At 38.9% G+C, this 57,671-nt stretch carries 51 protein-coding genes and 2 tRNA genes (2 of these 53 only partly in view); 29 read left to right on the forward strand and 24 right to left on the reverse strand.

All coding sequences use genetic code 11. The annotated features are described in order from the left end of the window. Both EWM59_RS00880 and EWM59_RS00885 read left to right on the forward strand, forming a co-directional pair. A protein-coding gene (locus EWM59_RS00880; protein ID WP_130019056.1) for an RNA polymerase sigma factor crosses the window boundary here: on the forward strand, positions 1-341 show its 3' end. 886 nt of this gene lie to the left of the window's left edge; 341 of the gene's 1,227 nt are visible here — the last part of the coding sequence; the start codon falls outside the window, past its left edge; it ends in the stop codon at positions 339-341. Positions 342-541: 200 nt separating this feature from the next. Continuing rightward, positions 542-2,905, forward strand: coding sequence for an ABC transporter permease (locus EWM59_RS00885; protein ID WP_229239246.1), 2,364 nt, complete (start codon positions 542-544; stop codon positions 2,903-2,905). A 141-nt stretch (positions 2,906-3,046) separates the two neighbouring features. On the opposite strand, the gene nusG is transcribed toward EWM59_RS00885, so the two are convergent. The 7 genes from nusG to EWM59_RS00920 all read right to left on the reverse strand — a co-directional run bounded on the left by nusG (position 3,047) and on the right by EWM59_RS00920 (position 7,990). Next, positions 3,047-3,598, reverse strand: a complete 552-nt coding sequence (gene nusG, locus EWM59_RS00890) for a transcription termination/antitermination protein NusG (protein WP_130019057.1) — start codon at positions 3,596-3,598, stop codon at positions 3,047-3,049. A gap of 24 nt (positions 3,599-3,622) precedes the next feature. After that, positions 3,623-3,805 (reverse strand): preprotein translocase subunit SecE, encoded by a 183-nt coding sequence (gene secE, locus EWM59_RS00895; RefSeq protein WP_116982901.1) that lies wholly within the window; start codon positions 3,803-3,805, stop codon positions 3,623-3,625. A 27-nt stretch (positions 3,806-3,832) separates the two neighbouring features. Continuing rightward, positions 3,833-3,903 (reverse strand) — tRNA-Trp (locus EWM59_RS00900). 132 nt (positions 3,904-4,035) lie between these two features. Continuing rightward, positions 4,036-5,355 carry a tyrosine--tRNA ligase gene (gene tyrS / locus EWM59_RS00905; protein ID WP_130019058.1) on the reverse strand — a complete coding sequence of 440 codons (1,320 nt, stop codon included), beginning with the start codon at positions 5,353-5,355 and terminating at the stop codon, positions 4,036-4,038. Positions 5,356-5,494: 139 nt separating this feature from the next. Further along, complete coding sequence (locus tag EWM59_RS00910; RefSeq protein WP_130019059.1) at positions 5,495-6,208, reverse strand: porin family protein; 714 nt, start codon at positions 6,206-6,208, stop codon at positions 5,495-5,497. Positions 6,209-6,275: 67 nt separating this feature from the next. Next, on the reverse strand, positions 6,276-7,469 hold the full coding sequence (locus tag EWM59_RS00915) for an S-adenosylmethionine:tRNA ribosyltransferase-isomerase (protein WP_130019060.1): 1,194 nt from the start codon (positions 7,467-7,469) through the stop codon (positions 6,276-6,278). Between the two features lie 14 nt (positions 7,470-7,483). Further along, a complete protein-coding gene (locus tag EWM59_RS00920; protein WP_130019061.1) occupies positions 7,484-7,990 on the reverse strand; it encodes a hypothetical protein in 507 nt (168 codons plus the stop codon). Positions 7,991-8,322: 332 nt separating this feature from the next. Between EWM59_RS00920 and EWM59_RS00925 the strand changes: the two genes are divergently transcribed. The 4 genes from EWM59_RS00925 to purH all read left to right on the forward strand — a co-directional run bounded on the left by EWM59_RS00925 (position 8,323) and on the right by purH (position 14,473). Further along, positions 8,323-9,345 carry a hypothetical protein gene (locus tag EWM59_RS00925; protein WP_130019062.1) on the forward strand — a complete coding sequence of 341 codons (1,023 nt, stop codon included), beginning with the start codon at positions 8,323-8,325 and terminating at the stop codon, positions 9,343-9,345. Continuing rightward, entirely contained in the window at positions 9,299-11,779 is a 2,481-nt protein-coding gene (locus EWM59_RS00930; RefSeq protein ID WP_130019063.1) for a hypothetical protein, read from the forward strand. The genes EWM59_RS00925 and EWM59_RS00930 overlap by 47 nt, the downstream gene beginning before the upstream one ends. Before the next feature lie 255 nt (positions 11,780-12,034). Continuing rightward, positions 12,035-12,586, forward strand: coding sequence for a cob(I)yrinic acid a,c-diamide adenosyltransferase (locus EWM59_RS00935; RefSeq protein WP_130019064.1), 552 nt, complete (start codon positions 12,035-12,037; stop codon positions 12,584-12,586). Positions 12,587-12,952: 366 nt separating this feature from the next. Next, entirely contained in the window at positions 12,953-14,473 is a 1,521-nt protein-coding gene (gene purH / locus EWM59_RS00940) for a bifunctional phosphoribosylaminoimidazolecarboxamide formyltransferase/IMP cyclohydrolase (protein ID WP_130019065.1), read from the forward strand. A gap of 182 nt (positions 14,474-14,655) precedes the next feature. On the opposite strand, the gene gmk is transcribed toward purH, so the two are convergent. From gmk to EWM59_RS00960, 4 genes are all read right to left on the reverse strand, one after another. After that, positions 14,656-15,261 (reverse strand): guanylate kinase, encoded by a 606-nt coding sequence (gene gmk / locus EWM59_RS00945; RefSeq protein WP_130019066.1) that lies wholly within the window; start codon positions 15,259-15,261, stop codon positions 14,656-14,658. A gap of 112 nt (positions 15,262-15,373) precedes the next feature. Next, positions 15,374-15,673, reverse strand: a complete 300-nt coding sequence (locus EWM59_RS00950) for a hypothetical protein (RefSeq protein ID WP_130019067.1) — start codon at positions 15,671-15,673, stop codon at positions 15,374-15,376. A 140-nt stretch (positions 15,674-15,813) separates the two neighbouring features. Further along, positions 15,814-16,425: a sigma-70 family RNA polymerase sigma factor gene (locus tag EWM59_RS00955; RefSeq protein WP_101728108.1), complete on the reverse strand. Its 612-nt coding sequence runs from the start codon at positions 16,423-16,425 to the stop codon at positions 15,814-15,816. 254 nt (positions 16,426-16,679) lie between these two features. Continuing rightward, a complete protein-coding gene (locus tag EWM59_RS00960; RefSeq protein WP_130019068.1) occupies positions 16,680-17,567 on the reverse strand; it encodes a winged helix-turn-helix domain-containing protein in 888 nt (295 codons plus the stop codon). A 139-nt stretch (positions 17,568-17,706) separates the two neighbouring features. Here EWM59_RS00960 and EWM59_RS00965 point away from each other — a divergent pair, with 139 nt between their 5' ends. The 6 genes from EWM59_RS00965 to EWM59_RS00990 all read left to right on the forward strand — a co-directional run bounded on the left by EWM59_RS00965 (position 17,707) and on the right by EWM59_RS00990 (position 23,499). Beyond that, a complete protein-coding gene (locus tag EWM59_RS00965; RefSeq protein WP_229239247.1) occupies positions 17,707-18,108 on the forward strand; it encodes a hypothetical protein in 402 nt (133 codons plus the stop codon). 62 nt (positions 18,109-18,170) lie between these two features. Next, positions 18,171-18,779 (forward strand): YceI family protein, encoded by a 609-nt coding sequence (locus EWM59_RS00970; RefSeq protein ID WP_130019069.1) that lies wholly within the window; start codon positions 18,171-18,173, stop codon positions 18,777-18,779. Between the two features lie 7 nt (positions 18,780-18,786). Further along, on the forward strand, positions 18,787-19,308 hold the full coding sequence (locus tag EWM59_RS00975) for a hypothetical protein (protein ID WP_165372074.1): 522 nt from the start codon (positions 18,787-18,789) through the stop codon (positions 19,306-19,308). A gap of 91 nt (positions 19,309-19,399) precedes the next feature. Then, complete coding sequence (locus tag EWM59_RS00980) at positions 19,400-19,948, forward strand: tetratricopeptide repeat protein (RefSeq protein WP_130019071.1); 549 nt, start codon at positions 19,400-19,402, stop codon at positions 19,946-19,948. A 75-nt stretch (positions 19,949-20,023) separates the two neighbouring features. After that, positions 20,024-22,417 (forward strand): ABC transporter permease, encoded by a 2,394-nt coding sequence (locus EWM59_RS00985; protein WP_130019072.1) that lies wholly within the window; start codon positions 20,024-20,026, stop codon positions 22,415-22,417. Positions 22,418-22,710: 293 nt separating this feature from the next. Next, positions 22,711-23,499 (forward strand): SDR family oxidoreductase, encoded by a 789-nt coding sequence (locus EWM59_RS00990; protein WP_130019073.1) that lies wholly within the window; start codon positions 22,711-22,713, stop codon positions 23,497-23,499. On the opposite strand, the gene EWM59_RS00995 is transcribed toward EWM59_RS00990, so the two are convergent. Together EWM59_RS00995 and EWM59_RS01000 are read right to left on the reverse strand one after the other, a co-directional pair. Beyond that, positions 23,496-24,839, reverse strand: a complete 1,344-nt coding sequence (locus EWM59_RS00995; protein ID WP_130019074.1) for a flavin monoamine oxidase family protein — start codon at positions 24,837-24,839, stop codon at positions 23,496-23,498. The genes EWM59_RS00990 and EWM59_RS00995 overlap by 4 nt on opposite strands. Positions 24,840-24,990: 151 nt before the next feature. Further along, positions 24,991-25,866 carry an AraC family transcriptional regulator gene (locus EWM59_RS01000; RefSeq protein ID WP_130019075.1) on the reverse strand — a complete coding sequence of 292 codons (876 nt, stop codon included), beginning with the start codon at positions 25,864-25,866 and terminating at the stop codon, positions 24,991-24,993. Between the two features lie 142 nt (positions 25,867-26,008). Here EWM59_RS01000 and EWM59_RS01005 point away from each other — a divergent pair, with 142 nt between their 5' ends. From EWM59_RS01005 to EWM59_RS01025, 5 genes are all read left to right on the forward strand, one after another. Beyond that, positions 26,009-26,866 carry a sugar phosphate isomerase/epimerase family protein gene (locus tag EWM59_RS01005; protein WP_130019076.1) on the forward strand — a complete coding sequence of 286 codons (858 nt, stop codon included), beginning with the start codon at positions 26,009-26,011 and terminating at the stop codon, positions 26,864-26,866. Positions 26,867-26,917: 51 nt separating this feature from the next. Beyond that, positions 26,918-28,042, forward strand: a complete 1,125-nt coding sequence (locus EWM59_RS01010; RefSeq protein ID WP_130019077.1) for a Gfo/Idh/MocA family protein — start codon at positions 26,918-26,920, stop codon at positions 28,040-28,042. Positions 28,043-28,301: 259 nt separating this feature from the next. Next, positions 28,302-31,967 carry a PVC-type heme-binding CxxCH protein gene (locus tag EWM59_RS01015; protein ID WP_445447090.1) on the forward strand — a complete coding sequence of 1,222 codons (3,666 nt, stop codon included), beginning with the start codon at positions 28,302-28,304 and terminating at the stop codon, positions 31,965-31,967. Between the two features lie 196 nt (positions 31,968-32,163). Next, positions 32,164-32,409: a hypothetical protein gene (locus EWM59_RS01020; RefSeq protein ID WP_130019079.1), complete on the forward strand. Its 246-nt coding sequence runs from the start codon at positions 32,164-32,166 to the stop codon at positions 32,407-32,409. Continuing rightward, positions 32,406-33,074 (forward strand): ATPase, encoded by a 669-nt coding sequence (locus EWM59_RS01025; RefSeq protein WP_207219924.1) that lies wholly within the window; start codon positions 32,406-32,408, stop codon positions 33,072-33,074. The genes EWM59_RS01020 and EWM59_RS01025 overlap by 4 nt, the downstream gene beginning before the upstream one ends. Before the next feature lie 121 nt (positions 33,075-33,195). Here EWM59_RS01025 and EWM59_RS01030 read toward each other — a convergent pair whose 3' ends face one another. Together EWM59_RS01030 and EWM59_RS01035 are read right to left on the reverse strand one after the other, a co-directional pair. Further along, the gene (locus tag EWM59_RS01030) at positions 33,196-34,353 is read right to left on the reverse strand and encodes an iron-containing alcohol dehydrogenase (protein WP_130019080.1); all 1,158 of its coding nucleotides are present in this window, start codon (positions 34,351-34,353) and stop codon (positions 33,196-33,198) included. Positions 34,354-34,426: 73 nt separating this feature from the next. Next, a complete protein-coding gene (locus tag EWM59_RS01035) occupies positions 34,427-34,876 on the reverse strand; it encodes a GatB/YqeY domain-containing protein (protein ID WP_130019081.1) in 450 nt (149 codons plus the stop codon). A gap of 209 nt (positions 34,877-35,085) precedes the next feature. Between EWM59_RS01035 and EWM59_RS01040 the strand changes: the two genes are divergently transcribed. Continuing rightward, on the forward strand, positions 35,086-35,814 hold the full coding sequence (locus EWM59_RS01040) for a pyridoxine 5'-phosphate synthase (RefSeq protein WP_130019082.1): 729 nt from the start codon (positions 35,086-35,088) through the stop codon (positions 35,812-35,814). A 303-nt stretch (positions 35,815-36,117) separates the two neighbouring features. Beyond that, complete coding sequence (locus EWM59_RS01045; RefSeq protein ID WP_229239248.1) at positions 36,118-37,035, forward strand: T9SS type A sorting domain-containing protein; 918 nt, start codon at positions 36,118-36,120, stop codon at positions 37,033-37,035. A gap of 86 nt (positions 37,036-37,121) precedes the next feature. On the opposite strand, the gene EWM59_RS01050 is transcribed toward EWM59_RS01045, so the two are convergent. The 5 genes from EWM59_RS01050 to EWM59_RS01070 all read right to left on the reverse strand — a co-directional run bounded on the left by EWM59_RS01050 (position 37,122) and on the right by EWM59_RS01070 (position 42,684). Next, positions 37,122-37,814, reverse strand: coding sequence for a molybdopterin-dependent oxidoreductase (locus EWM59_RS01050; protein WP_130019083.1), 693 nt, complete (start codon positions 37,812-37,814; stop codon positions 37,122-37,124). 79 nt (positions 37,815-37,893) lie between these two features. Continuing rightward, on the reverse strand, positions 37,894-39,228 hold the full coding sequence (locus tag EWM59_RS01055; RefSeq protein WP_130019084.1) for a GntP family permease: 1,335 nt from the start codon (positions 39,226-39,228) through the stop codon (positions 37,894-37,896). Positions 39,229-39,240: 12 nt separating this feature from the next. Beyond that, positions 39,241-40,590 carry a glutamine synthetase family protein gene (locus EWM59_RS01060; RefSeq protein ID WP_130019085.1) on the reverse strand — a complete coding sequence of 450 codons (1,350 nt, stop codon included), beginning with the start codon at positions 40,588-40,590 and terminating at the stop codon, positions 39,241-39,243. Positions 40,591-40,660: 70 nt separating this feature from the next. Next, positions 40,661-41,866, reverse strand: coding sequence for an ATP-grasp domain-containing protein (locus EWM59_RS01065; protein ID WP_130019086.1), 1,206 nt, complete (start codon positions 41,864-41,866; stop codon positions 40,661-40,663). Between the two features lie 389 nt (positions 41,867-42,255). Then, complete coding sequence (locus EWM59_RS01070; protein ID WP_130019087.1) at positions 42,256-42,684, reverse strand: DUF1573 domain-containing protein; 429 nt, start codon at positions 42,682-42,684, stop codon at positions 42,256-42,258. A gap of 370 nt (positions 42,685-43,054) precedes the next feature. On the opposite strand from EWM59_RS01070, the gene EWM59_RS01075 reads away from it, so the two are divergent. Continuing rightward, positions 43,055-45,472 (forward strand): alpha-ketoacid dehydrogenase subunit alpha/beta, encoded by a 2,418-nt coding sequence (locus EWM59_RS01075; protein WP_130019088.1) that lies wholly within the window; start codon positions 43,055-43,057, stop codon positions 45,470-45,472. A gap of 279 nt (positions 45,473-45,751) precedes the next feature. On the opposite strand, the gene EWM59_RS01080 is transcribed toward EWM59_RS01075, so the two are convergent. Beyond that, positions 45,752-46,513, reverse strand: coding sequence for a response regulator transcription factor (locus EWM59_RS01080; RefSeq protein WP_165372075.1), 762 nt, complete (start codon positions 46,511-46,513; stop codon positions 45,752-45,754). 164 nt (positions 46,514-46,677) lie between these two features. On the opposite strand from EWM59_RS01080, the gene EWM59_RS01085 reads away from it, so the two are divergent. From EWM59_RS01085 to EWM59_RS01120, 9 genes are all read left to right on the forward strand, one after another. Continuing rightward, positions 46,678-48,000, forward strand: a complete 1,323-nt coding sequence (locus EWM59_RS01085) for an ArnT family glycosyltransferase (protein ID WP_229239249.1) — start codon at positions 46,678-46,680, stop codon at positions 47,998-48,000. Continuing rightward, complete coding sequence (locus tag EWM59_RS28315; protein WP_229239250.1) at positions 47,975-48,316, forward strand: hypothetical protein; 342 nt, start codon at positions 47,975-47,977, stop codon at positions 48,314-48,316. The genes EWM59_RS01085 and EWM59_RS28315 overlap by 26 nt, the downstream gene beginning before the upstream one ends. A gap of 8 nt (positions 48,317-48,324) precedes the next feature. Further along, entirely contained in the window at positions 48,325-48,711 is a 387-nt protein-coding gene (locus EWM59_RS01090; protein ID WP_130019090.1) for a VOC family protein, read from the forward strand. A 92-nt stretch (positions 48,712-48,803) separates the two neighbouring features. Continuing rightward, a complete protein-coding gene (locus EWM59_RS01095) occupies positions 48,804-49,574 on the forward strand; it encodes a type III pantothenate kinase (RefSeq protein ID WP_165372076.1) in 771 nt (256 codons plus the stop codon). 28 nt (positions 49,575-49,602) lie between these two features. Beyond that, complete coding sequence (nadC, locus tag EWM59_RS01100; protein ID WP_130019092.1) at positions 49,603-50,454, forward strand: carboxylating nicotinate-nucleotide diphosphorylase; 852 nt, start codon at positions 49,603-49,605, stop codon at positions 50,452-50,454. A gap of 213 nt (positions 50,455-50,667) precedes the next feature. Continuing rightward, a complete protein-coding gene (locus EWM59_RS01105) occupies positions 50,668-52,290 on the forward strand; it encodes an FAD-dependent oxidoreductase (RefSeq protein ID WP_229239251.1) in 1,623 nt (540 codons plus the stop codon). A gap of 29 nt (positions 52,291-52,319) precedes the next feature. Then, on the forward strand, positions 52,320-53,339 hold the full coding sequence (locus EWM59_RS01110) for a bestrophin family protein (RefSeq protein ID WP_130019094.1): 1,020 nt from the start codon (positions 52,320-52,322) through the stop codon (positions 53,337-53,339). Positions 53,340-53,358: 19 nt separating this feature from the next. Further along, on the forward strand, positions 53,359-54,942 hold the full coding sequence (locus tag EWM59_RS01115) for a Na+/H+ antiporter (protein ID WP_130019095.1): 1,584 nt from the start codon (positions 53,359-53,361) through the stop codon (positions 54,940-54,942). Positions 54,943-55,016: 74 nt separating this feature from the next. Further along, positions 55,017-55,106, forward strand: a tRNA-Pro gene (locus EWM59_RS01120). 319 nt (positions 55,107-55,425) lie between these two features. Here EWM59_RS01120 and EWM59_RS01125 read toward each other — a convergent pair. The 3 genes from EWM59_RS01125 to EWM59_RS01135 all read right to left on the reverse strand — a co-directional run. Then, the gene (locus EWM59_RS01125; RefSeq protein ID WP_130019096.1) at positions 55,426-56,235 is read right to left on the reverse strand and encodes a hypothetical protein; all 810 of its coding nucleotides are present in this window, start codon (positions 56,233-56,235) and stop codon (positions 55,426-55,428) included. Between the two features lie 133 nt (positions 56,236-56,368). Further along, complete coding sequence (locus EWM59_RS01130) at positions 56,369-56,779, reverse strand: DUF596 domain-containing protein (protein WP_130019097.1); 411 nt, start codon at positions 56,777-56,779, stop codon at positions 56,369-56,371. Beyond that, on the reverse strand, positions 56,776-57,671 hold the 3' portion of the coding sequence (locus EWM59_RS01135) for a PKD domain-containing protein (protein WP_165372077.1). 1,999 nt of this gene lie beyond the right edge of the window; only the last 896 of its 2,895 coding nucleotides appear in the window; its start codon lies beyond the right edge, outside the window; the stop codon is at positions 56,776-56,778. Before EWM59_RS01135 ends, EWM59_RS01130 begins: the two co-directional genes overlap by 4 nt.

Below are 57,671 nucleotides of genomic sequence, written 5' to 3' on the forward strand. Positions count from 1 at the left end.
TAGAAGCCAGTATTGCTTACTGGCATACCATTAAAGCTGATAGCCAGGAAAAATGGGAAAGTATCCTGCAATTATACAACAAGCTCTTGGTAGTAGAGTACTCGCCTATTGTGGCACTCAACAGAACCTTTGCTTTATCGAAAGTTTATAGCAAGGCTAAAGCCATAATAGAAGCCGAAAAACTAAAATTGACAAACAATAGCTATTATTTCACCTTATTGGGAGAGCTATATAAAGAAAGCAATCCAGATAAAGCTAAAGAAAACTTTCAGGAAGCCTACCGACTGGCTAAAACGCAGGCAGATAAGCAGGTAGTATTGAAACAGATTGACGAATTATGAAAAGAAAATAATTAACAAATGGTACTAAAAAGCCATAAATCCTGTTCACTACAAGCCTGATTCTGCTGTACGAAAACGGAATAAAATGTCCACTTTCGGACAGAAAAACCCCTGAATAATAATCCAATGTATTGGTAACAAGGCAGATAGAATATTGGCATATTTTGTGCCATTTACTTTTGACGAAAAAATAAGGAAATATGATGATATACAATTATCTAAAAATCGCCTTGAGAAATCTCATCAGAAACAAGGTTTATTCTTTCATCAAAATCTTCAGTCTTACCGTAGGGTTGACAGCCGCCATTTTTACATTTCTGTGGGTAATAGATGAATTGTCTTATGACAAATTTCATACAAATGCCCCCAATATTTATCGGGTAATGACTAATAATACATACCCTGATGGCAGAATTGAAACCTATCCGGCTACTACGTCACTTCTGAAAGACGCCATAAGAAATGAGATTCCCGAGGCAGATAAGGTGGCCTTGTTGAGCATGGAAACCAATGCCCTTATCAGCAATGAAAAAAACTCGTTTAATGAACAAGGGGTTTATGCCGACTCATCGCTATTTTCAATATTCAGTTTTCCTTTGCTGAAAGGCGACCAAAAGAATCCAATCCCTGACAATACCTCAATAGTTATTTCAGAAAATCTTACTAAGAAACTCTTTGGCGATAAAGACCCTGTCGGAAAATCAGTAACCGTGGACTATGGGCGTTCATTTATGGTAAGCGGTGTGTTTACCAATGTTCCTTCAAACTCTTCGTTACAGTTTGACTTTGTACTACCTCTTGGCCTTTTTATCAAAGATAACCCCTGGACACAAAACTGGCAAAGTGGCGGCACACAAACAATGGTTGCTTTAAAACCGGGGGCTTCGTTGGAAAATGCCAACACAAAAATCGGTGCCTTGATTAAAAAGAATTGCAAGGAATGTAGTACAAGCGCTTTTTTATTTCCCTATACCCAACAAAGACTTTACAGCGAATTTGAAAATGGGAAATCGATGAGTGGCCGTATTGAGCAGGTTAAACTTTTCAGTATTATAGCAGCCATTGTTTTGCTCATGGCATGTATCAATTTCATGAACCTTGCTACAGCCCAATCGGTTGCACGCAGTAGGGAAATAGGGGTACGAAAGCTCATTGGTGCCAGACAATCAGGGCTGATTATGCATTTTATTTCCGAATCTCTTGTATTGGCATTTATCGGTTTGTTGTTTGCCTTGATTGCCGTACATTTTTTGCTGCCACTATTTAACGGAATAACAGAAAAATCTGTCCAGTTAGATTTTACTAATCCGATACTTGTTACAGGAGCATTGGTAATTACGGTAGTTTCCGGGTTGCTGGCTGGCTGCTATCCGGCATTTTTGCTTTCGTCTTTCAAGCCCGTTACTGTGCTGAAAGGTGATGCCTCTCCGTCGCTTTCGGGCGGGTTCCGCAAAACATTGGTCGTTGTTCAGTTTGCTACCTCTATTATTCTCATTACCGGAAGCATGATTATTTACAGGCAAATCAGTTTTATCAGCAATAAAAATCTTGGTTTTGAAAAAGAAAATGTCATTGAAATAAAGCGGAATGATATGCTCGGTAAAAACTATGCACCATTTAAAAACGACTTGCTTCAGATTCCTTCTGTTAAAAGCATAGGGTTTGGCGGAAGCAATATTTTTACGGTTCCTATCACCACCACCGACCCTGTATGGCGAAACAAGCCTGTAAATTCTTCCATCACGTTTAAGATTTTCCGTTGTGATGAAGGATTTATACCTACCATGAATATAGGTTTGCTGGCAGGCAGAAACTTCTCAAATATCAATAATCTTGACTCCGCCAATTATATCATTAACAAAAAAGCGATGAAGATAATGGGGCTTACGCCTGATAATGTTATCGGTGCTGATTTGCAGATGTGGAACGGTAAAGGGAAAATTGTAGGATTGACCGATGATTTTAACAACGATAACCTCCGGCAGGGAATAGAGCCGCTTATTTTTCTTTATTCAAAAAATATTGGTTCCAATTATTTTATTAAAATAGACGGAAGTGTACCTGTAAATACAACACTTGCGGCCATAGAAAAAACATTTAAGAAACATAGCCCTGCTTACCTGTTTGAATATTCATTTCTTGATCAGGTTTTTGCCAGAGAATACCGCACAGAACTCATCATTGGCAAGCTATCTTTAATTGCTACTGTATTTGCGGTGCTTATCTGTTGTTTGGGCTTATTTGGTCTGGTGGCGTATGCCGCCGTAAAAAGAACCAAAGAGATAGGTGTTAGAAAAGTGCTGGGTGCCTCTGTTTCCAGTATAGTGGTTTTGTTATCAAAAGATTTTATTATACTGGTACTGATTGCCTTTATCATTGCAGGGCCGATTGCTTATTTCGTCATGCAGCAATGGCTACAGGGTTTTGCTTATCATACTAATATAAGCTGGTGGATATTTGCAGCAGCAGGAGCCGGAGCACTGATGGTAACGTTATTGACAATGAGTTTTCAGGCCATAAAAGCGGCATTGGCCAATCCGGTGAAGTCATTGAAAAATGAGTGATTGTGTGATTTAGTGAATGAGTGATTAATTTTGTATTGGAATAATTTCTTAATCACTCATTCACTAAATTGCTAAATCACTCAATAAACAAAAAATCCCCGTTGCTTGCACAACGGGGATTTTGTCGAATAATATATTGTATTACATTTTCTCTACTTGTACGTACCCAAGTTCTACAGGTGTGCTGCGACCAAATATTTTTACGCTCACACTTAGTTTCTTTTTGTCTTCGTTGATTTCTTCTACTGTCCCATCGAAACCACTGAAAGGCCCGTCGATTACTTTTACGTTTTCGCCTTTGGTGAAAGTCAATGTCGGAGAAATCACCTCGCCAATTACTTCTTCCTGTACACCTAAAATACGATTAATTTCTGACTGACGGAGAGGCTCCGGTGTCATGGAAGTACCGTTGTTACGGCCTAAGAAACCGATAACACCCGGCATACTTTTAATCATGTGCAATACTTCCCCGTTGTTCAGGTCAGCATTCACCAATATATATCCCGGAAAAAAGCTTTTCTCACGTACACGCTTTTTACCGTTACGAACTTCTGTTATCTTTTCAGATGGAATTAAAATTGTAGGAACCAACTCACTTAATTTGCGACGAATGGCTTCGTTCTCGATGTAGGATTTAATTTTTTTCTCCTGCCCCGAAACTGCTCTTACAACATACCAATTGATTTCGCTCATATCGTTAGCAAAAAATTAAAGGTTTTAGACTGATTGGTAAAACAAACGAAGACCGTTTTCAATCAAAAAATCAATTACGCCTACAACCAAAGCAAAAATAATAGAGGCTACCAACACAAGTGTTGCACTTGATTGAAGTTCACTCCACTTTGGCCATGTTACCTCTTTGGTTACTTCTTCCCAAGAGTTTTTAAAAAATTGTATCATAAAATACTTATGTTCAAAAAATACTTGCACGGGCACCAGGATTCGAACCCAGACCAAAGGTTTTGGAGACCCTCGTACTACCCTTATACTATGCCCGTGTATGTTACCAAAATTCCTTTGGGGATGCAAATATAGACAGTTTTTCTGTTCTTCACAAATCCAAAAACAAAATAAAGTAAATATTCTTTTGGTAATATCTTATTATTATTGGGTAAAAGCTATTAAAACACTCAACTAACTTTTACAATATGACTCTTTTTGCCTTTACCTACCAATAAATATTTGCCTTGCAGAAGTTGCAATTCAGCTAAAGCTAATTTCTCGTCGGCAATCTTTACTTTATTGATGCTCACTCCATTACCTTGTATTGCTCTGCGTGCCTCTCCTTTTGAGGGATACACTTCATTGCGGGTAACTACCGAAATCAAATCCAATACAGTAGGGCAATTATCCCACTCTTCTTTGGTAATTTCTGTCTGTGGCACACCGTCGAAAACAGTAGTAAAAGTATTTTCATCAAGACTCTGCAAAGTCTCTAAAGTACCTTTACCAAACAAAATATCAGCCGCTTTTATGGCCAGTTCGTACTGTTCTTCCCCATGTACACGTATCGTTACGTCCTTACCTAATGCTTTCTGAGCAATACGCAAATGTGGTGCTTCGGCATGTTGTTTTTCAATTTCTTCTATCTCAGCTTTTGAATACAACGTAAATACTCTTAACAAACGAGGCACATCATTATCATGCTGGCCAAGCCAGAACTGATAAAAAGCATAAGGAGAGGTCATATCAGGGTCAAGCCACACATTACCACCTTCCGATTTACCGAATTTTGTTCCATCAGCTTTAGTTACTAATGGGGTTGTTAAAGCAAATGCTTTAGAACCGCCAGTTTCTGTGTCGTTTTCGTCGATTTCGGCCTTCGCTTCTTTTCTGCGGATTAACTCAGTACCGGTAGTTATATTCCCCCATTGGTCAGAACCACCCATTTGCAGGCGGATATTCTTATTTTTATATAACCAGTAAAAATCGTAACCTTGCAATAGCTGGTATGAAAACTCTGTGAAAGAAATACCAGTCTCCAGACGGTTCTTTACCGAATCTTTCGACATCATGTAATTCACGCTCAGATACTTTCCTACTTCACGCAGAAATTGTAAAAACCCGATTTCTTTAAACCAGTCATAGTTGTTCACAATCTCGGCAGAGTTTTCGCCACAATCAAAATCAAGAAACTTGGCTAATTGATTGCGGATACCTTCCTGATTTTCTCTCAAGGTATCTTCAGATAAAAACTGACGCTCGGCAGCTTTGAAAGATGGGTCCCCAATCATACCGGTTGCTCCTCCTACCAAGGCAAAAGGTTTATGTCCTGCCAACTGAAAATGTTTCAACAACATGATAGTAGCCAGATTACCGATATGCAATGATTTAGCCGTTGGGTCGAACCCAATATAGGCTGCTGTCATTTCTTTGTTCAGTTGCTCTTCTGTACCGGGCATGGCGTCGAATAACATGCCACGCCAGCGTAATTCTTCAATAAAATTCATACTCAACCGATTCGTCGGCACGCCCGTGTCTTACGGGGAATATAGAATGGATATTTAATAAGCGTGCCACGCTTTGCAGGGCGTGGCACTAATATTTTTGCAAACTTACAAACGATTCCTTATTTCCTCATTAATAAATTTACTTCTTTTTTTTGCGTGTGCCGTGTTTTTTCCACCAGTTATAATAATCGCTGAAATTATATGTGGCCGAAATCTGCAAAGTTCTGTTCTGGAAAGTCAAAGGGATGGATGGCCCTCCTGTAGGTGTTCCCGCAGGTGTATAAGTCTTGGTAGTGGTATTAGATAAGCCATGCACGTAGCGGATATTAATGCTGAATAAATGTGCCATGTCTAACATATCTATTCTTACCCCTCCTACCATATTAAAATCACCTTTAGTATCAGGGCCTTTATTTGTGCCTGCATTCAGGGCATAACCATATTCCGGCCCTACTATCACCGATACATTCTTGGCTACTTCGTACCCAAACAATACAGGTACACTTATATATCTGTAATAGTTTCTTAAAATGCTATTACCTGTTTCGGCAAAGTTGGTCGATGCCTTAAAACTCCCTCCTCTTACCTGATAATATATTTCAGGCTGAACGCTGAATTTATTGAAATTACGACGGTAAAATAAACCTACATTGAAATCATTTCTATACTTAGGTATGATATTAGACGGATTGTCGATAATAGCAGTTTTTGAAATACCTGTGCCTACTTTAAAGCCATATTGGCTAAGAGGTCTCAATTGAGCAGAAGACAGTAAACTAACAAAAAGAAGCAATGAGGTAAAACCCCAGAAAAAAGTATTTTTTGTATGCTTTTGACTAAATGATTGTTTCATCAGCGAGTATTAATAATGATATTTTAGAATAGTGGTTTTTAACCATAACGAATTTCAATTAGCAAAATTACGGAATCAATAGCGAAGAATCACCATAACTCAGGAAACGAAAGTTATTTTCTAAGGCAAAATCATAAATTTTTCGCCAATCTTCGCCTACCAATGCCGCCACAAGCAGAATTAAGGTAGAATCGGGCTGGTGAAAATTAGTAATAATTCCTTTACAAATCCTGAACTGATAGCCCGGAAAAATAAAAATCTCGGTTTCGCCAATTAATTGTTCTATATTTTTGGCTTCCATATAGTCAAGAATCGCCTGTATAGCTGCTTCTGCACTAACCGCTTCTGCCTGCTCGTATGGGAATAATTTTTCTATAAAAAAAAACTCTTGTCCTTGCAGTAGTTTTACCCCAAACCAGTACAGACTTTCTAATGAACGCATGGAAGTTGTACCAACCGGAATAACAAAATTCAATTTTCGGGCTAATCGTTCAATAAAAGTTTTATCAAATACAATCTGCTCAGAGTGCATCTGGTGTTCTACCACATTCTGCACTTTTATCGGCTGAAAAGTTCCTGCTCCTACATGCAGCGTAATAAAATCGTAATCAATATCCTGGTCTACCAAATCAAACAGTACCTTCTCCGTGAAATGCAAACCTGCCGTAGGTGCGGCTACTGCTCCATCATTTTTTGAGTAAACTGTCTGATATGTCTGATAATCTTTTTCCTCAGTATCCCGTTTCAGATAGGGTGGTAAAGGAATTTGTCCGAAATATTTCACAATTTCAGCAAATGTCAGTTCAGGGTTATTCCATGTAAACCGCACATAGTTTTTTTCACTATCTGTCAGTTCGGCAACTAACTCCAAATCATCTGCTGCATGAATCGTGTGCGTACCTGTCAGTTTTCCTTTAAGCCTTTTTTTATTGCCTATCATGCAAGCCCATGTACAACTTTGCGTTGTTTCCATTACCTGCGAAATAATGGTAGAGGGCTCAACCGGATTCAGCAGAAATATTTCGATAATAGCACCGCTTGCCTTCTGAAAAAACAATCGGGCGGGTATTACCTTTGTATTATTAAAAATTAGAAAAGAGGCTTGTGGCAGATGATTAATCAGATTATAAAATCTGTCTTCACCTATTTCAGACGCTTTATAAACCAATAATTTAGAAATATCTCTCGGTTCTACAGGAAACCGGGCTATGCGTTCATCTGGCAGATAATACGTATATTTTTCTAAATCTAAAGTAATCATACTTTGAAAAGCTTTTACTCTCTTGTAGCCGGATTGCTATAAAGCAACCGGATAGGTAAATAAAAAAGTACAATAAGCAATATGGCTGCCCCTCCTACTATTACCCAATCATAATTTATATCCAATTTCTGGTCTTCTGTACGGTTAATTCGGTTTAAGGCAATCAGAAAAACAATCATGAAACTATTAATAACCGCAATAAAAGCATTGAACCAGGCTTCTAAAAGGTTTTTCAGGGCTTCTGAGTCTTTTGCCCAGATACTATTGGCATTAAGTTTAGAAAAATTTATTTTCTGTACCTGTGTTCTCAATAAGTTGAGTAAGAAATTCATGCCTATAATAATGGCAAAAGCAACATAGAAAAAATCCTGTTTACTGATGTAATCATCTGGTCTTCCTGAAGATGTGTGATGAATAGCGACATCGTCAGGGAAAATAAAATAACAGACAACTAAGGTAATGGCTAATACAGGCATGGAGACCTTACGCCAAAAACTAAAGAATATATGAGATACTGACATTAGAGGGTATTTTTCGGTTTATATGCTACGCTACAAATACTGAGAAAACAAGATCCATCGGGTAGCACGAGAGTACAAAGTTACGTCAGAGAATTAGATTTTCTTAAAAAAAGTTAGAGAGAGCATGTTTAAAAATTATAGTTCGACCTACAAAGGCATCTTTTTCAGATATACTGCGTTGCATTTTTTCGATGTAGCTGCTGGCTACATCTGCAAAATGACGCCTTGTCTATCTAAAAAATCTGTCCTTTTCGGTCAGAAAAATAACCTTTAAACATGCTCTTATTCGGCAGATTTGTATATTTGGTAAATTTTTACGGTTACCTGATTCCATGCGATTTTACCTGCTTTTTCTTATTTTACTAATCCAGAGTTGTGGGTCAGACACTCCCTCTAAAAATGTTACAAGAGCTTTTTATTACTGGAAATCTGCCTTTCAGTTAAGCAATGCCGAGCGGCAAACCCTTGATACATGCCACGTAAACAAACTCTATATCAAGGCCTTTGATATAGACTGGAATTTTGCTACCAATAAACCTATCCTGAAAGCGCCTCTTGTATTTCAGGATTCTATCCCTGAAAACTTATCACTTGTTCCTGTTATTTTTATCACCAATCAAACACTCAAACAAATACCGGATACTTATCTTGCAGAATTTGTCGATTTTGTAAACATCCGTTTAAAGAATATATGGCCACAGAAACCCTATACAGAAATTCAGTTTGATTGCGACTGGACTATCAGTACAAGAGTCAAATACTTCAGATTTCTTGATTTGTACAGAAAGCATTGTCAGGGTAAAATATTATCAGCCACTATCAGGCTTCATCAGATTAAGTTTGTACATAAAACAGGTATTCCCCCTGTTGACAGAGGTATGCTGATGTTTTATAATATGTCGGATTGGAAAAAGCCCCTGATTAAAAATTCCATCTACGACCTCGATGCGGCTTCACAATATACTGCTACACTTAGTAAATATCCGTTGGCATTAGATATAGTCCTCCCCCTATTCAGATGGGCTATTTTTTATCGGGGGGATCAGTTCATGACCGTTATTAATAAATTAGATAGTAAGACTTTAAACCAGCAGAAATTCCTTAAAAAGGAAGATAATAAATACTACATACAAGAAGACGTACAAGCCTTTGGCATCTCACTACGCAAAGGCGATATGATTCGGGTAGAAGAAGTTGATTATGAAGAACTTTTAAAAGGTTCAAGAGCTTTAAGTAAACAAATATCCACACAAAAACTTACATTTGCATTTTATGATTTAGACCCAAAAACTATATCCAATTACAGCCATGAACAACTCCACAAAATCTTTCTTTCGTTTGAATTACCGGACTAAATCTATCATCATTTTATTGCTGATGGCCTGTGGACCTGAGCCATTTGATTATGATGAATTCAAGAGCTTTTTTACTCCCGAAAGCGCTAAAAATGAGACGCAGTTTCATCATTATAATTTTACCTCACAGTTTTTATACGATTATAATCTTTGGGATTCGGAAGGTACAGCAGACCCATCACAGATAGAAAATACCAAAGCCTGGGCAAGCTATGTAGGCGTTGCTGAAAAAACTGTTACCGACGAATTATATACCAATGCTGATAGCAAAAGTACTACGGGTTTAACAGAAGCCTTGCAGCAAAAAGGCAAAACCGAAGCGGCTGATTACTTAGCCCTTGCCAGAAAAATAGAAAGTGCCGACACAGATATGTCAGGCGAAAGTGAATCAACTACTCAAAAAGCAACTACGGCCGATTATGAAGTCTGGCTTACCACTATTGAAACAAATTACAACCAAAGTACAGACAACTTTGTAAAAGAGCGTCTGGCGTATCAGGCTGTAAAGGTGGCTGATATGGCAGGGAATCCGCAGAAAAGTATCGAATTATATAAAAAATTAGTCGAACCAATTTCATCAAAGACATTTATCAGCGACTGGGCACGTTCTCGCATGGCCGGAGCTTATACGCATGCCGGAGACTCGACACAGGCTTATTATCATTTTTCGCAAGTATTTGTTACTGCACCTACCCGCAGAAAAGTAGCCCATTTAAGTTTAAGAACTTATTTGCCAAAACTACAGGACGAAGCACTTAAACTCTGTAAAAGTGATGCCGAAAAAGCCAATGTGTATGCAGCTACGGCAGTTTTACCATTTCAGGATGCGTTGCCGATGATGGAACAAATACGAGAACTGGACATAAATAATCCGATGTTAGAGTTTGTGATGGCTCGTGAGATTAACAAAAATGAAGATTTTTTCTTCACTAACTGGCAGGATTTAAAATATTCTTACTGGAATCTGGATTCTACCAAAAAAGAAACACTGAAAAAAGAATCATCTGATTATTTCAGTAAACTTCTTGATTTTTCGCTTGAATCTGCCGAAAATCCGACTTTAAAACAGTCGCCTTTTTGGTACACTGCGGCGGCTTATCTGACATTCATTGCACAAGACTACCCGAAAGCCAACGAATTTTTGCAAAAAGCCAAGGCAATTCCAACAGATAATCAACATTTAAAAGACCAGATAGCCATGCAGGAAATGATACTGGCAGTAAGCGAGTCGCCGGTAGTAACGCCTGAAATGGAGAAGAAAGTTATTCCGCTTTTAGAAAGATTTGCCCGTTCAGACAAATTTCGTACAGCCAATAATTTTAATGCTGCCTGTAGAATCTTAGTAGCCAAATACAGAGGCATTACGCCTATGAATGAGTTTGCTGAGGGAGGAGAAACAAGACCCTTGAAAAACGGAAAACAAGTAAAAGAAAGTAAGCCTTTAGGCTGGTTTGCGAGTTGCTTTGGTAAAAAAGACGATGAAAGAAACGTGAAAGCATCGCCTGAAGGGAAGGCAAAAGCATTTTTAGTATCCTTGCTGACTTCCTATCAATTAGGCTACCATAAACAGGAAGAAGGTTGGGTATCTAATGCCAATTTCATGAGCAGTTCAGACCAGTATGCCATTGAAGATTCTACCTCATCGGCTACTATTAATTATACGTTAGATTATTTTACTAAAAACAATCATACCGATTTCGATACCCGTTTAATAAAACTGACCGGATTAGATAATGATTACCTCTATCTGGTTTTAGGCAGACGCTCTTTAGCCGAACACCAATATGCCAAAGCAGCAGAAGCCTGGAAACATATTTCGCCTGCGGTTTGGGAAGCCGAACCCTTCAAAACCTATTTAGATGTAAATCCTTTCCATCTGAATGGTCAGGGAGAAGCCAATCCTAAAGAAACTGTTACGCCTATCTCGTTTGCTGTACGAATGGCGGAATTGCAGGAAAAAGTGAACAAAAACCCGAAAGATTACAATAGCTGGCTATTGTTGGGTTGTGGAAGTTATAATATGAGCTACTTTGGTAACAGTTGGATTTTGCTGCGCAGGGCATGGAGCGGAGGTGAGCAGAAAAACGAAACAGACGATTACTATACTTCTGAAAAAGCCCTGTCTTATTTCGATAAAGCCATGAATGTAGCCCCTACTACTGAGGCCGCCGCCAAGGCTTGTTATCTGGCTGCTGCCTGTCAGAAAATCAGATATGAGTTGGCTTATGGAGCCATGTATGATGGATTATATTCTTTGCCTGACGGAGAACGGGAAAAAAGAGAAGCCGAGATAACCAAAACTTTAGAAACGTTAAGAAAAGAAAAATATGCTACTTACTTTAATCTGTTGAAAACCAAATACCAACAAACTAACTACGAAGAACAGTTGATTAAAGAATGTAGCACCTATAAAGATTTTTTAGCAGGCAAATAGATGAAAATATAATTGTTAAATAAAAAATATATTATCCCTACGGGATATTAATTTCTAAAAACGCTCAATTTAACTACCGATATATCGTCCCTACGGGACTACCAAATGGAATGAAAATTCTTTGCAATCAGCTATCTTGATTAAATATCCCGTAGGGATAATATATTAGTAGAAAAAATGAAACATAGCGTTTCCAAGTCCCGTAGGGACGATATATTTATGATACACTTCATAAATGTAATTTCGTCCAACACCATGAAAATATACACCAAAACAGGCGATAAAGGTACAACTGCGTTGGTTGGTGGCCGGAGAGTCAGCAAGGGAGATTTAAAGATTGAGTCTTACGGCACAGTAGATGAACTCAATTCGTGGATTGGATTACTGCGAGACCAGCCTATTAATGAATCCCGTCGGGATTTATTGAAAGAAATTCAGGATAGATTATTTACCATCGGGGCAGATTTAGCATCTGAGCCGGAGCAGGTAAGAAAGAAAGCTATCCCGAGCTTGATGGAAGAAGATATTACATTACTTGAAAACGAAATGGATAAAATGGATGCTGAACTACCACCGTTAAGGTCTTTTGTTTTGCCCGGAGGAAATCAGTCTGTTTCGTTTACCCATCTGGCCCGCACTGTTTGCCGCAGAGCCGAACGTCTGGTGATTCGTTTATCGGAAGAAGAAGAGGTAAATATGATGGTTATTAAATACCTCAATCGCCTATCTGATTATCTTTTTGTGCTTTCCCGTAAAATGACGAAGGAGTCAGGCAGTGAAGAAATTACCTGGAAGCCAAGAATGTAGAAAATATTATTTACTACCGTTAAAAAAAAGACATGCAAGCCTCCTCGCGAAAGCTTGCAATCAGTATAGAAACGCTCAGTAGCGAGGATATTCGTTCCTCCACTACTTTGCCTGAGATGATTATCTGAATAAAATTTGTATTTTTTTGAGAATACACACTCAAAAAACACTTCACTTCTTTTAAGCAAAACTCCGAAAAACCCTGCTTTTATGTCTGATAAAGACTATTTTCTAATGTTTTTCGAAAAATGCTGTCGTATTCCAAAAAAGCAGTAATTTTGCACTCTCGTTTTTTGCCAGACATTCTATAAGTTTGGCACGATACCTTTAGAATAACGTATAATACATTGCAAAAATCATTCCAAAATGACTAAGACAATACAATCGGCTCTTATTTCGGTTTATTACAAAGACGGCTTAGATAAAATAGTTAAACTTCTTCATGCGCACAATGTGCAGATTTTCTCAACTGGCGGTACCCAAAGTTTCATTGAAGAATTAGGCATTCCAGTTACAGCAGTAGAAGATCTCACCAGTTACCCGTCAATCTTTGGCGGACGAGTAAAAACACTTCACCCTAAAGTTTTTGGTGGTATCTTGTACCGTAGAGATAATGAAGGAGATATACAAACTGCCGCTCAGTTTGAAATTCCGTCTATTGATTTAGTGATTGTGGACTTATATCCTTTCAAGGAAACCGTTGCTTCGGGTGCAAGCGAAGAAGACATTATTGAGAAAATAGATATCGGAGGTATTTCACTGATTCGTGGCGCAGCTAAAAACTTCAACGATGTGCTGATTGTCTCTTCTCGTAACCAATACGATGATGTATTTGAAATATTACAAAGCAAAGGCTGTGCAACTGACCTGGAAGACCGCCGTCGCTATGCGATGGAAGGCTTTGGCATGAGTTCGCAATACGATACTGCTATTCACGCCTATTTTAGTGGCGATGTATATACCCAGACACAAAACTTTGCAGCATTACCGCAAAAGGTACTTCGCTATGGTGAAAATCCCCATCAAGCGGCTACTTTTTATGGCGATTTAGATAAGATGTTCGAACAGATTCATGGCAAAGAGTTATCTTATAATAACTTAATGGATGTTGAAGCCTGTGTAAGATTGATTGATGAATTTGAAGAAACATCTTTTGTCATTATCAAACACAACAATGCCTGTGGTGTAGCCTCTGCGCCAACCGCTAAAGAAGCGTATGTAAATGCACTGGCCTGCGACCCTGTTTCGGCTTTTGGAGGTGTAATTATCACTAATACCCATGTTGATGTGGCTACTGCCGAAGAATTGCATAAACTTTTCTTTGAGATACTGATTGCGCCATCTTTTGATGAAGAAGCCCTCAACATTCTGAAAAAGAAAAAAGACCGCCGTCTATTAATCAGAAAACCCGTTGAGGTGAGCAAAAAACAATTCCGTACGCTTTTGAACGGGGTATTGGAACAAGATAAAGACAATACCATTGAAACAGGCAAAGACTTTAAATTGGCTACCGAAAAAGCACCTACCGAAGCTGAAGTAAAAGCCTTGGAATTTGCTCTGAAAATATGTAAACACCTGAAATCGAATAACGTGGTTTTGGCAAAAGACGGACAATTATTGGCTTGTGGTGTAGGCCAGACCTCACGTGTAGATGCCTTGAAACAAGCCATAGAAAAAGCCAATACATTCGGATTTGATTTAAAAGGCGCAGCTATGGCATCAGAAGCATTCTTTCCTTTTCCTGATTGTGTAGAGATTGCTCACGAAGCAGGTATCACTGCGGTCGTTCAGCCGGGAGGCTCTATCCGTGACCAGGATTCAATTGATTTCTGCAATAAGAATGGTGTTGCTATGGTATTGACCGGTGTAAGACACTTTTTACATTAATAACCAGCGTGCCACGGCTACTACTCGTCCGAGTAAGGCCGTGGCACGCTTACTTTGAGTAGTATAAAGTATATTATTTATTGCTTTATACGGTGTTCAAACCAAAAAATAAGCGTGCCATCCCCTTCTACGGACGAGTATAGGGATGACACGCTTTTTAATGCTCTTGTTTCAATAACTATTTAAACCTCTAAAGGCTTCTTCTCAATCTTCAATTCATCTCTTACAAAACGTTCATAGAGTTCTTCTGCCTTTTGCCACGATGTTTCAATGTCATCATTCAATAAAATCACATCGAATCTGTTCTGAAACTCCATTTCAAATTTCATTTTATACAAGCGTCTCGAAATGCTGTCTTCACTATCTGTTCCCCTGTTTCTCAATCGCTTTTCTAATTCTTCCATTGAAGGCACTTTTACATAAATAGCCAGTGCGTTATCACCAAAGTAATTCTTCAGATTCACGCCACCTTTTACATCCACATCAAAAATTACATTTTTTCCTTCTGCCCATAGCCTTTCAATTTCCGACTTTAACGTTCCATAATAGGCTCCGGGATAAACCTCCTGCCACTCAATAAACTCCTCGTTGTCTATTCTTTCTTTAAAATCGTGGATACTCAGAAAATAATAGTCTTTTCCGTTTTCTTCGTTACGACCACGTTTGTCACGGGTACAAGCCGAAATAGAAAATCCCAGATTTGCATTATATTTATTAAGCAGATGCTTAACGATGGTTGTTTTTCCCGAACCCGAGGGAGCGCAAAAAATAATGGCTTTACCTTTCATTGAGAATGATTTATAACCTTGCCTGAGCAAGGTGGGTAGCTACAATAACTTATTAAAAAAAGCCATCAAGTTTAAAAACCTGATGGCTGAATATCTTGCAAAGATAGTGAAATCAACAACTAAACAACAAATGATACAGTTTTACTTCTGCCACTACAAACCCTAACAATACCAGTCCGAAACCAATTTTTGCTCTTATATCTACTACTGTCGATTGTGGACAGCATTTTTTCTCCATTTTCACCTGAAGTGCATCTTTGATGCTTTTCTCCAGTTTATAACCCTCTATGCAAGGCAGGCAATCGTCCATATGTAACTTAAAATGCTCTACCTCGGCGGCAGACGCCGATCCATCAAGTACAGCCTGTATCATCTGCATACACTTCTGATGATTTTCACACCTTTCTTTCATTGGTATAATGTTTAGGGGACATTAATCTACTTCCCTCTCTATTAATGTTTGTTGTTAATGATGCCCCTGATTTTTCAACCACAAGCATATAGCGTTAGTAAAATATTTTCTATTTAAAAGTCTTATTAAGACCCATTAGCTTAATCCTGCTCTGCCATTTCATCGGTTTTATAACCCATTGATGAAGCATAGCTTTTCAGCTTCTCTTTCAACAAATTTCTTGCTCTGTGCAACCTCGACCGTACCGTTCCGATAGGGATATCCAATATCTTTGCCATTTCTTCGTAAGTGAATCCCTCAATATCACAAAGGATAATTACCGTACGAAAATCAACCGGCAAGCTGTTCAACGCATTGGCAACCTCATCGCCAATCATATCCTGAACAGTCTCCGTGCGCAAGTCGGTTGTTGCATCCATTTCGGCATCTTCTACCGAATTGTACGTAGTCTCAACGTCCTGATAATCAACCTTTGATGGTTCTTTACTTTTCTTGCGATAGTCGTTAATGAAACTGTTTTTCAAGATTCTAAACAACCATGCTTTGGCATTAGTTCCACGTTCAAATGAATTGATAAACCGAAATGCTTTCAGATATGTATCCTGCACGAGGTCGTTGGCATCGTCTTCATCATTTGTTAAGCGAAAAGCAAAGTTATACATCGAGTCAATGTGTGGCATAAACTCCTTATCAAAGACCGCATATTTTTCTTTTTCAGAATATCTCTCTATTTCTATTATTTCTTCTTCCATAAGCGTGATTTGCTTTTTAAAAAACCTATAAAAAGGATTTTACAGGCATTGTAGTAGCTCAATTGTATAGTTCTCCATAATTTCGTAAAGTTACGAATTTTAGCAAGAAAAATATAATAATATTACCAGAAAACGAAAAATACTATGGAAGGAAGAATTAGGTATACGAATGGAAAAATTTACACGAAATTCGCAATTGCTTAACAATTAAAAGCCCTGTTTAAAGAAATAATTATGATTTTCTTGTCTTATTATCAAGCAACTACCTCTAACTTATAGCCCTTCCCATGAATACTCGTAATCCTGATGGATTCGTCTCCCTGTAGTTTTTTTCTGAGTTTAGAAACAAAAACATCTAAACTTCTGCCTACTACAAACACCCCTTCATCTTCCCAGACCTCCTTTAAAAGTCTGTCCCGCTCTATTACCTGATTCTGATTTGTTGCAAATATGCCCAGCAATTTTGCTTCTTTATCAGACAATTCCACCTGTTCTTGACCTTGTTTTAATAAAGCCCTATCCGGATAAAAAGCATACTTGCCGATACCGATAGAAGGAGCATCTTCAATAGTTGGTTTAACAGGGTCAGGCTCACTTTTTTTCTTCAATAATTTTTTATTGAATAATGAAAAAAGTGTACCACCTGCCAGAACAAATCCGACAGCCCACCAGAGATTCATCGTGTTTGACGCCTGATACCCTCCTGTAAACTGAATCTGAATCCGGTAACGATCTTTGATTTGTGGCCTGCCCATACATGCCATCACATTACTGTTTTTGCTACGAATCTCGTAACCAAATACAATTTCAGGGCTAACGCAGTTATATACGTTTACCATGTAATCGGGAGGGAGATTGGCTGAACTGAGCCGCTGATGAACAATTTTTACCAGACTATCAGGCACAAAGGCAAACTTGCTCTGAAATTCTAACTGAAAAGTGTTTTTATCAATCTTTTTTACAGGCAATACCCTCGAAGTAAAATCTCCGGCATGCTGTAACAATTGGTGCCCGATTTCACGCACCACCAACACAGTTCGTTTCTCTAAAAACTCCTGCGAGTCATCAACGCTAAGTGTTCCTGCCGAAAGCGCAATTGCTGAAAATACAGCGAGGCAAATGATATAAATTTTAGGTTTCATATATCTGACAAAATTATAGTAAAACTATCTTAAAATTACCAGAGTTACACGCAATTTACACTTTTTTACATTCATTTTACTTCTGCCCTTTTTGTCTCTTTTACATTTGGCTCATCGTTCAATTTTAAAATCATAAACAATGATGAAAAAACTTATCGCAGTCGCATTTTTCTGTTGTGCGTTCTCGCAAGTTGGTTTTAGCCAGCATATCTGTTCAGCCGCCTTTTTAGGCAATAAAATGGTGGTGGACAAGTACACCAATGAGGGTTACAAAAATGAAATTTCTTTGAATGCTACCGGAGAATTAACCGTGAATACCGTTGATTTATCTCCTACTGAAAGCAAAGCAGTAGATAAAATACCTTTCAAAGTGGCTATCAAGGAAAAAGATACCAAGACCATCACGCTATTTTCAAGAGAAGATTTTATGAAAGTAGATGTACAGAAAGTACTATCGCAATGCAAAAAAGGCGACCAGATTGTATTGCTTACCTTAGACAAACAATATGCGTTGCCACACAATGAAATTTTAGTTAAATAAAAACCATCCGCTTCAAACCTGAACAAATTTGAAGCGGATATGTGCTTAAACCTACATTATCAATGAAAAAGCTATCTTTAATCTTATCTCTGCTTTCATTTACTGCATTTTCACAAGTAAAACCTGCGGCTGATATTACCTACGAGGTAATCAATAAAGAAAGTCAGCTAATCTGGCAGGATGTTCCATTTACAGGGAAGCCTCATGAAGGAACTATACAATTAACTTCTGGTACTTTGGTTACTTCCGCCGCCGGAAAAGCAAAAGGAGGCAAGTTTGTGCTAAACATGAAAAGCATCAATAGTGTTAATCCCAAAACCGGAGAAACTAATAAAGGTGTAGTAGAACATTTACACTCTGATGATTTTTTCTCAACTATGCGCTTCCCAATTGCTACTTTTATTATCACAAAAATTATTCCTACTACTAAGCCTAATGAATATACTATTACAGGCAATCTGACCTTGAAAAGTATCAGTAATGTGATTACTTTCCCTGCTATTATTAGTACAGATGGTACTCAATTAAAGGCACAGGCGACCGTTACAATTGACCGCACTTTGTGGGGCATCACGTATAAATCTTATAACTTTTTAGCCCAGATGAAAGACGATTTAATTCCGAATAATATTAAACTTACCATGACTTTGGTGTTTAATAAAAGCCTTTAAATAGCAGATGATGAAAAAGACACTTATCATTTTCTACTTTTTGCCACTCTTTAGCTTTGGTCAAATAAAGGAGTCATGGATAATGAAACCTAAAAACCAATGGCCACATATTGCCTTAGTAAACGATGTTACTTATAAAAATGGCAACAAATACGAAGACCCGACCATTACCTATGCTGCCAGTAGTTTTTTGTTAGATACCGGAACAGATACTCTGGCCATTACTGCCAAGCACATTATCTGGGTAGCAAGAAATAAAACTTCTGACAAAGTCTATATCAACGACCACCTGAAAATCTGGAAAATGTACCCTAAGCACCAGCCGGAGGATTCTGTTATTATCGACCGATTGATTAATGAAGATTTAACTGAGAAACTTTTTGATGGCCCTGAAAATGGCGTGCTTCAACGGGATTGGTTAGTATTTAGTACAAAGTACGTTTCGCCAAATATTCAGCCTGTTAAATTAAGAAATGAGCCTGTAAAAGTGGGCGATAAAGTCTATCTGAGGCAATCCTTACCGCTTTGATAACACATTAACCGCAGACGGATACATCAGTAAAAAAGCAGGAAATACACTCTTTGTAAAGTTTAATGACCCTGCTATAAGGAGATCTTTTTTGGGTGGAGCAAGTGGCTCACCAATCTTAGATGAAAATGGGCGGTTAATTGGCATTTTTTCTAACGGCCAATTAGATGTGAAAACAGGCGAACGCATTACCTACGTCAACTCTACTGACTATCTGAAAAAGGTATTAGCAGGAGTAAAACCACTTAATGTAAACAAAAAACAAATAACTACTTACCTTGACTCTCTGATTCAGTCTGTGGGTGTGAAGAAAGCAATGGTTCGTTTTGAAAATTATATTAAGACAGAAAAAGCCTATGAGGCTTATGAACTGACCTATATCAATTATAATAACCTGATAAAAATCGGAGAGAAATTAACGAATGATAACAAGCCTAAAGATGCAGTAATTTATTTTGAAGCCTTGCTAAAGGCTTATCCTGAAAATCATTTAATAATTATTGCCTTAGCCAAAGCCTATCATGCCAATCAGCAAAAACAAAAAGCCATTAACTTACTGGAACTAAATAAAGACAAAGTTGACCCTGATGTAAAAGGTGAAATAGAAAAGGTATTGAATGAAATAAAGAACAAACCGTAAATAAAAGTAAAAACGTGTAATGTTTGCCACACGTAGTCGTCTTTGCTTTGAACCTCTCAATTATCAATTACGACTATGCTACAAAACTACTTTACCATTGCTTGGCGTAACCTTACCAAAAACAAAAGTTATTCTTTTATTAATATCGGTGGCCTTGCCATAGGCATAGCAGTAGCCATACTGATAGCTTTTTGGATACATGACGAACTTACCTTTAATCAATCGCATCAGAACTACGACCGTATCGGGCAGGTAATGCGTCATGATTGGTATAACGGAAGAAAAGAAACAGGTGGGCAATCAAGTCCTATGCCTTTAGGTAACAAACTCCGTGATGCTTATAAAGATGCTTTTACTCATGTAGTTATTTCAACAAATCCGGTAAATTATATTATAGCCAGCGCTGATAAAAAATTCACACAAGCAGGTCGGTTCATGCAAGCCGGAGCACCTGAATTATTGACCTTACATATGCTTCAGGGTAGCCGGGCCGGGCTTCAGGAAATACATACAATTCTATTGTCTGAAACATTGGCAAAAAAACTCTTCGGCAATACAAATCCTATCAATAAAGTTGTAACCATTGATACGCAGGTTAATACTAAAGTAACGGGCGTCTATCAGGATTTCCCTACTAATTCAGAATTCAGAGGTATCTCATACATTGCTCCTTTTGAGCTTTATCTTACTTTTAATGAATGGGCCAATGCTGCAAGAGACAACTGGGGAGACAACTCTTTTCCGATTTATGTGCAAATTGCCCCTAATCAAACATTTGAACAGGTATCAGCAAAAATAAAAAATACGATGCTGCCTCACCTGAATGCAGAAAAAGCAAAACAAAAGCCCGAAGTCTTCTTGCATCCGATGGCAAAATGGCATTTGTATTCCAATTTTGAAAATGGCGTAAATATTACGAGTGAAGCGTTCAAATATATTATTTTCTATGCTACTATCGGCTTATTTGTGTTACTACTTGCCTGCATTAATTTCACCAATCTTTCTACTGCCCGCTCCGAAAAACGAGCCAAAGAAGTAGGTATCCGCAAAGCAATGGGTTCATTGCGTGCTCAATTAGCCATTCAATTTTTAAGCGAAACCCTATTGATTACAGGCTTTGCCCTTGTTTTAAGCGTTGGCCTGGTATTTCTTATTTTACCTTGGTTTAACAACGTAGCCGATAAAGAGATAGCCATTTTATGGGCGAAGCCCTTATTCTGGTTATTAAGTCTAACTTTTACCTTACTTACGGCTATATTGGCCGGACTTTACCCTGCATTTTATTTATCATCCTTACAACCAATCAAAACCTTAAAAGGGGTATTTCATGGAGGACGTGCTGCTTTAATATCCCGCAAATTATTGGTAGTAGTACAATTTACCATTTCTATCACGCTGATTATCGGCACAAGCATTGTTTACCGACAATTACAAATGGCTAAAAATCGCCCTGTGGGTTATAATACTGAGGGTTTATTAAGCTTTCCAAAAAATGGTTTTCAAGGTAAAGAATCCGTATTGCGTAACGAACTGATAAGAAGCGGTGCAGTGGTGGAAGTAGCTGAATCAGGTAGCGAACTCACAAGTCAGGGGTCTAATAACACAGGTTTTGATTGGAAGGGAAAAACCACGGGCATGAAAGATGATTTTGGTACATTAAGAGTATCGTATGAATACGGTAAAACGGTAGGCTGGCAATTTATAGCCGGGCGGGATTTCTCCCGAAAATTTTCGAGTAATTCTTCAGGAATTATCGTGAACGAATCAGCCGTAAAACTGATGGGTTTACAAAATCCGGTGGGTGAGGTAGTTCGTTCAACACATTGGCATAAAGGAAATTATGTTATTTTAGGTGTAGTAAAAGACATGGTGATGGCGTCTCCTTTTGAGAAAGTCCGTCCGGCTATTTTCTCCTTGCAGGGCAATAAACGATTTATCCTAATAAAAATTAACCCCCAAACCAGCACTCATCAGGCACTATCACAAATACAGGAAATTTTTAACAAAATAGCCCCTGCTGTACCCTTTGAATATAAATTTATCAATGAAGAATATGCCCATAAGTTTGCCAACGAAGAACGAATTGGGAAATTAGCTTATTTCTTTTCTGTTTTAGCTATTCTCATTTCATGTCTCGGGTTATTTGGTTTGGCTTCATTCATGGCAGAACAACGTACTAAAGAAATTGGTATCAGAAAAGTATTGGGTGCATCAGTACTGAACTTATTAGGCTTACTATCCAAAGATTTTGTCAGGTTAATTATTATTTCCTTTTTCATAGCTATTCCCATTGCCTATTTCTTTTTAGATAACTGGTTACAGAAATACGCCTATAGGACAGAACTTTCGTGGTGGATATTTGCACTGTCTGGTTTAGGAGCACTTGTGGTTACTTTACTGACTGTAAGCTATCAAAGCATCAAAGTGGCACTAAAGAATCCAGTGAAGAACTTAACCCCCAACCCCTAAAGGGCAGGCTTGATTGGTTCTAAAAAAAGTGAACAGAAAAATGTAAAACAGAAAAACTGAAAAATGTAAAAGTTACTTTTTGCCAACTAATATTGCGTTTTTTTACGCTTTACTTTTACATTTTACATTTAAAATTTTGCGGTTTTTCGGTTAAAATTAGAACCAATCAAGCCTGCCCTTTAGGGGAGTTGCTTACGCATGAGCAGAGTATTTTTTAAAGTCCCCCTTTAGGGGCGGTCCGCCGTTGCGGTTAGGGGCGTAATTCCATACCTTTGCCCAAAAAACACATACGCATGAATCTGGATTTAACAGGCAAAACCGCATTGGTTTGCGGCAGTACACAAGGGATAGGCAAGGCAACGGCTATAGAATTAGCTTTATTAGGAGCCAATGTTACATTGATAGCACGCAACGAAGATAAATTGAAAGAGGTAGTAAAAGAACTACCCCGAAAGAAAAATCAGAAACATCGCTATCTGATAATTGATTTTTCTAAAACTGCGCAGATAAAACCTAAAATTGACCGATATTTAGCTAAATATCCCGAAGTACATATGCTAATTAATAATACAGGTGGTCCTTCGGGTGGTGCTATCATAGAAGCTGATGCTGCACAGTTTACTCAAACTTTTAATGAGCATGTAGTAGCCGCACAATTGTTGACTCAAGCCGTAGTACCGAGCATGAAAAATGCAGGCTTTGGTCGGATTGTAAATATTACTTCAGTAGGCATGAAACAGCCGATTATTGGCTTAGGAGTCTCAAATACCATTCGTGGAGCAATGGGTAACTGGGCAAAATCGATGGCCAATGAATTGGGGAAATATGGCATTACTACCAACAACGTATTACCCGGCTATACCACTACAGCACGGTTAGAAAAAATCAACGAAACCAGAGCCAAAGCAACTAATAAAAGTATTGAAGCCATTGAAAAAGACCTGCTGAAAGATATTCCCATTGGCCGCTTTACGGCTCCCGAAGAAACAGGTGCAGTGATTGCGTTTTTATGTTCCCCTGCAGCAGGGTCGGTCAATGGCGTGAGTATTCCGGTTGACGGCGGCCGGACAAATGCCGTTTAGATAGCCTCTAAAGCCGCATCACGACCCGATACAATAGCCCCTTCCATAAAGCCCTGCCATTCGGCCAGATGTTCGCCTGCAAAATGTACATTCAGGTGGGGCTTTTTTAATTCTGGTTGTATCGTAAACCATTGTCCTGTGGCATAGATGGCATAAGCACCTTTTGAATAACGGTCTTGTCCCCAGTTATAATTTACTACTTTTTGCAGGTAATTACGGGCATCGCCCACAGGTCTGATAGAATCTATGATGGTTTGTCTGCGGTAGTCGTCGCCATGCCAGCCAAACATATCAGCTTTTTCACCAATGCTATAAGAGGTTATTGCTCCTTTCACGTGGTTCTGATTTTTGGTAGCATGATAAAAATAATGTGCAGGTGTATCTGTTATCATATCAAAGTCTTCTCGTTTCCAGAAACGTTGACTAAACAAACCCACACACTTATTGATGCGAGCATATTGTAGTGCATCTAAAGCGTGCAGTTTTGACTTAGGCAAGGCTGGCGAAAAATTGATTTGCCCTAAAGCAAAAGCAGGTACCGTACATATTACTCTATCAGCGTCAAAGGTTTTTCCATCGGCGCATTTGACTGTAATGTTTTTACCTTTCTGAATAATGGCCTCTACGTGGTGGTCAGTCAGTATTTTTTCTCTACCAATCAGGTCAGCAATTTTATTGGCTAAGGTACTGTTGCCTCCCTCCATCTTCAGATCCATCTCATTTTTCTTGCTCGAATACGCATATTCGCTGATGGCTGCATAGGCTGACACGTGTCTGATGCTCTCGCCAAAATCTGTACTATCCAATAATTCTCTGAAATACAGGTCATTTTCCGGGATACCATTATTTACCAGATACCGCCACCAGTTCAAACGGTCAAATAGTTTCTGCTGTTCAGAATTCAGGTTTTTGAATGCTTCCAATAAACCTTCTAATTTTTTCTTCCAATCGGCATCAAAATCCCATTTATTTACCTTACTGTATTTACCTCTGAAATACAAATCAGTATCAAAACGATTATCATTCAACTGAATCTTGAAACGCTCACAGAGTTTCTTCACTTCCTCGTGCGACTCCCCTACCCACTCAGCACCTAATTCTACCCGTAAATCAGCCTGTTCATCAATTTTATGCGTAAATACCCGCCCACCTATGCGGTTACAGGATTCTAAAATCACAAAATCTATTTTCTTCTCAAAAAGCGTCAGAGCGGCAGAAAGCCCCGAAAAACCTGCGCCTAAAATCACAACTTTAGAGGGTTTTACGTGATGGGCAAAGGTCTTTTGATTAAGCAGGACTGCACCTGAAGCAGCCAGACCAAGGAATGAGCGTCGTTTCATGGTTAAATAATAGATGGTTTTGCGATGAGACAAAAAAAAATGATGTTTTCCCCTTTTCAGAAAAACATCATCTTCACTCATCCTTTACAAATATACCCTATCTACAAGCATGAAATGAGTATTTTTTGAATTTTTTATTATGTGGCAAGCACTACCGTATTCCTTTGGTGTATTCTTTCTGATACAAAAGCGGTGTTTTTCCGGTAATCTCTTTAAACTGACGATTGAAATTTGAAATTGTATTATAGCCGCTTTCATAAGCTACCTGTGTGATACTCAGATTCCCCTCATGTAGTAATTTACAGGCGTGTCCGATACGAATCTCCGCTATAAAATCAAAAAAAGGTTTGTTTGTCCGGCTCTTGAAATACCGGCAAAAAGCCGAATCGCTCATACTCACCAATGATGCGAGTTCACTTAATCGCACTTCTTCTTTAAAATGTTTCATCACATACTCATGTACTTTCTGCATCCGTTCTGTTTCTGAAACCTTGTGCGTATTTACATAGCCAAAACTGGCAATGTATTCGTATTCGGTTGATTGTGCCAGTTGATGAAGCATCGACAAAAACTTTAATACCCTTTCAAAGCCCTCAAAATGGTGTAAATTCTGTAATTCATACCTGATGTACTCTTTGGTTTCGCCAAATATATCCAGTCCTCGCTCACCTCTTTCCAATAGTTGTTTCAGGTTGTGCATTTCACTTTTTTCAAAGAAATCATCCCCTAAAAAATCTTCAGTAAAATAAATGACAATTCCATGCGTAATCAAATCGGGGTTATGCTCAAAATATGCCCGGTCGCTCTGCCATAGATGTGGGATATTAGGCCCTAAAAATACCGTATCGCCAGCCTCAAAATGCCTGATATTGTCTCCGATGAATCTTGTACCACTGCCTTCCAGCACCGTAAATAGCTGATAATGCGGGTGGAAATGCCAGTTTGGGTCAAAATGTGGCTCTATTAATTCTTTCAGGGTAAAAGAATAAACCGCACTTTCAACCGATTTTTTGAGAAGAGGTTTCATAAAGAACTATTCTGAATTTTAACCATAAATTTAAAGATAAAAACAAATAAAGTCAAAATACAGTCAGTATTAGTAAAAGTAGGCTTACTTTTTTGTACTATTTTAAGATAGTTTTGTAATGTGAAAATTTAAGAAAATCAGCATGAAGTTTGGAATGAATCTCCTTTTGTGGGGAACAGAAATTAACGAGAGTCTTTTTCCGGTATTAGAAGAAATAAAAGCGCTTGGATTTGATGGGGTTGAAGTGCCTATTTTTGATACAGACCCAACCCATTGGTATAAGTGGCGGGAAAAATTAGATGAGTTGGAGTTAGACAGAATTGCCGTAACTATCTGTGGCGCTGATTTTAATCAAATCAGTCCCGACCCAGCCATCAGAAAAGCAACTTTAGAACGTAATAAACTGGCTGTTGATTGTGCGATGGTCTTAGGAGCTAATCTGCTGAATGGCCCGTATCACTCAGCTTTAGGTCAGTTTACAGGCCAACCTGCTACCGAGCAGGAATGGCGCTGGGCAGTAGATAATCTGAGAGAATTAGCCGATTATGCCGATAGTTTCGGTATTACTTTAGGGCTTGAATACCTGAATCGTTTTGAAAGCTACCTGGTATCGTCAAGCGATGAATTGATTAAACTCGTAGAAGACATTGACCATCCGGCTTGTAAAATTATGTTTGATACTTTTCATGCCAATATTGAAGAAAAGAGTCTGGGTGATGCTATCAGAAAGCTATCGAAACATCTGGTACATGTGCAGGTTTCAGAAAACGACCGAAGCACCGTTGGCACAGGAAATGTTAATTGGGAAGATGTTTTCAAGGCATTACAAGAAATTAAGTATGACGGTTGGTTATCGGTAGAAGCCTTTAGTCAGAAATTAGCAGTAGCCAATATCTGGCGAAAAATGTTTGATTCAGAAACACAATTAATGAAAGATAGTCTTAGTTTTTTAAAAAATAGTCTTGCAGAAAATCCCGGCACCCCGAGTATTCCTTATTAATGGAAAAAGTAGTTTCTAACGGATTTGACGCTAACCCCAAACAATTAAACCATGTCAAAAAAAATCAATATTGCTATCGTCGGGCTTGGCTTCGGTGCCGAGTTTATTCCTATTTATCAACGCCACCCAAATGCCAACATGTATGCCATTTGTCAGCGTAATGTAGAAAAACTGAATCAGATTGGTGATGCCTTTGGTATCGAAAAACGCTATTCTGATTATGACGAATTGCTCAAAGACCCGGATGTTGATGCAGTACATATCAATTCCCCTATTCCGAATCACGCCGAGCAAAGTCTGAAAGCCTTGTATGCAGGCAAACACGTAGCTTGTACAGTACCAATGGCTACTTCGGTAGAAGACTGTATGGCGATTGTGAAAGCCGTAAAAGAAACAGGCAAAAAATACATGATGATGGAAACGGTGGTGTATGCCCGTGAATTTTTATTTGTAAAAGAATTGTATGAAAAAGGTGAGTTAGGAAAAGTACAGTTTCTGAAAGCAAGCCACCAACAGGATATGGACGGCTGGCCTGATTACTGGCCTGGTTTACCTCCGATGCACTACGCTACGCACTGCGTAGGGCCTGTAGCTGGTTTATTGAAACTTGAAGCTGAATATGTATCCTGCTTTGGTTCTGGTACTATCCGTGAGGAACTGGCTCAAATTCATAATTCTCCTTTTGCCGTTGAATCGGCGCATATCAAGTTCAAAGACAGCGATTTGAGTGCATATGTGTATCGTTCATTGTTTGATGTAGCCCGCCAATACAGAGAAAGTTTTGAAGTATATGGCTCGAAAAAATCTTTTGAATGGGCATTGATTGAGCATGAAGAACATATTATTCATACAGCCAAAAAACCTGAGCACGAGATTCCTGAAAAAGTAACGGTGAAAGATTATGCACATTTGCTACCGGAGGGTATTCAGGATTTCACGACTAAAGGTGTGTATGACTTAGGCGAAAACAATCACTTATCGTTTACACAAGGTTCGGGGCACGGTGGTTCTCACCCGCATTTAGCACATGAGTTCCTGATGGCCTTGGTTGAAGACCGTGAACCATTCCCGAATGCAGCACAATCGGCTAACTGGACAAGTGTAGGTATTTTAGCACACGAATCAGCTATGCAAGGTGGTAAAATCATGCATTTACCTGACTTTCACAACGTATAATTTATAAGATATGGGATTGTCACAAAGGCTTTTCATTTGGAAGGAACCCCACCCTATCCCTCCCCAACAATGGGGAGGGGACAAAAAAAGTCTCTCTACCCACTGTTGGGGAGAGAGATTTAGAGAGTGGGGTTTTATTTCGCTGAATAATATTTCACTTCTTTTGCCTTTAAGACTCCCTTTTCTACAATTGCCTATCACTACGAGTAATAAAACTCTGCTATTTAAAAATCTCATGAAAAAAACGTTAATACTCTTGATGGTCTTGCTTTGGCAAGGCGTTCAAGCCCAAAAAGCCCGCCGCCTGGAGATTCTGTTCTTAGGCGATAACGGGCATCACCGCCCTGTCGAAAGGCTTCCGACATTGATGGCTGCCCTTGGTGCCAAAGGGGTCAACTTTACTTATACTGACCGTCTGGAAGACATTAATCCTAAAAATCTGGCTAAATATGATGCCTTGATGATTTATGCGAACTGGGATGAAATTACGCCATCGGCAGAAAAAGCATTGTTAGATTATGTAGCCTCGGGTAAAGGTATTATCCCTGTTCACTGCGCCTCATTCTGTTTCCGAAACTCACCTGAATATGTAAAATTAGTAGGCGGACAGTTCTGGCGTCATAAAATGGATACTATTCAGGCAAAAGTAGTGTTACCTACTCATCTGATAGTAAAAGATTTACCAACTATCAAGGCTTATGACGAAACTTATCTGCATAGCCATTTACAGGCAGATAACAATGTATTGATGGTTCGTGAAATTAAGGCAGACCAGAAGGCAGACCGTCCGGAAACAAATATTGAGCCTTATACATGGACACGTACTTATGGCAAAGGCCGTGTGTTTTATACAGCCTACGGACACGATGATAATACCTGGAGCAATACTGCTTTTCAACAATTGTTGTATAATGGTATTATCTGGGCAGTTGATGAAGGCGCAAGGTCGGCACATGCGGCTTTAAACCCTAAGCCTTTTGAATACCGGGAAGCTAAATTGCCTAACTACGAAAGACGTCCGGGTGTGCAATTGCAACAATTCCCGCTTTCGCCGGAAGAATCAATGAAACATATTCAGGTACCTGTTGACTTTACGCTGGAATTATTTGCGGCAGAACCGAATGTGCAACACCCGATTGCGATGTCGTGGGATGAAAAGGGAAGACTGTATGTGTTAATAACCAAAGATTATCCGAACGAAAGAAAAGATACAGGTGGAAGCGATTTTATTCTGATTTGTGAAGATACCAACAAAGACGGTAAAGCAGACAAATTTACCCGTTTTGCCGAAGGTTTAAGTATTCCGACAGGAATGGTATTTGCTAATGGCGGTCTGATTGTATCACAGGCACCTCACATGATTTTCCTGAAAGATACAGATGGAGACGACAAAGCAGATGAAAAGAAGATTTTATTCTCAGGATTCGGCACAGGTGATACCCATGCAGGGCCATCGAACTTACACTATGGTTTTGATAACTGGATATGGGGTTGCGTAGGCTATTCAGGATTCAAAGGCAAAGTGGGTACGGCTGACACTTTAAAATTCGGGCAGGCTTTATTCCGTTTCAAACCAGACGGTTCTAAAGTAGAATGGGTAACGAGTACTTCTAACAATACCTGGGGTATGGGTTTCAACGAAGCAGGCGATGTATTTGGCTCTACTGCCAACAACTCACACGGTTGGTATATGGCTATTCCGCACAAAAACTTCCTGACCCCGGGTTTTAATACAGATAATGGTAGTCGTTCTACAGATACGCACAAAGACATGAAGCCTATTACAGAAAAGGTAAGACAGGTAGACGTTTTTGGAGGCTTCACAGCCGCTGCAGGGCATAATTTCTATACGGCAAGAGCCTATCCTAAAAACTACTGGAACCAGATTGCTTTTGTAGCAGAGCCAACGGGGCATATTCTTCACCAGAACCTGATGGAGAAAAAAGGCACCAACTACGAAGACAAAGAAGCGTTTAACCTGATGGCAGGTGCCGATGAGTGGTTTTCTCCGGTATTTGCCGAAGTAGGTCCCGACGGTGCTGTGTGGGTAGCAGACTGGTATAGCTTCATTATTCAGCATAACCCTGTGCCAAAAGGATTTGATAATGGTTTAGGTAATGCTTATGAAACTGATTTACGTGATTATACACATGGACGTATCTATAGAGTGGGCTGGAAAGAAGCCCCTGCTTATACGCCTTTATCATTAAGCAAAGACCGTCCTGATGAATTAGTCAGTGCGTTGAAAAACACCAATATGTTCTGGAGAAGTCATGCACAAAGACTATTGGTAGAACGTGGTAAAACTGATGTAGTGCCTGCACTGATTGCGTTGGTAAAAGACCAGTCGGTTGACGAAATCGGATTAAATACTGCGGCTACTCATGCCATCTGGGCATTGAAAGGCTTAGGTGCTATCGAAAACAATAATGAAGCATTACAGGCTGTGATTGGTGCTTTGAAACATCCATCGTGGGCTGTTCAGAAAAATGCCATTCAGGTTTTACCTGATACGCAGAATTCTGTAGAAGTTATTCTGCAAAACGACCTGTTGAATAGCAAAGAACCAATCGTTGTGTTGAATGCGATTTTAGCTTTGAGCGAACTACCGCTTACACCCGCCTCTGAACAGGCACTTCTAACACGTATGGAACAAGCTACCGAAAGTACCGATCGTTGGTTGCCTGATGCTTTTGCTGTTGCTTTAACAAGTCATAAATCAGTTCTGTTGAAAAAATACTTGAACAAACTAACCAGCAGTACCAATGCTATGCCTATGAATCATGACCACTCGGCAATGAATCATGGCAGTACTACTGCATCTACAGCTAAAGAAACGCCTAAAGCACTTCCTGCTCCGGCTAATGGTATTGACTTAATAGTTACCAATTTACGTGCAGAGCCAGCTTCTCCTTATGTACGTGAGGGTATGCGTTATTTTATAGATGTAAAAAACAATGGTAAAGATTCATTGAAAAAAGGCATTGCAGTGGCGCTGAAAATTGAGATTACCGGACAAGGACAAAAATCTACTACCTGGAGCTGGTTCCATAACACAGGTATAGCCGCCGGAGAAACAGTAGCTATTGCAAAAAATACCAATGGCCCTTGGGTTGGTGATTTTTATTATACTACAGATAAACCTGGAGAATATACTTTCAACGTTTCTCTTGATTATGAAAATAAAATAGAAGAAAACAACGAGAAAAATAACTTTTACAGCAAGAAAATCACTTTTCAACAGGCACAGAAACTGTCAACGTTTGCTTTGGAAAGAGCTGCCAGAAGTTATTCTTCTGCAATGCCTGCTGATACCGTAGCAGCCCTACTTAAATATTGGGACAAACTACCCGGTACTGAAAATGTAGCCTTATTAAAAGGTATATCAAATGGCTGGAATCCTCGTAGAAAAGGTACTGTCAATGCTGATAACCAGAAATTCTTAGCGTCTTTAAATACTAAGCTGACTGAAACGAATGCAGAAAGACTGAGCAAACTATTAGTTGCATGGGGCTTGAAAAGCAGTAGTGAAGGTGAAGATAAAGACGCCATAGTTATCAATATCAAGTCTATTAAAGAAGAAATGAAGTTTGATAAGAAAGAGTTTACTGTAAAAGCAGGTAAACCTGTGGTATTGGTATTTGACAATCCTGATGCCATGCAGCATAACATTGTTATAGGGAAGCAAAAGAGCATGGAGATTATAGGCAAAGCGGCTGATAAGATGATTACACAAAAAGATGCCGCCGAGAAAGCTTATGTACCGGCTATTCCGCAGGTAATTGCTGCTACGCCATTAGTTAATCCGAACGAAACTTATCGTTTAAAATTCACTGCTCCGGCCGAAGTAGGGAATTACCCATTCGTATGTACATTCCCGGGTCACTGGCGATTAATGTTTGGTACGATGAAAGTAGTGAAATAAGATTTTTGACAAAAGAATAACGTTATAATAGATTGTAATTAAATTGACAAACAGCCTCTTGATTAAGGGGCTGTTTTGTTTTCATAATGACAAGGTAGAGCTATAAGAATAATTACAAACTAAGTTTTCTTTTTAATCTTTTTTTGCTCTATTTTGTTATATAGAAAAGAAGCTAAATTTTAAAACTATGAATCGCATGAGAAGACCTTCTATCAGGAAAAGAAAAGATGATGAAATAGAAATACTAAGAAAATCTGCCTTAGAAGGCTCCCGTACGGCAATAAGGGAGTCAATAGCCTTAGGTTTAACAATAAAGTTAATATCGGGAAATAAACTTATTGAAAAAACCCCTGACGGGAAAAAACGAGTATTAAGGAAATTGGAGAGAGAACCAGGTACAGATATAGAATTAAAGAAAGGGATGGTTCTACGCAGAAAATGAAGAAAAGACTAAGAATATTTGCAGGTCCAAATGGTTCAGATAAAAGTACTTTATTTGAAAAATTCTCAAAAAACTATAATGCAGGTATCTTCATTAATGCTGACCAGATTGAAAAAATTTTGGATAATAAAAAGCTGATTGATTTAAATAACTACAACCTTAAATCTAACCAACAGGAGTTAGAATACTTCCTGCAAAAACCAAGTAGTATTTCCCTTATCGAAAAAGCAAAAGAAAGCAATTATACGATAAATTTAGTAATCAGAGAAAATATTATTGTAGACTTATCTAATGAATCTCACAGCTACGCAGGCTCTTTAATTGCCTCTTTCCTTAGAGAAAAAATATTTAAAACTAATAAAAGTTTCAGTTTTGAAACAGTCATGAGTCATCCTTCAAAATTAGAAGAGATAAAAGAAGCGAAAAACTTAGGCTATACTACTTATTTATACTTCGTTTGTATTGATGACCCTGAAGTAAATATATCAAGAGTAGAAAATAGAGTACAAAAAGGTGGGCATAATGTAAATGAAGAAAAAGTCAGAGAAAGATATACCAAAACTTTAGACAATTTATTTCCTACAATTGAACTCTGCGACAGAGTATATCTATTCGATAATACAGGGGAAGAATTAACGCTAATTGCCTCTATTATGGGAGGATAAGAGTTAGAGATTCAAGTAGATGGGGAGTATTTTCCAAACTGGTTCAACAAATATGTTCTAAATCATTTTACCATATAAAGAGGTTTGATATTTATATCTTATCAAACCTCCCAATAATCTCTCACCCAATACTCATCCCCAAAATTTCCCCCACTACCTCTGGTGTAATATCATGCCTCTCACCCAATACTACTTTACCCTCCTCAAAACGCTTTACGATTTTATCGACAGTTTCTTGTCCTATGCCGTAAGCATTAGCTTTAGTCGGAATATCTAAAGATTCGTAGAAATCAATGGTTTTCTGAATAGCCCCTTCTATTAACTCGTCATTAGTACCGCTTAAATTCCAGACTCTCTGGGCATATTGAATCAGTTTACCACTTTTGTCTTCTTTTTTGATTTTCAATAAGTGTGGTAATACTACTGCCAAAGTCCGAGCATGGTCTATTCCATGAGCGGCCGTCAGTTCATGGCCTATTTCATGGGTAGCCCAGTCTTGTGGTACGCCTACGCTTATCAAACCATTCAGGGCTACAGTAGCTGCCCACATAAAATTGGCACGTGCTTCGTAGTCAGTCGGGTTTCCTAATGTTTTCGGAGCTACTGCAATTAAGGTCTGAAGTACGGATTCAGCCATACGGTCTTGTATCTCTGCATTAACCGGATAGGTCATGTATTGCTCCATTACATGCGTAAAGGCATCGGCAATACCATTGGCTATCTGTTTCTGAGGCAATGAGTACGTTGTTTCAGGGTCAAGAATCGAAAAGGCAGGGTACAATAATGGATGCCCCATTCCTTTCTTCTCATGTGTTTCCTTACGACTGATAACTGCAAAAAAATTCATTTCTGACCCGGTAGCCGGTAGGGTAAGTACTGAACCAATAGGAATCGCTTGTTTCACTTTTGCCTTACCCGTTACTAATTGCCAGGCGTCTTCTCCGTCGTAAGGAATGGCCGCAGCTATAAACTTGGTACCGTCAAGCACAGACCCACCCCCTACTGCTAACAGATAATCAATGTTTTCTCTCCTTCCTAATTCTACCGCCTGCATCAGCGTTTCATAGGTCGGGTTAGCTTCAATACCTCCAAACTCAATGATATTCCTGTCTTTTAAAGCTTGTTTTACCTGCTCATATACGCCATTTTTGAAGATACTACCGCCACCATAAGTCAGTAAAATTTTAGCGTCATTAGGTATTTGTTTGCCTAACTGAGCAATTTGTCCTTTACCAAAAAGGATTTTTACAGGGTTCTGATAAACAAAGTTGTTAAACATGACTTTTGTGGTTTAAAATAGCAATGCCATGCTTATTAAAACATGGCATTGCTACAAAGTATAAGAAATAATATTATGCTAAAAGTGATTTTACAGTAGCAGAAATAGCTTTCCCATCGGCCAGACCTGCCAGTTCTTTCGAAGCTGCTCCCATTACTTTACCCATGTCTGACGGGCCTGAGGCACCTACACGGGCAATAATCTCCTGTAATTTTGTTTTCAGTTCGTCTTCTGACAATTGCTTAGGCAGAAACTCTTCTATAATAGCCAATTCTGCTAATTCTTTATCCAATAAATCAGGACGATTTTGTGTGCGATAAATATCGGCTGATTCTCTTCTTTGTTTGGCAGCTTTTGTCAGTAACTTTAGTTCTTCATCTGGTGTTAACTCACCTGTTTTTCCCTCTTTGGTTTCTTCTAATAAAATTACTTTTTTAATGTCTCGCAAAGCTGTTAGCCTTACTGAGTCACGAGCAAGCATTGCTGCCTTAATTTGTGCGTCAATTTCTGTTTTTAATGCCATTTTGTTGGTAGTTTATTATACATTAGATAGATTATATCCAATTTCTTCTGAACAACTGATTGAATAGAATCGTTTCGACGTGTTCGCAGAAATCAGAAAAATATTATTTTAGTCCCAAAATTTGGGAACTCATCAGAGACAGGAAATAGTTATAAATCAAAAGGGACTTGCTTTTTCCATTCTCCTTACTCCTTTCTCCAATAAAAGATATGACAAAATTATCAGTAAATATCAATAAAATAGCAACTTTAAGAAATTCTCGTGGGGGAAATATGCCTAACGTTGTGAAAACTGCTATTGATTGCGAACAATTTGGTGCGCAAGGTATCACAGTTCATCCTCGTCCCGACGAACGCCATATCCGCTATCAGGACGTTTATGATTTAAAAAAGATAGTTACTACAGAGTTTAATATTGAGGGAAATCCGACCGAGGCTAAATTTATTGATTTGGTATTAGCCAATAAACCTACACAGGTTACGCTGGTACCCGATGCACTGAATGCCATTACCTCTAATGCAGGTTGGGATACCATTACTCATCGTGAACGTTTGAAAGAACTGGTTGCTACTTTCAAAAGTGCAGGTATCAGAGTATCTATTTTTGTTGACCCCATTGAACGTATGGTAGAAGGTGCTGCCGAAACAGGCACCGACCGAATTGAGCTATATACCGAGCGTTATGCGCATTTGTACCCTGAAAATAAAGAAGAAGCCATCAGAGATTATGCAAAAGCTGCCAAGGTAGCCGAACAGGTAGGGCTGGGTGTGAATGCAGGTCATGACTTAAGTCTTGAAAACTTAGCTTATTTTAAACAGCTTATTCCGAACCTTCTGGAGGTCTCTATCGGCCATGCTTTGATATGCGATGCCTTATATTATGGCTTAGAGAATACTATTCAACTGTATTTAAGGCAGTTACAGGAGATGGGAGCATAATTAAACATTATGATTCGACCTGCAAAGTCCATCTTTTTTAGCTATACTGCGTTACATTTTTTCGATGTAGCTGCCGCTTCGGCAGTCCGATGGCTACATCTGAAAAATGTGCCCGTGCGACGTCCGCTTGTCTATCTAAAAAATCTGTTATTTTCGGTCAGAATAACAATGTTCAATACGCTCCTATTAACAAATTTTAAGAAACTTTAACAGCCGGAAAACCATACTGTTTACTAAGTTTGTGCAACAATATACCAACAGGAAAAGTCTTTTGTTTTAAAGTTTTACAAAATAAATACAATTATGAAAGCTACATTTAGTAAGTCTCTGAAAGCAAGCCTACTGGCTTTATTTGCATTTACCTCTTTCGCTACGTTTGCACAAGACAAGAAAGAGAAAAAAAGCACCACCCGTATCAGAATTGAGCAGGATATTGATGGTAAAACCAAAGTACATGAAAAGAGTTTTGACGTTACAGGATTAACTGACAAGCAAAGAGAAAACCTGATTCAGAATTATCAGGATTCTGTGATGGCTAAAAACAAAGACAAAGCACGTGGTACTAAGGTAGAAGTGGAAAGTTTTACGGGTGATGAGCATGAAAGAGAATTGCGTAATGATAATGGCGACCATTTCAGTTATAATTACAATACTGAAAGACCTCGTGTAAGAGCCTATAGCCGTGGAAGAAATGGCAATACCAATGAACATTTTGAATTCCGCCATGATGATGATGACATTGTTATCAGAGACAAACCACGTGTAAGAGTATATCGTCGTGATGGTGATAATGACCATTTTGAAGAAGATTTCAACTTAGACCTTGACATGAAAGATTTTAATTTAGATATGAAAGATCTGAATAATAATCTTCATCAGTTAGGTAAAGATATGCAGTTTGATTTCCGTGGGTTGAATGATGTTTTTGCTTTAGATGGTTCTTCTTCAAGTAAAACTGTTCGTGGATTAAGTGTTTATCCGAATAACCCTAAAACTGATATATTGAACATTCGTTTCAGTAGCCATGAAAAAGGCGATGTATCCATTAAAGTAATGGACTTGAAAGGCAATGTTGTAGCTAAAGACGAAATCAAAGATTTTACCGGAGATTATGTAGGCCAGATTAATATCGGTAAACAAAAAGGTGTTGTATTTGTAATGGTTACACAAGGAGAAGATGGTACTGTAAAAAGAGTAACCCTTCCATCAGATAAAGAATAAATGATAGATTCATAAAGGTTAGAAACGCAAAGGAGTCGCATAGCTTTATGTGACTCCTTTTTTATGGCTCAATTCCTAAAACCAAACTAACTGTACCTATCATTTCTCCACGGATAAGCCGTATCAGAATACCCTCTTTCTTCCCAGAAACCTAATTTATTTTTGGGCATAAATTGTATTCTTTTTATCCATTTGGAGCCTTTCCAGGCATATAATTGCGGGGTTATCATTCGCACAGGGCCACCATGTTCTTTTGCCAAGGGTTCATTATACACCGTATGTGCCAGTAATACATCAGGTTTCAGCGCCTCTTCCATTGATACATTGGTAGAATAAGTATCATACCCATAGCACATGATATGTGTGGCGGTTTCTTTGGGTTGTACCAATGCGGCAATATCAATTAATCGTACACCCTTCCATACCATATCCATTTTAGACCAGGTCGTTACGCAGTGGAAATCGCTGGTATCTTCTACCTGTGGTAAATCCATAAAATCTTTCCAGGTTAATACCACCGGATTTTCCACATCGCCATCAACTGTTAATCGCCAGCGGTCGAGTGTAATACTTGGATGATAGCCCAAATCTAATACAGGCCATTTCTGAGTAACAGTTTGACCGACAGGTAATTGCGGCATTCCATGCCTGTTTATAGCACCTTTTCCCATCGGACGGTCATCTGCTACCGATGGAGTATTTTTCATTTTCTCCTCAAAGCGAGCTTTCAATTTCATTCTCGCATCAATAATTTTATCTAATTTGCTTACTTCTTCCATTGTATGGTCTGTTTATCATATCATCAGCATAACAAATTTTCAGGGCTTTTAGTTACGCCCCGGTCAGATGAAACATTTATCAGAGATGAAATAGCAGATAAATCAGGCATACCGTAATAATACTTACCACACCCTGCAAACCCGTGAGAATCGTATGTGTTCGATAGGCATCACCTTGTGTGAGGCCTGTAAACTGAGAGACTACCCAGAACCAGGCATCATTGGTATGAGAGACTGTCATGGCACCGCTACCTATAGCCATTACCAGAAGTGTTAAATCCAATGGTTCTGAAAAGCCCATTGAAACAAGCAAAGGAGCTAAAATACCAGAGGTAAGCACCATTGAAGTGGTGGTTGACCCCTGTGCAGTTTTGAAAAACGCTGCTACCAGAAAAGCAATTAACAAAAATACAATGCCTGATGTCTGGTTAGCCACCAGCCAGTTGCTTACCATATCTTTTAATGGTGTTTCTTTTAATATTGCCCCAAAAGCTCCACCTGCGCCTACTAATACCAGAGTGGTACCACAATGCTCTATGCCACTTTTGAAACAGGCAAAGATTTTCTCAAAAGGTTTTTCAGGAAATAGATTGTATGAGAAAAATATAGCTATCAGAAATGACACTAAAGGACTGCCAAAGAAGCCAAGCCATTTGGTAAGGGTTTCGTTTAACGCCAGAATTTTAGCAAAAGAAGCAACCGTAATCAGCAAAATGGGCAACAGAATAGGCATAAAAGCCTTCCAGCCAGACGGAAGTGTCTGATGATGGGTTTCGCCCCAATTTTCTGCAGCGTCTTCTGCAATGGCTAAATTTCTGGCGTATTTTTGTGCAAACCAGGTTGACAGAAACAAACTTGGAATAGAAACTACCAGGCCTACCAAAATAACCAGGCCAATGCCATGAGACAGGTTCAGATTACCTGCGGCAGATAATGGGCCGGGCGTGGGAGGCACTAAAGTATGCGTGGCAAAAAGTCCGCCTGATAAAGCTATGGCAATAGTACCTAAAGGCCTATTCGTTTTCTTCGCTACAATTTTGTTGAGTTTTGCCAGGATGATAAAACCCGAATCGCAGAAAACAGGGATACCTACAATAGCCCCGATTACCGACATGGCAAACGACGGATATTTTTCGCCAAAAAGTTTTAAGATAATATCTGCTACTTTTATGGCCGCTCCCGATTTATCTAATATAGCCCCTATCACACAGCCTAAAATTACCATCAGGCCAATTTTTGACATCAGTTCGCCAAAGCCTTTGCCAATGGTATCAGCTAATTTATCAATCGGAAGTCCTGCAAAAATCCCTACTCCTAAAGCTGCCAGTAGTAAGCCAACCAAGGGATGTAATTTGAATAGGGTTGAAGACAGAATAATGAAAACAATAGCTAAAAAAACAACGAATATAATCATGCAGGGGCTTGGTTAAACAATCTCAAAATACCTTTTTAACTCCCAGTCGGTTACTACTTTGGCATATTGCCGCCATTCCCAGTCACGGGTCTGGGTGAAATGGGCAACGAATTTTTCGCCAAAAAGCTCTTTTGCTATAGCAGAGTTTTTCATGGTATTGGTGGCTTCATCCAGGTTTCTTGGTAGTACCCCATTGCTTATATCTCTATAGCCATTACCAACCGTAGCAGGTTGATTCAGTTTTAAGTTTTTACGGATACCATATAAACCTGCTGCTAAACAAGCGGCCAAAGCCAGATAAGGATTGGTATCAGAACCCACTACACGGGTCTCTAAACGACAGGATTTTTTACTGATAGGTAAGGCTCGCAAAGCCACCGTACGGTTATCAACTGCCCAGGTCAGTGTAGTTGGTGCCCATGCACCCTCTACCAGACGCTTATAGCTATTAATGGTTGGGGCAATCATCGGGAGTATATGGGGCAGGCAATACAATTGTCCTGCCATATAGCTCTGCATCAGTTCGCTGATATGGTCAGGCGTTTTTTCGTCATAAAAGAGATTGGTTTTAGCAGCTGTATCCCAAAGACTTTGGTGCACATGCCCACTACAACCGGGTAGATTTTCGTTGATTTTTGCCATAAAGGTAGCCATGATACCTTGCTGGTAGGCAATTTCTTTGACTGAAGTTTTAAAAAGTAAGGCCCTGTCGGCAGCTGTTAAAACATCAGAATAGGTAATGGCGGCTTCATAAACACCGGGACCTGTTTCTGTGTGTAAACCTTCCAACGGTACATCAAACTTAGACAGATGCTCGAATAAGGCTGTCATATAATCGTTTTTCAAAGTACTTCTCAGAATCGAATAACCAAACATACCCGGTGTCAAAGGGGTAAGGTTCTGGAAGCCTTTGGCGTTGGCCGAAACAGGCGTTTCTTCAAAGTTAAACCATTCAAATTCCTGCGAGAAAAAAGGTTTAAAACCTGCTTTTTCTGTTTGTTCTATTATACGTTTTAATACATTTCTGGGGCATATTTCGGCGGCCTCTTCTATAAACTCGCCTAAGAAAAACGGAATATCATTCTCCCACGGAATTTTACGGAAAGTCGATAAATCCAGTTTGACTTTGGCATCAGGATAGCCTGAATGCCAGCCTGTAAAATCTGTATTATCGTAGCAGATATCGGCCATATCCCACCCCAATACCACATCACAAAAGCCTAAATCTCCTTCAATTACTGACTGGAATTTTTGTTTACTGATATATTTACCTCTTAAAATACCGTCAATGTCGGCAACAGCCAGCTTCACTTTGCCAGATGGATGTGAATTTACGTAGTCTATTATTTCTTGTGTAGTCATGTCAGGTTTGAATTATAGATGGTTCTGTACTTTACAAATAGTACAGATAGATGAACATTCTGTACTATTGTTAATGTACAGGTTTGTCGGGTGCAGGGGCAGATGCATGATAACCTAAATCACGAATCATAATGGCGTATTTTTCCATAAGTTCCATTACTCTTTCACGTTTTTTTGAGCGAACGATTAAACCTACATGATACTCTTCATTCATTTTCCAGACTATTTCGGGGTCATTAAATGGGGCATAATCAGGCCATTGGTGCGATGATAAGGAGATGATAATACCCGAATAATAATCATCAACCGGAGGTAATTCGTAGGTTCCGCCTGTGGCAATGGCTGTTTCTATTTTTGCCCACTCCCGCCATAGATTAATTCCTGATGAGTATTCTACCATTTCGGCTAGATTGGCTCCTCCTACCCTCGAAGCAGTTTCCAAGAAATAAAATTTTCCATCTTCATGGCATTTAATGGCTTCGGTATGCGAAGCACTGAATTTCATACCAAACGCTTTCATTACCTGCTCGTTCAGTTTTTTCAGTGCCTTCTCATCTTTTGACTCATGTTCTACCGTAACTGAACGGAAAATTCCTCCGCCATGCGCAACTTCAAACGGAGTATTGAGGTATTGGCTGCATCTCGAAAAAATCACTTTCCCGCCAACAGTAAGTGCATCTATATGGTACACATCTCCGGGTTTAAACTGTTCTATCAGATAGTTATGCCGCTCTTCGCCTAAACTATGAATAGTATCCCAGGCTTCCTGAAAACTATGTACTTTTTTAATACCTGCGGCCGAGGCTTCCGAACGAGGTTTAATCACCCATGGTGCAGCAGTAGTATTCAGATACTCAGTAATATCAACATCATGAAAAAGCGGACTGAATGGAGGCACATTGATACCTGCCGACAAAGCCTGCACACGCATAGCCAGTTTATCACGGAAATAGCGGGCGGTTGTCTGCCCCATACCAGGTATTCTGAAATGCTCCCGTGCCAAGGCGGCTTTTTCTACATCAAAATCATCTAATGCTACAATACGGTCTATTTTCTTGGCACGCATCAGATGTGCCAGTCCTTTGATGATATTGCTGTAAGTATCGAAAGTATTATCGATGTTTTCTAAATAAAATGTCTCATCTATCGACTCCCACGGCCAGGCCTTACTTTCTAACTTTTTATTGGTTAATAGATAAACGGTATTCCCTTCGGCTTTACAAGCCTTCAGAAATTCTACTCCTTTATAATACGTACAAATACAAAGAAAATTCATAAGGATTGGGCTTTAGTTTATGATTTAGTTTTATTGAATTACGGAGAACTGCTTAATCCAAGTATGACAGCGAATGGAATTCGCCGTTTAAGATAACAAAGGAATATTTGCAATAATATACGGACCGGGCGTCGGTCGCTTAAGTCCGCATATACAGAGAAAAAACCTTTTTTACTTTAGACACCGAATTCATTCGGTGAAAGTATGAGCAAACAATCTCTTATTTTGGCAAAACAGTTCCCAATTCGATATTCGATATTTTTTTTCATTTAGGCAAGTCCTGTAGAAATGTAATTGAAAAATTTATTTGATATAAAGACCTGAACGCAAAGAAGCCACCTGCTTGCGAGCAGATGGCTTCCTGAGGTAAAGAATATATTCTTAAGAAATTATGCTTTTTTCTTTCCGTTTGGTGCCGAAGCAGGAGCATTAGAAGGTGCTGCTGATGGAGCAGTTACTTCGCCTTTGATTGTTAAGATTACTGTTGCGTTTTCAGCATTGCTTGTAACAGTAATTGTTTTTGTAAATGCACCCGGACGACCAGATGTGTTATAACCTACTTTGATAGTACTTTTAGCACCTGGCATGATTGGGTCTTTAGACCATTCTGGTGTAGTACAGCCACAAGATGCAGCAGCGTTTGAGATAACAACCGGAGCAGTGCCTGTATTTGTAACTTCGAAGCTGTAAGTTGCTAATGGACCTTCGGCTACTTTACCGAAATCATGTACTTCTTTGTTGAATTTTAATGATCCTTGAGCTTGTACTGCCGCTACAAATGCAAAAACCACCGCAATTGTTGAAAATAATTTTTTCATTAGATTTAAGTAATTTAAAGTTAAAAATAAATTCTGTTTTATTAGTAAAGCTTATTTCTAACGCAAATAAATACTAAATACTATATATATACCAAATATTTAACAACTCATTAACAAAACTCTTTAGTGCTTGTTTAAATATGGTCTATCTGAAAAAGCAAACGTCGCACAGATACCTTTGTAGGTCGAATCATAATAGCTAAACAAGCTCTTTCATTGCTGGTTTTTTTTGAAAAAGAAATATTTTCTTTAACTTTACATCATAATTAGTTAGTATGACAACTAATCTCAGTTTTATTAGTTGAGTAAGGTATATTACAATTTTTTGTATGGATTCGCCTTCTTATTTTAACCATTCAAAATTGAAAGCATGACTGGAGCATCAGACCTAATTACCTCAACAGATGTTTTATTAACTAAAGAAGAAGTTTTAAATGATTACCGCATTGCCTGCGAAAGCCGTGAGGTGAGCATGATTGGCCGAAAAGATGTGTTTATGGGTCGGGCTAATTTTGGGGTATTCGGCGACGGCAAAGAACTGGCTCAGATAGCCATGTCGAAGGTATTCAGAAAAGGTGATTTCCGGTCAGGCTATTACCGAGACCAAACATTCTTAGCTGCTGTTGGTGGCCTTAACTGGCAACAATTCTTCGCTCAATTATATGCCCATCCCGATATTAATCATGACCCTTTTTCAGCAGGGCGTTCGATGAATGCACACTATGGAAACAGATGGATTGATGATAAGGGTGAATGGCTTAACCAGACTGAATTATACAATACTGTCAGCGATGTGTCTTCTACCGCAGGGCAAATGCCACGTTCTATCGGGCTGGCTTATGCTTCCAAACTGTTCAGAGAAAATCCTGACCTGCAATATCTTACTAAATTTTCAAGAAACGGAAACGAGGTTTGCTTTGCCACTATTGGCGATGCCTCTACCTCGCAGGGTATGTTTTTTGAATCGATTAATGCCGCCGGGGTCTTGCAGATACCTGTCATTTTCTCGGTATGGGACGACGGCTATGGTATTTCGGTACCAATCGAGTACCAGACTACCAAAAGCAGTATTTCAGAAGCCTTAGCCGGATTTCAGCGAAAAAATGGCTCAAATGGCATCGAAATTATTGTAGCCCGTGCCTGGAACTATACCGAATTAATAGAGGCGTATCAGCAGGCAGCACGCTATGCCCGCGACCAGCATGTTCCGGTTTTGGTACATGTAATAGAAGTAACCCAACAATTGGGACACTCAACATCGGGTTCGCACGAGCGTTATAAATCAAAAAAACGATTAGATTTTGAACACGAATTTGATTGTAATCTACATCTGAAAGAATGGATTTTATCAAATGGCTATGCTACCGAAGAAGAGATAAAAGAGGTTGAAACCAAAGCCAAAGATACTGCCAAAAAATCACGTAATGCAGCCTGGACAGCTTATAGAGAATCCATCAGACCTGATATAGAAACAGCTATACAATTATTAAAAAAGGCAGCTACCGAAAGTAAACATGCTACTGCTATAGCCAAACTTAGAGAAGAATTAGAGCATACCGAAAACGCTGTTCGAAGAGAGATTATCTGCCTTGTAAAAAAAGCATTGGTTATGATGCGTCAGGAAGCAGGTTTGGCCAAAAAGGAAATCATTTCCTGGCTTGAAAAAGTAGCTGCTGAGAACAAAGACAGATTCAACACACATCTTTTAAGCGAATATCCTACCTCGCCCATGTATGTAAAGGGCATTGCTCCCGAATATGATGAGCGTAGTACAGACCTGAGCGGACACGAAATTATCAACCATTATTTTGATCTGTTACTTAGCCGTGACCCAAGAGTATTTGCACTTGGAGAAGACGTGGGTAAAATAGGTGATGTAAACCAGGGTTTTGCCGGATTACAGGAAAAATATGGAGAAATACGCGTAACTGATGCCGGCATCCGTGAGACTACCATTATCGGGCAAGGCATCGGCGCTGCTATGCGGGGTTTACGTCCGATTGTAGAGATTCAGTATTTCGATTATATCTATTATGCCTTGGCGACTTTAACTGATGACCTTGCTTCGCTTCGTTACCGCACAGTAGGTGGTCAGTTAGCACCGTTGATTATCCGTACCCGTGGACACCGTCTGGAGGGTATCTGGCACTCGGGATCTCCGATGTCAGCCATGTTAGGGTCTCTACGTGGAATCCATGTGCTGGTACCACGCAATTTTGTACAGGCAGCCGGATTCTATAACACTATCCTGAAAGGCGATGACCCTGCCCTGATTATTGAGTGTCTGAACGGGTATCGTATCAAAGAAAAAATGCCTAAAAATCTTTCAGAAATCTGTGTACCATTAGGTGTACCCGAAACGCTGAAAAAAGGAGAAGATATAACCATAGTTACTTACGGCTCTATGTGCAGAATTGTGATGGAAGCCGCTAATCAGTTAACACAAGTAGGCATTCATGCAGAAGTCATAGATGTACAGTCGTTGCTGCCTTTTGATATTAATCATAGCATTGTTGAGTCAATCAAAAAAACCAACCGGGTGATTTTTGCTGATGAAGATGTACCGGGTGGTGCTTCGGCTTTTATGATGCAACAAGTATTGGATATACAGCAGGCTTACCGCTGGTTAGACTCTGCCCCTAAAGCAATAGCTGCTCAGGCTCACCGACCTGCCTATGCAGCCGATGGTGATTATTTCTCGAAACCAAGTGCAGAAACAATTTTTGATGCAGTGTATAAAATGATGCACGAGGCACGTCCGAAAGAATTTCCTGATTTATACAAGTAAGGGCAAATGACTTTAAGAAGAGAAACGCAAGCATATTGTTTGCGTTTTTTTTGTGGGTACACCCCCTAAAAAAGGCAAAGGGGGCAAAATCTGTCCCCCGATGAACCCAAAACAACTTTTGCTGTGACTAAAAAAGTGAGTTTTTTAGTTAAGTGTGCGATTTCCTAATAATTTGCGGATATAACAATAGTCGTAATGACTATTGAACCGAAAATATTTTACAAATCGCTTATTATTAAGCACTTACTAAATATTAAATATCTTGTAAAATGAAATATTTTAAACAATTGCCATCATTTTGCATAAATGAATCAATGCTGTAGTATCACGGGTACCGGTTCTGGCAAGCATATTCCTGCGGTGATTATCTACTGTATTTGGACTAATATCTAAAATCTCAGCAATTTGCTTCGTATTCAGACCTTGTATAATATATTTCAGAACTTCTTTTTCTCTTTCAGATAATATCTCCTGCTCTACCGTCTTGTCTTCATTTGAATGATAGACAAAAATTTTCTTTTCATCTTTACCAAACACACCTCTTATCCAGTAATCGTCTCCTTTCATTAAATGAGTAATGTTCTGAATGGAGATAAAAAATAATAATGGTTTGCCTTCTGTGTCAGACTCTAATGGTAGCACACTCAGGTGGCACTTCATGGTCTCTCCAGACTTATGATAGAGCTTTACTCCCCAACAGTTAAGAAAGTGTTCAACTCTAAACGTTTTCGGCAGATGTTTCAGAACCTTCTGTATCCAGGTAGCAAAAACACTGATAAGTGAAATATGCTCAGGAGTTAATAAGGAAATTAAACTCAAAGTCAGGTTTTCACCAAACTCTTTCCTGTTATAGCCTGCAAATGTAGTAATATTTTTACTAATATTTACTATTTTACAACGTTTAATATCAAAAATTATTGACATCGCACCCTGATTTTGATTAAATAAGGAAAAAACGCCTGTTTGTTCAAGGTATTTTTCATAATCTATCTCAACCTGATTCGGATAATGCTTGTTAATTGTTTCTTGTATCCTTAACAAATTGTTTTCTATTTCCCGCGACAATAACATACTGCATCTAACATTTAACAATTAAAGTATTTTCGTTCATTGTGTCTTTACTTGTTTTATGGTTTAGTGTGAATAAGAGACTATACTCTTTTGCTTTTTATTTATACCTTTGGCAAAAAAATATCCTTCTTTGAATGCGTATTCAAATTCAGCAAAAATATTACCCACTTATTGTCTTAGCTTTAGGAGTTGTTTTTTTCTTCCCTTTTTTAGGAAACGTTCATTTGTTTGACTGGGACGAAATTAATTTCGCTGAATCAGCCAGAGAAATGGTTCTTACCGGAAACTACAGCAAAGTTCAGATTGATTATAAGCCTTTCTGGGAAAAGCCTCCGCTTTTCTTCTGGATGCAGGCAGGAGCAATGCAAGTATTGGGCATAAATGAGTTCGCAGCACGCTTCTCAAATGCCTTCATTGGTTGTATTACTCTTTGGGTTATCTTTTTAATTGGTAAAAGTATCCGGAATGCAAACTTTGGTCTGATATGGGCATTACTCTATTTAGGTTCTTTCACTCCCCATCTATATTTTAAATCCGGAATCATTGACCCGACATTTAATCTATTTATTTTCCTCGGGATTTACTTCTCCTTTAAGGCACAAGCCAAGCCAAAATACATAGTACTATCCGGTATATTCATTGGCCTATCAATTCTTACAAAAGGCCCGGTTGGCGGGCTGATATGGGGATTGACAGCAATTTCATATTGGATACTTTATAACAAATTTACTAAACTTTTTACATTTAAACAAATACTGTTTTTTTCGGTTGCCTGCATTGCCGTTGCTTCCTTGTGGTTTGCTAACGAACTGATAAACAATGGGTTTTGGCTTATGAAAGAATTTATTCAATACCAGATACGCTTATTCAGCACACCTGACGCCGGGCATGGACAACCTTTTTATTACCATTTTGTGGTAGTACTGCTGGGTTGCTTTCCCATGTCAGTTTTCGGCATTCCTGCGCTGGCTTCCAGACAGGAAGGGTTCGGGAAATGGATGAAAATTACTTTCTGGGTAGTTATGATTCTTTTCAGCATTGTTACCACAAAAATCGTCCATTATTCTTCAATGGCTTACTTTCCGCTTTCCTTTATGGCAGCCAGTTTTTTATATGATTGGTTAAGTGGGAAAAAATCATGGAACCAATGGCTCACATGGGGCTTAATCACTATAGGCTTTATTTTATCGCTCGTATTGGTAGCTGTACCTTTGGCAGGAATGAATACAGCAAAACTTATCCCTTATATAAAAGACCCGTTTGCGGTAAAAAACCTGAGCGCGGTTGTACAATGGAGCGGCTTTGAACCTTTGATAGGACTTACGTATTTTATAGTACTTTTGGCTTTAATTTTCAGAAAAAAAAAATACGGAAGAACGAAAATGGGTATTTATCAGCAGTTTTACGCTGGCAACAGCTATTTGCCTTTTTATGTTTGGGGCAACGGTTGTTCCTAAAATTGAGCGCTATACCCAGGGCGCCGCTATTGACTTCTATGAATCAAAGCAAGGACAAGATGTATATGTAAGCGTAATTGGTTTTAAAAGTTATGCGCATTTGTTCTATTTTCAGAAACAACCCAATACTGCTCCGGCCTCAACAGCCAATATGACACAGGAAGAATTTGGACAATGGCTGCTCAACGGACAGGTAGATAAACCCGTATTTTTTGTTACACGGATTGATAGATACGAAGAGTATAAAAATCATCCGAATCTGGAATTGATTGAAGAAAAGAATGGATTTGTTTTTTTGAAGAGGAAAAATATATAAGTATTCACATGAACTTAAATCAGATAACCATCCCTGTAAGTAATATCGAGCAATCTATTGAATTCTATGAAAAATTAGGACTAAAATTGATTGTGAAAGACGTGCATTATGCCCGTTTTGAATGTATCAATGGAGAGAGTACATTCTCTATCCATCATGCTGAAAATATGCCTGCTGATACGGGAGTATGGATTTATTTTGAGGTTGAGGATGTAGATGATAAAATCAGCGAATTATTAAGAAGAGGCTTTGTGATAGAAGAACTACCTGCTGACAAACCCTGGCTATGGCGTGAAGCCCGCATAAAAGATTTAGATAATCATCTGCTGATTATTTATCATGCCGGAGATAATCGGAAGAATCCGCCATGGAGGATTAATGAACAGCCTTTTTAATATTGAAGTTGTTTAGGATTATTTCTTACCAAAAGTTTTGAGAGATTGATAAGATTTTGCAAACTTTGGCATCCAAACTTAATATTAGACTCTTGAATAATTTATTAGTGATAGATGTCGGTAATACCGATGCAGGTTTCGGAATTTTTGAAGACAAAACGCTGACGCATCAGTTCAGAATCAAGTCGCTGAAAGACGAGAACTATGTCTTTTTTGAATATAGCTTCCGACAGTATTTTTTAGAAAACAACCTGCGGTTTTCTGACATCACCAAAGTTGTACTGAGCAGTGTAGTTCCTCCCCTCACGCCTATCTTTAAGCTACTGATTAACAATATTTTCGGCATTGAGCCTATCATTGTTAATGCCTATATTTTTCCATCTATTGAAATTTCAATTGATAATCCGAATGAAATTGGTAGCGATTTGATAGCCAATGCAGTAGCTGCTTTTACCAAATACAAACGCAATTGTGTAGTAGTTGATTTTGGCACTGCGCTCACTTTTACGGTAGTATCAGGCACAGGTAAAATATTAGGCGTATCTATAGCACCGGGTTTAAAAACAGCCGTAAAAGCGTTATTTGCCAACACGGCTCAATTACCTGATGTGCCACTCGAATTACCTACTTCTGTATTAGGTAAAAATACAGTACATGCCATTCAGGCAGGTATTTTATGGGGGTACGAGGGTTTAGTAAAAAATATGATTCAGAAGGTACGAGCAGAATTAGAGGGTGATTGTATAGCCATTGCTACCGGAGGCCTCTCATCTATTATCTCTACACTTCATGGCGAATTTGTAGAGGTAAATCGTGAACTGACCTTAGAAGGGCTAAGAATTATCGGAGAGTCGCAAGCATAATAAAAAAACGCCCTTTGGGCTTACGAATATGGAGATAGACAAAAGAGCGATTAACAAGTTTATTAAGAATGCCCTTGCCGAAGATGTAGGCGATGGCGACCATACTTCTTTATCGACTATCCCTGCTGAGGCAATGGGCAAGGCAAGGCTATTAGTAAAAGATAATGGCATACTGGCAGGTGTTGAATTAGCCAAAATGATTTTCAAAGCTGTTGATAAAGATTTAAAAGTAAAAGTTCTTATCAAAGATGGCGCACCCATTAAATTTGGCGATGTAGCTTTCTTTGTTGAAGGCAGAGACCGCTCTATTCTTACGGCCGAGCGTCTGGTACTTAACTGTATGCAACGCATGAGCGGCATTGCTACTACCACCAATCAGGTAGTGAAACTATTAGAAGGAACAAAAACCAAAGTATTGGATACCCGTAAAACCACACCCGGTTTCAGAATGTTGGAAAAATGGGGCGTACAGATTGGCGGAGGGGTAAATCATCGCTTTGGTTTGTTTGATATGATTCTGATAAAAGACAATCATGTAGATTATGCCGGAGGTATTAAAAATGCGTTAGATGCAGCACATAATTACCTGAAAACCACTAATAGAAAGCTGGATATTGAGATTGAAGTAAGAAACCTCCATGAATTACGGGAAGTGTTGGACATAGGAGGTATAGTAAGAATCATGGTTGATAATTTCAGCTATGCTGATATCAGACAAGCCGTAAAAATGGTCAATGGCAGTTACCCTATTGAAGCCTCTGGTGGTATTTCACCAGCCAACGTAAGACAATATGCCGAATGTGGTGTTGATTATGTTTCATTAGGTTATCTGACCCATTCTGCCAAAAGTCTGGATTTGAGCCTGAAAGCTGTTAAGTAAAAAAGACTATTTTTTGTATAAATATGGATGTAGCAGTTATACTTTCAGACAGTATAACTGCTTTTTTAATGAATTAAGTAGAGGAATAATGCCTGTTTCTTAAAAATTTCACAATTTATTTAATAAATTACCAACTTATTCACAATCCGTCTATTTACAATATATCCAACCTCTATGAAAAAAGTCTCACTCTTTATCTGGCTTATAATAGCCATGATTATTTTTCCGGGTTATACCTCTACTAAAACAAAAAGTGCCAGAACATACAAAGCCGATGTAATTATTTATGGCGGAACTTCCTCAGCAGTAATTGCAGCTGTGCAGGTAAAAAAAATGGGTAAGTCTGTTATTGTCGTATCACCTGATACACATTTAGGCGGACTATCCTCAGGCGGTTTGGGTTTTACTGATACGGGTAATAAGGAAGTAATTGGTGGTTTATCGCGTGAGTTTTACCAACGCCTGTACACACATTACCAGAAACCCGAATCGTGGCAATGGCAGAAAAGAGAAGAATATGGCAATAAAGGACAGGGAACACCTGCCATTGATGGTAACAACCGAACGATGTGGATATTTGAACCCCATGCTGCCGAGCAGGTTTTTGAAGACTTTGTGAAAGAATACCAACTAACCATTTATAGAAACGAATGGCTTGACCGTTCAAAAAAAGGTGTAACCAAACAAGGTACTAATATCCGTTCGTTCCGCACGTTAAGTGGCAATACCTATGAAGGGCAAATGTTTATTGATGCTACCTATGAGGGAGACCTGATGGCAGCCGCAGGCGTATCTTACCACGTAGGGCGTGAAGCAAACAGTGTATATGGTGAAAAATGGAATGGTGTGCAAACAGAGGTTTTTCAACATGGGCATTATTTTAAAAGTAAAGTAAGCCCTTATAAAATACCTGGCGACCCTAAAAGCGGCCTGCTTCCTGAAGTGTCATCAGCCCCTCCGGGAGCGTATGGTTCGGGCGATGATAAAATACAGGCCTATTGTTTCAGAATGTGTCTGAGTAATAGTCCTGAAAATCGGGTTCCGTTTGCCAAACCACAAGGGTATGACCCTGCCCGCTACGAGCTATTAGCAAGGGTATTTGCATCTGGCTGGAGAGAAACTTTCGATAAATACGACCCGATTCCGAACCGGAAAACCGACACCAATAATCATGGGCCTTTCAGTACCGATTATATAGGCAAAAACTATGATTATCCTGAAGCCAGCTATGAGCGCCGGAAGCAGATTATTAAAGAACATGAGTTATACCAGAAAGGACTGATGTACTTCTTGCAGAATGACCCGAGTATACCGGCAGATGTGCATGAGAAAATGCAACAATGGGGCTTACCTAAAGACGAATTTAAAGACAATGGCGGTTGGCCACACCAGTTGTATATTCGTGAAGCCCGACGTATGGTTGGCGAATTTGTGATGAAAGAAGCAGATGCTTTAGGCAAAACCAAAGTTCCTAACTCGGTAGGTATGGGTTCATATTCTTTAGATTCGCACAATATCCAAAGATATGTCAAACAGGATGGGTATGTACAGAACGAAGGCGATATTGGAGTACACCCTGATAAGCCTTACTCCATTGCCTATGGGTCTATCCTACCCAAAGCCAATGAATGTACTAATCTGTTAGTACCTGTGTGTGTATCAAGTTCGCATATTGCCTTTGGGTCTATCCGCATGGAGCCTGTATTTATGATTTTAGGGCAATCGGCAGCAACGGCAGCAGTATTGGCTATTAATAGCAAAGTTACGCCACAGGCACTACCTTATGCCACCTTGCAAGCGGAGTTATTAAAAGACAAACAACGTTTAGAGTTTTGATGCTCCTAAAATAATACGATTTCAAGAGAATGATTGTAAGAAAAAACATTACCCTTAAAGGCATATTAGAATTTGCCGGACATCATCTCTGGTGGCTCATTAGCTATATGCTTATTGTGTCTTTATTGTATAAGGTTATAGGCTGGCGTTGGATTTCTATCCCTTGGTTGCCTGTATCACTCATTGGTACAGCCGTAGCCTTTTATGTAGGCTTCAAGAATAACCAGTCGTACGACAGAATCTGGGAGGCCCGCAAAATATGGGGAGCTATTGTGAACAGTAGCCGAAGCTGGGGTGCTATGGTTGATGCCTTTGTCAGAAACAATCAGTTACCTGATAATGAAATCAGGCACATTAAAACCCGATTGATTTATCGCCACATTGCCTGGCTCTATATTCTGAGAGAGCAATTGCTGGTACCTACTCCCTGGGAACACGTTAGCCTGAATCATCTTTTCAGAAGAATAGCCGTTCAGCGAATACAAAAGGGAGGTTTAGGGCTATTTAAAGATTATCTGACCGAAAACCAGAAGAAAAAATACTTTGCTGAGGCCGGGCAATGGGAATCTGCCGCCAATAAGGCTACGCAAATCATCCGCCTGCAATCGCTATTACTGGCAGACCTCGAAGAGAAAGATTGCTTGCACATGCGTAAACAACTGGATATGCAGAAAGTATTAGGTGATTTTTACGACCATCAGGGTAGAGCCGAGCGCATCAAGAGGTTTCCATTGCCACGGCAGTATGCCAATCTGAGTTTTATTTTTAACTGTATTTTTATTTTCTTGCTGCCTTTAGGCATTGTTGCTGAATTTGCCAAACTGGGCGAGGCAGGTGTGTGGTTAATGATTCCGTTTGGTACATTAGTAGGTTGGATTTATGTAGTCATGGAGCTGATCGGCGACTATTCTGAAAATCCTTTTGAGGGTTTCGGAACAGATGTACCCATGCTCTCGATATGCCGCACCATAGAGATTGACCTGTTGCAGATGTTAGGAGAAACAGACCTTCCGAAGCCCATACAGGCAGTGAATGATGTGTTGATGTAATTCTGAAAATATTCTTTTAATGCATAACACTTTACCCTTTTTACTGGCTATGGTAGCCGCAGTGGTTCTGCTCGAAATGTGGGCCACTAAATTAAAGATTGCTTACCCCATCTTATTGGTAGTAGCAGGACTATTGGTGAGTTTTATCCCGGGTTTACCTGTGGTAAAAATCAATCCTGACCTTATCTTTTTCATTTTTCTGCCGCCCTTATTGTTTGACGCTGCCTGGGATATTTCTTTTAAGGAAATGAAAAAATGGTGGCGTATTATCGGAAGTTTTGCCTTTTTAGTGGTATTCTTTACAGCCTTTTCAGTAGCACTCATTGCCAATCATTACTTTGCCGGATTTACGCTCGCACTGGGCTTTTTATTGGGGGGCATTGTTTCTCCGCCTGATGCTGTAAGTACGGGAGCTATTACGAAGTTTGTCAAAATATCAAGAGCTACTTCTACTATTTTAGAAGGCGAAAGTCTGTTGAATGACGCTTCTTCATTGATTATATTCCGCTTTGCCATGATAGCCGTTGGCACCGGGCATTTTGTATGGCATGAAGCTGCCATGAGTTTTGTCTGGATGGTAATTGGCGGCGCAGGAATAGGTTTAATACTGGGCTGGCTATTTGTGCAGTTACATAAGTTTCTGCCTACTGATGCCTCTTCAGATGTAGCGCTTACCTTGATTGAACCTTATTTTATGTACTGGATAGCTGAACAGTTTCATGCTTCTGGTGTACTGGCAGTAGTAGCTGGCGGGCTTTACATGTCCGCTAAAAGGTTAGTCTTTCTAAACAGTACCAGCCGCATTCAGGGATTCAGTGTCTGGGAAAGTTTTATATTTATTCTGAATGGGCTTGTATTCCTGATTATTGGTCTGGAACTACCGGAGATTGTAGCAGGGCTCCGCTCGGAAGGCACGCCTTTAGGCACTGCAATCACCTATAGCTTACTGATTACTGTAACCCTGATTGTCGCTCGTATGATTAGTTCTTATGCCGCTATGGTAGCTACAATTCTTTTCCGTCGGAGTATTGCATCACAGGTATTCAGAGGAAGAACAAGTCTTTTAACTCCTCTACTACTCGGTTGGACAGGGATGCGCGGTGTGGTATCGTTGGCTGCTGCATTGGCTATTCCGGTTACTTTAGAGAACGGTCTTGCTTTTCCCCATAGAAACCTGATATTGTTTATAACTTTTGTAGTTATATTACTTACACTTGTCATACAGGGACTTACCCTGCCCTATTTCATCAAACGTATGAGTTCTTTCAATACTGTCTTTACAGTAGAATCAGACGAAGAGACCAAACGAGAAATGAAAAGAGGATTGAAAGCGCATGTATATCAGTTTCTGAAAGATAAATACGACAACGAGTTGAACGGTCATGTGGGTATGGAAAAATTTCTGAAACACTGGGAAGAAAGAACAAAAGCTACTGACGATAGCTGGATGAATGAAAAAACAAAAGTTATTTTCTTAGAAGTACTCGAAAGCCAGAGGCAATACCTGACCGAGCTCAATAAAGACTCAAAAATAGATGAAGAACTCATCCGTCAGCAGTTGTACCAACTTGACCTGGAAGAAGAACGATTAAGGATTATTTAAGCGTAGAATTTTGCTATCTGACTTTTGGAGAGCAAAGAGTTTTAGCGTATTTTTGCAGCGTTCAAAAAACAATTCGGGATGTAGCACAGCCTGGTAGTGTGCACGTTTGGGGGGCGTGAGGTCGCAGACGGTCGGCCGCTGCCGTTCAAATCCTGTCATTCCGACAACTGACTATCAATGTGTTATGAAGTTTTCATAACTCGTTTTTATTTCTGGTTTAAACATAGTTTAAACAATTTTGTAAATTTTATAAAGTTGTGAGTTACTGAAAGAATTTTCTAAGAATTATTTTTTCTTATTTTCTTAATAGAATCCAAGAAACTGCCGCAAATACATTCCTATAGTTTTCTCCAAGATTTTTAATCGTATTTCTGTTATTCAATTAATATACAATTATAAAGGTTTTAGATAATGCAATTGAAATAAAAAAGGGCTTGTACCTATAATCAGATACAAACCCTTTAAGATTTTGTGTAGAGCAGATTAATAATATTCTATTCTCAATTCGGCTACTTTGGCATCATTGACAAGACTTTTTTGTGTTACCAAACGGTTATCTCTGTTATACTCATACTCATATTTCATGCGAGTACCCTCAAAGAGTTTTTGTTGGAACGTAAGAAGATTTTGACTGATTTGTTCAGGCCGATACACAGGGGTTTTGATTTGCTCTATGAATACCTTCCCTAAATTATTCGGATTACTGCCATAGATAAAATCTGTTTCTTCATAACCCATCACCCCTCGTTCTTCAACTGCTGACACGTTTCCATTTTTCCATTTATAGGATATGCTCTGTAAAAGACTTGTCCGGTTATTCTGGGTTTGATTACGAGTATATTTAATCAACTGCTTATCTTGATTGTACAGAAAATCTTCTACAATTTTTTGGTTTGGGAACTCCTCAGTAGTACGGACTAATAGCTTGTTGGCATCGTACTCATACTTTCGGTTACCCAGTGTTTTTACACCATTTGCAGTACGTTCAATTGTTGCTTCTGTAATTTTACCATCGGCATTTCTTGTGAAGGTTTCTTTTATCTCCGATTGCGCCAGAGAATCAGTAATTTTTATGCCTGAAACCTCTTTGGTTTCCTGATTATAATTTAACTGACTACTAATCTTATTGCCCTGTGCCGTGAGTTGGATTACTGTTTTTGGTTTGCCTTCCAGACCTTTTAGCGGTACAGGTTTTTCTTCTTCATCTGTATTAGCTAATACATCTACTTTACCACATGCCAGTAAGGTGTTGATGAAGAGTAGTGTTAATAGTAATACTGATATTTTTTGCATATTATTTTGTATTAATTTCATAATCTTATCATTAGCAAAACTATGCTAAACTGTATTAATTAATAGAATAAGAACTAATATAGATTACTCTATTAGACTTGAAAGAATTTTATTTGAGTTCATATAATATTTTTTATGAGGTTCTATAATAGTATTTCCCATCTTTATAAGGCAGAGACCACCCTGGGATATCCTCATCAAGCAACCAAACTAACCTAAAAGGGCACTCATCTAAATACCACCAGTAATGTTCAATTTCTTTCATTCTCACTTCGGATGGAAAGGCATTTTTGAATTTATTTAGTTGCTCATTCCTTGAATCTGTTGATTCAACCCTATTACTATTAGTGAGACAGATATCACGCCTTTCAATTAAAGCTTCAAGAATTAGAATAAATAGCTCAATTCTCCTCTCATAACTTTCTGCAAAAACCTCGGGCAATTCATATTGCGACGGTTTTTTTGTCAAATACCATAAAGAATCAATAGAAGTTAATTGCTGTGCTTCTATGATTAATTCGTAAGATTTTTCAGAAATTCTCATGGCTTAAACTTAATTTCTATTTTAGCATCCTTGATTAATGGTTCAAATTTTGCCTCATTTATTAAATCAATAGTCCAAGTTGCTCCAGTTGCATCCGCAGAAGTAGAGATGTTTCTTAGATTGATTTTTGTGCCATCAGGAGCTATTTTACTCCAAATTTCACCATTTTTCACCATAGGAAGGCCTCCGCCAGCCAAACTTTCAGCATATAATCTAATGTCAATTTCTGTAGCCCCTTGAAAAACCTTAACTCGGCCACTTTTATTACCACCAGGTACTTCAGCCAGAAATTTTCCATTAATATTAATAGTCTTAAGCGGATTATTTTTTGCAAACACTTTCATTACATCATCTACAGTATCAAAGAGTTTTAAACTTGTACCTTTTACTGTTACTCTATCTTTGATATCAGAACAAAGATTGTCAAATTTTTCCAATGCTTTATTCGCAAAATTAGAAACATCATCCGTTAAACTACTAGCACTTGCCCTAATTGATTTTAGCCAATCTAAGCTAATGCTTGTATTTCCTTTTTCAATCAACCAATTCTTTAACTGGCTATATACTTTTGCCGGTATTTGAAATTTCTTTCCTATTAGACTTGGAACCTTGTCAATTAACTTACTAGTAAATAAGCCTTCAACTGACTCTTTTGTTAGAGTAGCAGGGTTAAATTCATCCTCCGTTGCAAGTGAAAATAATGTATTGGTAATTACTTCTTCTATTACACCTCTAATTGTTAAGCTTCCAGTCATATTACTAATAGCCGGACCGACACTACCTACTATTAAAGGTGCTGCTGCAATTACGCCAACTGTTCCTGCAAAAGTATTTGCTGTATACTGAGAGAACTTAGCTCCAGGTGTAGACTCTTCACCAAAATCAGGTATCC

Origin of the sequence: Emticicia agri (genome assembly GCF_004168285.1) — a bacterium.
GTDB classification, from domain to species: Bacteria; Bacteroidota; Bacteroidia; order Cytophagales; family Spirosomataceae; genus Emticicia; species Emticicia agri.

What these genes read in the sequence shown, in the direction of transcription:
- EWM59_RS00885 (WP_229239246.1), top strand. Translation starts at nt 542, where the DNA reads ATGATGATATACAATTATCTAAAAATCGCCTTGAGAAATCTCATCAGA.
- nusG (WP_130019057.1), bottom strand. Translation starts at nt 3,598, where the DNA reads ATGAGCGAAATCAATTGGTATGTTGTAAGAGCAGTTTCGGGGCAGGAG.
- secE (WP_116982901.1), bottom strand. Translation starts at nt 3,805, where the DNA reads ATGATACAATTTTTTAAAAACTCTTGGGAAGAAGTAACCAAAGAGGTA.
- tyrS (WP_130019058.1), bottom strand. Translation starts at nt 5,355, where the DNA reads ATGAATTTTATTGAAGAATTACGCTGGCGTGGCATGTTATTCGACGCC.
- EWM59_RS00910 (WP_130019059.1), bottom strand. Translation starts at nt 6,208, where the DNA reads ATGAAACAATCATTTAGTCAAAAGCATACAAAAAATACTTTTTTCTGG.
- EWM59_RS00915 (WP_130019060.1), bottom strand. Translation starts at nt 7,469, where the DNA reads ATGATTACTTTAGATTTAGAAAAATATACGTATTATCTGCCAGATGAA.
- EWM59_RS00920 (WP_130019061.1), bottom strand. Translation starts at nt 7,990, where the DNA reads ATGTCAGTATCTCATATATTCTTTAGTTTTTGGCGTAAGGTCTCCATG.
- EWM59_RS00925 (WP_130019062.1), top strand. Translation starts at nt 8,323, where the DNA reads ATGCGATTTTACCTGCTTTTTCTTATTTTACTAATCCAGAGTTGTGGG.
- EWM59_RS00930 (WP_130019063.1), top strand. Translation starts at nt 9,299, where the DNA reads ATGAACAACTCCACAAAATCTTTCTTTCGTTTGAATTACCGGACTAAA.
- EWM59_RS00935 (WP_130019064.1), top strand. Translation starts at nt 12,035, where the DNA reads ATGAAAATATACACCAAAACAGGCGATAAAGGTACAACTGCGTTGGTT.
- purH (WP_130019065.1), top strand. Translation starts at nt 12,953, where the DNA reads ATGACTAAGACAATACAATCGGCTCTTATTTCGGTTTATTACAAAGAC.
- gmk (WP_130019066.1), bottom strand. Translation starts at nt 15,261, where the DNA reads ATGAAAGGTAAAGCCATTATTTTTTGCGCTCCCTCGGGTTCGGGAAAA.
- EWM59_RS00950 (WP_130019067.1), bottom strand. Translation starts at nt 15,673, where the DNA reads ATGAAAGAAAGGTGTGAAAATCATCAGAAGTGTATGCAGATGATACAG.
- EWM59_RS00955 (WP_101728108.1), bottom strand. Translation starts at nt 16,425, where the DNA reads ATGGAAGAAGAAATAATAGAAATAGAGAGATATTCTGAAAAAGAAAAA.
- EWM59_RS00960 (WP_130019068.1), bottom strand. Translation starts at nt 17,567, where the DNA reads ATGAAACCTAAAATTTATATCATTTGCCTCGCTGTATTTTCAGCAATT.
- EWM59_RS00965 (WP_229239247.1), top strand. Translation starts at nt 17,707, where the DNA reads ATGATGAAAAAACTTATCGCAGTCGCATTTTTCTGTTGTGCGTTCTCG.
- EWM59_RS00970 (WP_130019069.1), top strand. Translation starts at nt 18,171, where the DNA reads ATGAAAAAGCTATCTTTAATCTTATCTCTGCTTTCATTTACTGCATTT.
- EWM59_RS00975 (WP_165372074.1), top strand. Translation starts at nt 18,787, where the DNA reads ATGATGAAAAAGACACTTATCATTTTCTACTTTTTGCCACTCTTTAGC.
- EWM59_RS00985 (WP_130019072.1), top strand. Translation starts at nt 20,024, where the DNA reads ATGCTACAAAACTACTTTACCATTGCTTGGCGTAACCTTACCAAAAAC.
- EWM59_RS00990 (WP_130019073.1), top strand. Translation starts at nt 22,711, where the DNA reads ATGAATCTGGATTTAACAGGCAAAACCGCATTGGTTTGCGGCAGTACA.
- EWM59_RS00995 (WP_130019074.1), bottom strand. Translation starts at nt 24,839, where the DNA reads ATGAAACGACGCTCATTCCTTGGTCTGGCTGCTTCAGGTGCAGTCCTG.
- EWM59_RS01000 (WP_130019075.1), bottom strand. Translation starts at nt 25,866, where the DNA reads ATGAAACCTCTTCTCAAAAAATCGGTTGAAAGTGCGGTTTATTCTTTT.
- EWM59_RS01005 (WP_130019076.1), top strand. Translation starts at nt 26,009, where the DNA reads ATGAAGTTTGGAATGAATCTCCTTTTGTGGGGAACAGAAATTAACGAG.
- EWM59_RS01010 (WP_130019077.1), top strand. Translation starts at nt 26,918, where the DNA reads ATGTCAAAAAAAATCAATATTGCTATCGTCGGGCTTGGCTTCGGTGCC.
- EWM59_RS01015 (WP_445447090.1), top strand. Translation starts at nt 28,302, where the DNA reads ATGGTCTTGCTTTGGCAAGGCGTTCAAGCCCAAAAAGCCCGCCGCCTG.
- EWM59_RS01020 (WP_130019079.1), top strand. Translation starts at nt 32,164, where the DNA reads ATGAGAAGACCTTCTATCAGGAAAAGAAAAGATGATGAAATAGAAATA.
- EWM59_RS01025 (WP_207219924.1), top strand. Translation starts at nt 32,406, where the DNA reads ATGAAGAAAAGACTAAGAATATTTGCAGGTCCAAATGGTTCAGATAAA.
- EWM59_RS01030 (WP_130019080.1), bottom strand. Translation starts at nt 34,353, where the DNA reads ATGTTTAACAACTTTGTTTATCAGAACCCTGTAAAAATCCTTTTTGGT.
- EWM59_RS01035 (WP_130019081.1), bottom strand. Translation starts at nt 34,876, where the DNA reads ATGGCATTAAAAACAGAAATTGACGCACAAATTAAGGCAGCAATGCTT.
- EWM59_RS01040 (WP_130019082.1), top strand. Translation starts at nt 35,086, where the DNA reads ATGACAAAATTATCAGTAAATATCAATAAAATAGCAACTTTAAGAAAT.
- EWM59_RS01045 (WP_229239248.1), top strand. Translation starts at nt 36,118, where the DNA reads ATGAAAGCTACATTTAGTAAGTCTCTGAAAGCAAGCCTACTGGCTTTA.
- EWM59_RS01050 (WP_130019083.1), bottom strand. Translation starts at nt 37,814, where the DNA reads ATGGAAGAAGTAAGCAAATTAGATAAAATTATTGATGCGAGAATGAAA.
- EWM59_RS01055 (WP_130019084.1), bottom strand. Translation starts at nt 39,228, where the DNA reads ATGATTATATTCGTTGTTTTTTTAGCTATTGTTTTCATTATTCTGTCT.
- EWM59_RS01060 (WP_130019085.1), bottom strand. Translation starts at nt 40,590, where the DNA reads ATGACTACACAAGAAATAATAGACTACGTAAATTCACATCCATCTGGC.
- EWM59_RS01065 (WP_130019086.1), bottom strand. Translation starts at nt 41,866, where the DNA reads ATGAATTTTCTTTGTATTTGTACGTATTATAAAGGAGTAGAATTTCTG.
- EWM59_RS01070 (WP_130019087.1), bottom strand. Translation starts at nt 42,684, where the DNA reads ATGAAAAAATTATTTTCAACAATTGCGGTGGTTTTTGCATTTGTAGCG.
- EWM59_RS01075 (WP_130019088.1), top strand. Translation starts at nt 43,055, where the DNA reads ATGACTGGAGCATCAGACCTAATTACCTCAACAGATGTTTTATTAACT.
- EWM59_RS01085 (WP_229239249.1), top strand. Translation starts at nt 46,678, where the DNA reads ATGCGTATTCAAATTCAGCAAAAATATTACCCACTTATTGTCTTAGCT.
- EWM59_RS28315 (WP_229239250.1), top strand. Translation starts at nt 47,975, where the DNA reads ATGTTTGGGGCAACGGTTGTTCCTAAAATTGAGCGCTATACCCAGGGC.
- EWM59_RS01090 (WP_130019090.1), top strand. Translation starts at nt 48,325, where the DNA reads ATGAACTTAAATCAGATAACCATCCCTGTAAGTAATATCGAGCAATCT.
- nadC (WP_130019092.1), top strand. Translation starts at nt 49,603, where the DNA reads ATGGAGATAGACAAAAGAGCGATTAACAAGTTTATTAAGAATGCCCTT.
- EWM59_RS01105 (WP_229239251.1), top strand. Translation starts at nt 50,668, where the DNA reads ATGATTATTTTTCCGGGTTATACCTCTACTAAAACAAAAAGTGCCAGA.
- EWM59_RS01110 (WP_130019094.1), top strand. Translation starts at nt 52,320, where the DNA reads ATGATTGTAAGAAAAAACATTACCCTTAAAGGCATATTAGAATTTGCC.
- EWM59_RS01115 (WP_130019095.1), top strand. Translation starts at nt 53,359, where the DNA reads ATGCATAACACTTTACCCTTTTTACTGGCTATGGTAGCCGCAGTGGTT.
- EWM59_RS01125 (WP_130019096.1), bottom strand. Translation starts at nt 56,235, where the DNA reads ATGCAAAAAATATCAGTATTACTATTAACACTACTCTTCATCAACACC.
- EWM59_RS01130 (WP_130019097.1), bottom strand. Translation starts at nt 56,779, where the DNA reads ATGAGAATTTCTGAAAAATCTTACGAATTAATCATAGAAGCACAGCAA.